Here is a 57,671-nt window from a genome sequence, read left to right as displayed (position 1 = left end):
CGGGCCGAACACGTTCTACTCGCACTACCATCGCAACACCGCGCGCCTCGCCGACGGTGACCTCGTACAGTTCGACTACGCGCCGGACTACGACTACTACGTGTCGGACGTGACGCGCGTCTTCCCGGCGAGCGGCCGCTTCACGCCGCGCCAGCGCGAGTTCTACGGCGCGTACCTCGCGCTCTACCGCGCGCTGCTCTCGTCGATAAGGCCGCACGTGACGGCGGCCGACGTCGCCGCCGCGGCGGTGCCGAAGATGGACAGCATCCTCGCCCGCTTCCCGTTCACGGACGCGCGCATCCGCGACGCCGCCCGGCGCTTCGTCGACGGCTTCCGCCGACCGATCCCGAGCCTCGGCCACACGATCGGCATGGAGGTGCACGACGTGGCGTATCCCACACGCACGCTCGAGCCGGGACAGATCTTCACCATCGAGCCGGCGATGCAGATCCCCGAGGAGCACCTCGGCCTGCGACTCGAGGACATGCTGCTCGTCACCGAGCGCGGCGTGGAGAACCTGTCGGCCGACGTGCCCGTGGAGATCGCCGACATCGAGCGGGTGATGGCCGAGCCGGGACTGAGCGATCGCGCCGCACCCGCGCGGCCGCGCCCGCGCGCGCCGCGACGCTGAGGCGTCGCCTACGGCGCGCGGAACAGGCGCGGCGCGAAGTCGTGCAGCGCGCGGCGCCACGTCTGCCACTCGTGCGCCGTGCCCGGCGACGCGACGAACACCGAGCGCACGCCGAGGCTGTCGAGCGCCGCGTGGAAGGCGACCGCGCCCTGGTGGAACTGCGTCTCCTCGGTGCCGGCGCCGAAGTAGAGCAGGCGCGCGCGGTCGTTGAACGTCGTCGCGTTCGCGAGCGCGCCGCCGTATGCCTGCGCGGGCGGCGTCCGCCCGACGCCGGCGCCGCTGAACGCGCCGATCCAGGCGAACGTGTCGAGGTGCGTGAGCCCGATCTGCAGCGCCTGCCCGCCGCCCATCGACAGCCCGGCGAGCGCGCGCGCGCGTCGCGCCGCGCGATCGTGCGGTACGCCGCGTCGATCGTCGGCACCAGGTCGCGCAGCACGACCTCCTCGAACGCCGAGCCGGCGCCGGCGATCACCGGCTGCGGCGCGCCGTCGCCGGGTCGCGCGGCGTAGCCCTGGTCCATGACGACGAGCATCGGCCGCGCGCGCCCCGCGGCGATGAGGTTGTCGAGGATGAACCCCGCGCGTCCCTGCGCGCTCCATCCGCGCTCGTCCTCGCCCGCGCCGTGCTGCAGATACAGCACCGGGTAGCGCGTCGCGCGATCGGCGTCGTAGCCGGGCGGCGTGTACACGTACGCGCGCCGCCATGCGCCGGTCACCCGCGAGCGGTACCAGCGCGCGCGCACCTCGCCGTGCGGCACGTCCTTCACATCGTAGAAGTCCTCGTCCGGCGATGGCACCTCGACGCCGCTCGTCGGCCGACCGTAGCCGAAGAACGTCTCGCTCGCGGGATCCATCGTCATCGTGCCGTCGACGAGGAACCAGTAGTAGTGGAACCCCGGCACCGCGGGGGGCGTCGTCACCGTCCACACGCTGTCGTCGACGCGCGTCATGGGGAGCGGCGCCGCGGCGAGCCCGGGGCCGCCAGGCACGAGCTGCACGGTCCTCGCGTTAGGCGCGCGCAGGCGGAACGTCACCGCGCGGTCGGCGCCGACGCGCGGGTAGCGTGCGCCGCGCACGTTCGTCGCCGCGGGGCGGCCGTCGTCGCCGGACTGCGCGGCGAGCGGCGCGGCGAGCCGCGCGGCGGAGAGGGCGAGGAGCCCGGCGCAGGCGGCGAGGGACAGGGATCGCATGCCCTACGTTCGGCCCCGGCGCGCGCGGCCGCAACGGCCGCAACGGGCGCTCTTGTGGCACGAGGCCCCGGGGTCAGATTGGGCTCGCAGCCCGAGTTACGCCTACATCTCCCAACCGCGCGGGGCACGCACATGGACAACAACGACGTCAGTCGGCGCTCGTTCCTCGGCACCGTCGGCACGGTGGCGAGCGGCGCGTTCGCCTTCACCATCGTGCCACGCCACGTGCTCGGCGGCCCGGGCTACGTCGCGCCGAGCGACCGTGTGAACGTGGCGATCGTCGGCGCCGGCGGGCAGGGGATGTCGAATGCCCGCGCGCTCGTCGCCGGCGGCCAGAACGTCGCGGTGCTCGTCGACGTCGACTACGGCTTCGTGGACCGGCAGGTCGCGAATTCCACGCGCCCCCGCCCCAACGCGCCTAACGCGCCGAACCCGCAGCAGGCGAACGTCGGCGCGCAGCTCGCCGACCAGTACGCGAAGGCCACGCGCTACGCCGACTTCCGCGTGATGCTCGAGAAGGAGAAGGGGATCGACGGCGTCGTCATCGCCACGCCGGACCACGGGCACGCGGTGCAGGCGATCGCCGCGATGCAGGCGGGCAAGGCGGTGTACGTGCAGAAGCCGCTCACCTGGTCGGTGGCCGAGGCGCGCGCGCTCGCCGCGACGGCGAAGCGCACCGGCGTCGTGACGCAGATGGGCAACCAGGGGCACTCGTTCGACGGCACGCGGCAGATGGTGGAGTGGATCCGCGCGGGGCTCATCGGGCCGGTGCGCGAGGTCCACATCTGGACGAACCGCCCCATCTGGCCGCAGGGGATCCCGCGCCCGACGACCGAGGCGCTGTACACGCCGCCGCGCGGGCCGGTGACCGCGGGCGGCGACGGCGGCGTGCGTGCGGCGGCGGGCGGCGGGCCTAACGGAACGCCTAACGGGCCGACCGCGCCGGGCGGCGCGCCGGCGATCGACTGGACCGCGCGCGACATGCAGCGCACGTTCGCCACGCTCATGGCGTCCGGGCTCACCGCGCCGCCGCCGGGGCTGAACTGGGATCTGTTCATCGGCCCGTCGCCGATGGTGCCGTACCATCCCATCTACCACCCGTTCAACTGGCGCGGCTGGACCGACTGGGGCATGGGCGCGCTCGGCGACATGGGAGCGCACCTCGTCGACCAGCCGTTCTGGGCGCTCGACCTCGACCTGCCGACGAGCATCGAGGCCACGTCGTCGCCGTTCGGGCTCGACGTCGACGCGAGCCCGGCGACGTACCCGCAGGCGATGACCGTGCACTACGAGTTCGCGGCGCGCGGCAAGATGCCGCCGGTGAAGATGAGCTGGTACGACGGCGGGCTGATGCCGCCGCGCCCCGAGCATCTGCCCGACGACGTCGTGCTCGATCGCAGCGGTGGCGGCTACTTCGTCGGCACGAAGGGGATCATCCTCTACGCGACGTACGGCAACAATCCGCGGCTCTACCCGGCGAGCCTCACGGAGCAGGCCGCGAAGATCCCCCATTCGGTGAAGCGCATCACCGTGTCGCACGAGATCAACTGGGCGAACGCGATCATGGGCAAGGCGGAGCCGAGCAGCGACCTCGCGTACGCGTCGCGGCTCACCGAGACCATGCTGCTCGGCATCGTCGCGCTGCGCACGGGGCAGGGGGTGAAGATCGCGTACGACGCGGCGAACATGCGCGTCACCAACCGCGACGACGCGAACCAGTACCTGCAGCGCGAGTACCGCGCGGGGTGGACGCTGTGAGCCTGCTCCTTCGACAGGCCCGAGAGGAGCCGTCGCCGTTCATCCTGTCGAAGCGAAGAGCACCGGGATCCTGTCGCATCCGTCGCCTGCAAGAACCACCTCGACTCGCACCCACTCCATGACGTTTCGCCCACGCTCCGCCCGTCTGCGCGTCGTCGTCCCTGCGATCGCCGCATTGCTCCTGTCGAGTGCGGCCGACGCGCAGCAGCCGGCCTATCCGTCCGCCTGGCGGCAGCACGAGCTGAATCGACCACACGCGAAGCCCGTGACGCCGGCGAGCACGCCGGGCGCGCCGCCGTCCGACGCGACGGTGCTGTTCGACGGCCGCGATCTCTCCGCGTTCGTCGGCGGCCGCGGCGACTCGACGGTTGCGCCGCGCTGGAAGGTGGAGAACGGCTACGTGGAGGTCGTGCCGCGCACGGGCTCCATCCGCACGAAGGAAGCGTTCGGCGACGTGCAGCTGCACGCCGAGTGGGCGGAGCCCGACCCGCCGCAGCTCACGGGGCAGAACCGCGGCAACAGCGGGATGATCCTCATGGGTCAGTACGAGGTCCAGGTGCTCGACTCGTACGGTCGCACCGACACGTATGCCGACGGCACGGTGGGCGCGATCTACGGGCAGTATCCGCCGCTGGCGAACGCGAGCCGTCCACCCGGGCAGTGGCAGACGTACGACATCTACTTCCGGCGTCCGCGATTCCGGGCCGACGGCACGCTGCAGGAGCCGGCGCGCGTGACCGTGGTGCAGAACGGTGTGCTGGTACAGAACAACGAGATCATCACCGGGCCCACGTCGCCGATCCCGCCGTCGGGCTACGTGCAGCACGCCGACGAGCTGCCGCTCACCATCCAGGACCACGGGCAGGCGATCCGCTTCCGCAACATCTGGGTGCGGCGCATCGAGCCGCGGCCGGAGCCGCCGGCGGGCTACGTGCCTAACGCCGTCGCGCTCTCGGCCGCGCTGCTGAACGGCACGGCGGGCGAGTTCTATCGCGAGCGCGCGGCGAACGCGCCCGCGCCGGCGAACGCCGCGAACCGGCCCGCGTCGCCCACCTACACCATTATCGTGAAGGGGAGCGAGATCTGGGTGTCGACCGGCGGCTTCGGCGGCAGCACGCCTGCCGTGCGCGCCATCCCCACCGCGCCCGACCGGTTGTGGCTCACCGTGCGCACCGGGGAGCTCGTGCTGACGCGCGACGCGCAAGGCCGGGTGACGTCGGTCCGCGAGGCAGACTCGAACGCGCCAGCCGCTGTGCGGCGCGAGTGACAACGCCTGGCTGGACTCCACGTACGAGTGTTCGTTGGACTGAAGAAGGACTGAAGGAGGACTGAAGAAAGGACCAACGCTTCTCGTTGGTGTTTCCTTCTTCAGTCCTCCTTCAGTCCTTCTTCAGTCCCATACGAACTCGTACGTGGAGCCCTGAGAGCGCACCCGACGAGCGAGCGTCACGGCTTCTTCGCGCTCGGATCGCCGGTCGGCGGCGGCGCCTGGTCCGTCGCCTTCGGCGGGCCGAGGATCTCGCGCAGGATCGGCTTCAGCGCGTCGGCCCAGATCTGGTAGCCCTTCACCGTGGGATGCAGGCCGTCCATGGTCATCCCGTCGAGCGGCTTGCCGTCGGCGTCGCCGAGCTTGTCGTTCACGTTCACGTAACGGATGGTCCGGCCGTCGGCCATGCGCGCGAGGTTCTCGTTGATGCGCACGATCGCGTGCGCCATCTCCGGTGATCCGGTGCGCGGAGTGATGCCCGTGAGCACCACCGTGGCGCCGGGCGCCTTCTGCCGGAAGCGGCCGACGAGCGCGCGCAGCCCGCGCGTGATGTCGGCGACCTTCTCGTCCTCGGTTCCCGGGCCCGGGAGGTTGTTCGTGCCGGCGAGCAGCACGATCACCTTCGGGTTCACGCCGTCGAGCTCTCCCTCGTCGATCCGCCACAGCATGTTCTCGATGCGGTCGGCCCCCCACCCGAAGTCGGCCGCGTTCCAGCCGAAGAAGTTCTGCTTCCAGTTCTCGAGGAACTGCGGGTAGTCGGTGGCGCCCCACCGCCGCGTGATCGAGTCACCCTCGTAGTAGACGTCGATCTTCCCCTGCGTGCGCTTGGCGAGCAGCTGCCGGTGCGCGATCATCGAGTTCGAGTCCGTGCGGGCGCGCGGGCGGTCGGCGGGCCACGGCTGAATCGCGGGACTCGGGACTCGGGACTGGGGACTCGGGGCGGACGAGTCCCGCGTCCCGAGTCCCGAGTCCCGAACCGGCGGCGCGGGCGTGTACGAGCGCCCGTAGAAGCGGTCCGCCCAGCTCAGGAAGTACTTCACGTTCGGGGCGTCCGTGTGGCCGCCATCGTGCTGGCGCCACGCGAGCTGGCCGTCGAGCAGGCCGACGTTCACCGGCGGCATCCGCTCCGTCGTGTAGTCGTCGGAGCGGCCGAGGTCCTTCGCGCCCAACAGTCGGAACACCGGCTGCGCGGCGATCGCCGCCATGAAGCTTCCCTGGTGGTCGAGCCACTTCGCGTCGCCCTTCTCGGGGACGCCGTAGCTGACGAACGTGAGGCGCGGCGCGCACAGCGCGAGCAGCTCGTGCGAGTCGACGGAGAGCTGGCTCGGGTCGCCGTGCCCGAACGCGGCCGAGTCGGCGCCGTACTTCAGGTAGTTGCCCGCCATCCAGTGGTACTCGCCGGAGCCCGTCAGGCTCTCGACCGCCTCGCCCCAGTTGCGGCGGTGCAGCGTCGCGCCCCCCTTGCCCGACGAGCCGATGAGCACCGCGGCGAAGCGCGGGTCGAACGCCATCGTCACGAGCGCCGCCTTGCCGTAGCGCGACACGCCCTCGACGCTGACCTGCTTCGCGTTCACCGCGCGGTCGGTCTCGAGGTAGTCGAGCGTGCGCGACGCGCCCCACGCCCACGCGCGCAGCGCGCCCCAGTCGTCCGGCTTGCGCGGCTGTCCCTTGTTCACGAGGCCGATGATGCCCCGCGTGAGCCCGGCGCCGTTGTCGGCCTGGATGGTGTTCGGGTTCACGAACGCGAAGCCCCAGCCGTCGACGACGAGTTGCTCGGTGGGCGGCGCGTCGGCGCTCGGGACTCGGGACTCGGGACTCGGGACTCGTCCCCCCCGAGTCCCGAGTCCCGAGTCCCGAGTCCCGAGCACCTGCGCCAGCGATCCGCCGCGGAACATGATCATCACGGGCACGGGCCCTTTCGCGTCCGCCGGCAGCACGAGCGTCACCGGGAAGTCGACGGTGATCGCCGGGTAGGCGGAGTTGTCGACGTGCGCGAGGAGCTGCCGGCCGACGACCCGTCGTCCGCCGACGGTCCCGGTGTCGGTCTCCGCGACCGACCACGTGACCTTCGGCACGTTCTTCGGGATGCGCCCGTACACCTCGCGCTCGAAGTCGTCGACGATCTCGGCGCGCCGCTTCGCCCAGAGCGCGGGCGTCGTGACCTTGCGCCCGTTCCTCAGCGTGAGGACGTCGGGGAGCTTCGGGAACGGGTTCGCGAGCGCCGTGTCGTAGTTCGCGTGGTTCGGCGCCTGCTCGTTGCCGCTCGGGCCGGGCCGGAGCCGTCGGATCCCGAGCTGGTCCATCATGTTCCGATGGTCCTGCTCGAGGGCCTGGCGGTCGATGGCGGGCGGCTGCGCGGCGGGGGTCGTCGCCGCGAGCGCGAGGACGAGCGAGAGGAGCGGCTTCACGGCGTCTCCATGAGACGGGGTTCGTACGGGAACGTTCCAAACCGATCGTGCGTTGAGCGCGCCGGGATCTCCCGACGCGCCGCGCTCAGCCCTCGTTGGGCGGCGCGGTCGTCCCCCGGACGACGAGCGTGGGCGTGACCAGCACGTGGCGGGCGGCCTCGCGGCGGCCGGCGAGGCGCTCGAGCAGCAGGGCGACGGCCTCGCGTCCCATGTCGGGGCGCGGCTGGTCCACGGTGGTGAGGTTGATGTGGCGCAGCGCGGCGAGCGACGTGTTGTCGTAGCCGACGATCGACACGTCCTGCGGGACGCGGATGCCGCGCTCGGCGAGCACGGCGAGGGCGCCGAGTGCCGCGAGGTCGTTCGCGACGAAGATCGCGGTGGGGCGGGGGCCACCGGCGGCGAGCAGCGCCTCCACGCCGTGGCGTCCGCCCTCCTCGGTGTAGCTGCCGGGCACGACGTGCACGAACTCGGCGAGCCCGCGCTCGGCCATGCTGCGCTCGTAGCCCTCGCGGCGCTCGGCGGCGCCGGCGCCGCGGCCGCCGTCGATGTGCGCGATGCGGCGGTGCCCGAGATTGGCGAGGTGCTCCATGACGAGACGGGCGCCGGTCGGGTCGTCGTTCGTCACCGAGTCGACGCGCGGGACGTCGGACCGGCGGGCGACGAGGACCATGGGGAGCTCGCGGCTGGCGGCGGCGATGCTCTGCACCCCGAACATGGGGCTCGCGAGGATCAGCCCGTCCACGCGCAGCTCGAGGAGCGTGTCGAGGGCGCGCTGCTCGGCGGCGGGGCTGAGATTGACGGTGCTGATGATCGTGCGGTAGCCCTCGGCGCCGGCGGCCTCCTGGACGCCGTCGATGACCTCGGCGAAGAACGGGTTGTGGAGGTCGGAGAGAATGACGCCGAACAGGTTCGTGCGCCGGCGAACGAGGCTCCGGGCGACGGCGTTCGGGCGATAGCCGAGCTCGGCGGCGGCGGCGAGGACGAGGGCGCGCTTCTCGTCGCTCACCGTGCGCTCGCCGCGCATGACGAGCGACACGAGCGACTTCGAGACGCCGGCGCGCGCGGCGACGTCGATGATGGTCGGGCGAGCGTTCGTGGTGGGCGTCATGAGATCCGGATGGATGGCCGACGGGTCGCCGGAGACGATAGCGCGCGGTCCACGGCGTGGACAGCCGCGTGCGTTACCTCGGCGACGTCGACCGCGGGCGTTCGTTGTGACGCGCCGCACCGGCCGGGGGTCGGCTGCATTGTGCGAGGCAGCGACGAATCCCGTTGACAGCGCGCGGAATGCCCCACATTTTGGCCGCCAAATGGAACGTTCCAGGAACGTTCCAATATTGTTTCGACTCGCTCGACCCGTCCAGACCGGCGTGACGTCCGTCGGATCGCCCGCCGAACGAGCCCGCTCCACCGCTGCCGCGTGCGCCGACCGTTCCGCACGCGGGCAGGCACGACTCGCGGAAATGTCCAACGGCCGTACGAATCCCCATCCCGTCTCGGAGGTCTTCTGATGCAACGCTGGGTGCTCACCGCGGTCGTCGCGCTCTGCTTCGCCGGCACGGCGCAAGCGCAAACGGCGGGACGCCTTACTGGAACGGTGTCGATCGAGGGGCGAGGGCTCCCGAACGCGACGGTGATCGTCGTCGGGACCAATCCCGTCCTCGGGACGACCACGGACGCCGCCGGGCGGTACTCCCTGAACGCCGTGCCGGCCGGCCCCCGCCAGGTGCAGGCCCGCCTCATCGGCTACGCCCCGCTCACGCTGCCGGTGACCATCACCGCCGGCCAGACGGCGACGCTGAACTTCGGGCTCACCTCGCAGGCCGTGCAGCTCCAGGGGATCGTCACCGTCGGCTACGGCACACAGAGCCGCCGCGAGGTCACCGGCGCGGTCTCGTCGCTGAAGGCCGAGGACCTCCACCAGGTCGTCAGCGCCAACCCGCTCGACGCCATCAAGGGGCGCATCCCCGGCGTCGACATCACGTCGAGCAGCTTCGAGCCCGGCGCGGCCGCCGCCATCCGGATCCGCGGCACCCGCTCGATCTCGGCGAGCAACAACCCGCTGTACGTCGTCGACGGGGTGCCGATCACCGGCGACCTGCGCGACATCGACCAGAACAGCATCGACCGGATCGAGGTCCTGAAGGACGCCTCCGCCGCCGCCGTCTACGGCAGCCGCGGCGCGAACGGCGTCATCATGATCACGACGAAGAAGGGCGGCACCAACGGCATCACGGAGTTCACGCTCAACTCCACCTACGGCGCGTCCAAGATCCGCCGCGAGGTGCCGATGATGGGTGCCCAGGAGTTCGCGAACTTCCGCCGCGAGGCGTACCGCAACGGCAGCGTTGCGGCCGCGGCGCAGGCGTGCGCGAACTACATGACCAACCCGGCGCCGTGCGACGTGTTCGCGCTCGACCCGACCATGCGCGCGAACCTCGCGGCCGGCGTGAACACGGACTGGCAGCAGGAGCTGCTGCGCACCGGGTCGCTCGGCAACACGCAGCTCGGCTTCGCCGGCGGCAACGCGGAGACGCGCTTCCGCGCCGGCTTCGGGTACCTGAACCAGACCGGCATCGCCATCACGCAGGACTACAACGCCCGCACGTTCTCGTTCAACGTCGACCACAACCACAAGCGGCTGAACCTGCAGCTCGGTGTGCAGGCCGCGAAGAACCACCGCGACGCCGGCCTCGGCGCGATCATGTGGGACGAGGCGCTCTTCAATCCGCCCCTCGGTCGCGTGCGGGACTCCACCGGCGCCTACGTGTTCCTGCCGACCGAGGACGGGCTCCTCGTGAATCCGGTGATGAACGCGCAGAGCTACATCCACCAGATCGACCGGACCAACCTGCTCGGCACGCTCACCGGCTCGTTCGAGCTGCTCAACGGGCTCCGCTTCCACACGAACTTCGGGCCGCAGTACACCAACCAGTCCGACGGCGCGCTGCAGGGCATCTACACGCGCGCGAAGCGCGGCCAGGGCGCCCCGGACGCCACGGACCGGCGCACGCAGAACACGAACTACACGCTGAGCAACTTCCTCGACTTCGACCGCACGTTCCGCGGTGACAAGCACCACGTGCAGGCCACGGCGCTGTACGAGATCGCGAGCTTCCGGACGGTCTTCGACAGCGCCGCGGCGCTCGCGCTGCCGTTCGACAACCAGCTCTGGTACAGCCTCGGCACGGGCTCGACGCCGACGCTGAACGGGTCGTACACGAAGACGGCGCTCCAGTCGTGGATGGGGCGCGTCAACTACACGCTGCTCGACCGCTACACGTTCTCGGCCACGGGCCGGTACGACGGCTCCAGCGTGCTCGCCGAGGGGCACAAGTTCGCGTTCTTCCCGGCCGCGTCGTTAGGCTGGCAGATCGGCGACGAGCCGTTCATGCAGAACGTGCCGGGCCTCTCCGACCTGAAGCTGCGCCTCAGCTACGGCCGGGTCGGTAACAGCGCCATCGGTGCCTACCAGACGCTCGGCCTGCTGGGCCGGACGTGGTACGCGAGCGGCGGCAACTATCTCGTCGGCTTCCAGCCGGGGGCCATCCCGAACCCGGACCTGCGCTGGGAGACGACCGACAAGTTCAACCTCGGCGTGGACTTCGGCTTCTTCCAGCAGCGTATCGCCGGCAGCGTCGACGCGTACCGCGAGAACACGCACGACCTGCTCCTCCCGCGCGCGCTTCCGTACTCGTCGGGCTACACGTCGGTGCTGCAGAACGTCGGCGCGACGAAGAACCTCGGGCTCGAGTTCGCGCTGACCACGCAGAACATCGAGCCGGGGCACGGCCTCGAGTGGTCGACCGACTTCAACATCTCGGTCAACAGGAACCGGATCGTCAGTCTTCAGAGCGGGCTCACGGCGGACGTCGGCAGCAACCGCTACGTCGGCCAGCCGATCAACGTCTACTTCGACTACAAGTACATCGGCCTCTGGCAGATCGCCGACTCGGCGCTCGCCCGCACGTCGTGCGGGTGCACGCCCGGGAGCATCCGCGTCGCGGACCTGAACGGCGACGGGAAGATCACGGCGGACGACCGAACCATCATCGGCCGGCACTACAACAACCCGCGCTGGCAGGGGAGCCTCAACAACCGCTTCAAGTTCGGCGCGCTCGACCTGTCGGTGCTCGCGGCCGCCCGCGTCGGCTACGACATCAACGACAGCTTCCAGGCCGCCTACAACGGTCTCGCCGGTCGCTTCAACAACATCTCGACGAACTACTGGACGCCGGAGAACCAGTCCGGCACCGATCCGCGGCCGAGCACCAACGGTCTCGGCTCGTACGCCGGCTCGCGCAACTACGTCGACGGCTCGTTCGTGCGCGTCCGCGACATCACGCTCGGCTACACGCTCGGCAAGACGCTCGCGCAGCGCATCAGCGCGAGCCGCGCGCGGCTGTACGTGCGTGCGCAGGACCCGTTCATCTTCACGAAGTACAAGGGGTGGGATCCCGAGGCGGGCTTCAGCGCCGGCAACGGCAACAGCCAGTCCTCGCAGCCCGACGTCGGTGGCCCGGCGTTCCGCTCGCTGCTCGCCGGCATCGACGTCACCTTCTGATCCCGCCTCCAGCGCAACGAGAGAGACCAATGATGAAGCGCACACACACGGTCCTGGCGCTGACTGCCCTCGTGGGGGCGGCCGGGTGCTCCGACCTGAAGGAAGTGCCGGTCACCGGCGTCGCGGCGGACTACTTCCAGTCGACCGCCGGCGCGAACGCGGCGGTCACGGGCACGTACGCCCAGCTGCGCGCCTTCTACGGCGGCGAGCAGGAGATCCGTATGACCATGGTCGGCACCGACTCGTGGGATAAGGGCGGCCAGCTGCTCGACCAGTCGTACTGGAACGACTACACGCCACAGCTCAACGGCTCGGCCGGCGGGTCGGCGAACGATCTGTTAGGCAAGTGGCAGGCGGGCTACTCGGCGATCAACGCGGCCAACACGGCGAGCGCGTCGATCGGCTCGGCCACGGGGATCGACGCGACGACGAAGAACACGCGTCTCGGCGAGGCGCGGTTCCTCCGCGCGCTGCTGTACTTCAACCTCGTGCGCACGTACGGCGCGCTGCAGCTCAACCTCGAGCCGACGCAGGGCGTGGTGACGACGGCGACGCGGACGTCGCCGGACTCGGTCTACGCGGTCGGGATCATCCCGGACCTGCAGTTCGCGATCGCGAACCTGCCGGTCAAGCAGACGGAGCTCTACCGCGCCACGAAGGGCGCCGCGCAGACGCTGCTCGCCGAGGTGTACCTGACGCGTGCCAAGCAGGGCGACTTCGACCTCGCCCGCGACCTGGCGACGGCGGTCATCAACTCGGGCGCGTACAAGCTGAACCCGAACTACCGCTCGCTGTTCTGCGCGAACACCGACGACCTCACGGGCCCGTGCTCCTACGCGCCGGCGCAGAAGACCGACCCGGAGATCATCTTCTCGGTGCAGTTCGTGGGCGACGGCGGCACCGACACGTTCGGCAACAACCTGCACCTGTACTGGGTGATGGCGTACGACCTGTCGGGCATCGCCGTGCCGACGCTCGCGCGCACGCCCGCGTACGGCCGGCCGTACCGCCGCGTGCGCCCGACGCTGCACCTGCTGAACCTGTGGAACCGCGCGACCGACAGCCGCTACGACGCGACGTTCCAGACGCTGTGGCGGCAGCCGAACGGCGACACGGCCATCTTCATGCCGGGCACGGCGACGGCGAACAAGGTCGGGCAGGGGAGGAAGTACGGGCAGAACGAGTACGGCGTCGACCTGTTCCCGACGATGAAGAAGTGGCTCGACCAGACGCGCGCCGACGCGAACACGTTCCCGGGGCACCGCGACCGCACGCTGTGGCGTCTCGCCGACGCGTACCTGCTGCGCGCCGAGGCGAACATCCGGGCCGGGCGGCCGAGCGAGGCGATCGCCGACATCAACGTGCTGCGCACGCGCGCCGCGAAGCCGGGCGCCGACAACACGATCAGCGCCTCGGAGATGACCAGCTTCAACGCGAGCCCGATCGACTTCCTGCTCGACGAGCGCGAGCGCGAGCTCGCCGGCGAGGAGGGGCGGTGGTACACGCTGGCGCGCCAGGGCACGGACGTGTTCCTGCGGCGCATCAAGTCCTTCAACGCGAGTGCCGCGCCGAACGTGAAGGCGACCCACATCGTCCGGCCGATCCCGCAGACGCAGATCGACCGCACGGAGGGCGGCGCCGCCGCGTTCCCGCAGAACCCCGGCTACTGAGCAGGAGCCTCCGGGAGCCTCCAGCCTCCTCTTGCGGGGTGGCTGGAGGCTCGCGCGTTTACTGAATGACGGGCGAAGCATGCCCGGTTTCATCCCGGATGCGCCACGAGGAGGACACATGCGGAGTCACTCCGGACTGCTGCCCCGGCTCGCGACGCTGGCCGTACTCGGCGCGGCCGCGTGGGGCGGGGGGTGCGCGGCGAACCAGAGGCGCCCCGAGCGGCGGCTGGACCGCACGGTGATCACGCGCGAGCAGATGCTCGACGGCAACTACACGAACGCGTTCGATGCCGTGTCGGCGCTGCACTCGATCTGGCTGCGCCCGCGCGGGGTCGACAGCTTCCTCGTGCCGAGCATCGTCTGGGTGTACGTGGACGGGATCCGCGTCGGCGGCGTCGACGCGCTGCAGTCCATCCAGCCGCGCCTCGTCAACACCATCCGCTTCTACGACGGGGCGTCGGCGACGAGCCGCTGGGGCGTCGACAACGGCGCCGGCGTGATCCACGTCTCGACGTGGAAGGAGGGCGCGCCGGGGATGCTGGTGCCCGACAGCACGCGCCGGCCGGCGCGGCCCGACTCGACGTGAGACGGGCGCGGCGCGCGGTGGCGCTCGCCGCTGCGCTGCTCATCCCGTCAGGCGCGTTAGGCGCGCAGCCGTCGCCGCGGTCGCGCGTCTCGCTCGACGACGACTGGCGGTTCACGCGGGGCGACCCGGCGGGGCTCACGGTCGACCTGCGCTACGACGTGCGCCCCGAGGTGCGCGACGACCGCGACGACCGGCCGGCGGATGCGCAGCCCCGCGCCGCCACGGTGCCTAACGCGACCGCGACGACGGTGCTGAAGCCGTGGATCCTGCCGACCGGCAACCGCTTCATCGCCGATCCCGCGCGCCGCCACGCGCCGCCGGCGACGCCGTGGACCGGCGACGTGCCGTATCTGCGCGCCGACTTCGACGACGGCGCGTGGCAGCGCGTGCGGCTGCCGCACGACTGGGCGATCGCGGGGCCGTTCCTCACGACGGGGAACACCGGCGGCATGGGGCGGCTGCCGACCGCGGGCGTCGGCTGGTATCGGCGCAAGCTGCGCGTGCCGGCGTCGGATGCGGGGAAGTCGGTCTTCCTCGACGTCGACGGCGCGATGTCGTACGCGACCGTGTGGCTGAACGGAGCGCTCGTCGGCGGGTGGCCGTACGGGTACACGTCGTGGCGCGTGGACCTCACGCCGTACGTGGTGCCGGGCGGCATCAACCAGCTCGCGATCCGCCTCGACAACCCGCCGCAGTCGTCGCGCTGGTATCCAGGCGCGGGCATCTACCGCCACGTGTGGCTGACGACGACGGACCGCGTGCACGTGGCGCAGTGGGGCACGGTCGTGCGGGCGCGCGACGTATCGGGCGAGGCGGCGACGCTCGACATCGACGTCGACATCGACGACGACGCGGCGAGCGATGCGACCGTGCGCACGACGACGCGCATCTACGCGCTGGACGCCGCGGGACGACGCGGCGCCGCGCCCGTCGCCTCGCTGCCGGCGGTCGACACGACCATCGCTGCCGGCACGCGCGTCGTGGTGCGGCGCAGCGTCGTGCTGCGGCACCCGCGCCGGTGGGGGCCTCCGCCCACGCAGCGGCCGAACCGCTACGTCGCCGTCACGACGCTGACGCGCGGCGGCCGGACCATCGACACGTACGAGACGCGGTTCGGCGTGCGCGACGTGCGATTCCATCCCGACTCGGGGCTGCTCGTGAACGGCGAGCACGTCCCGATCCGTGGCGTGAACGACCACCACGACCTCGGGGCGTTAGGCGCCGCGTTCGACGCGCGCGCGGCGGAGCGCCAGCTCCTCACGCTGCGCGCGATGGGCGCGAACGCGGTGCGCATGAGCCACAACCCGCCCGCGCCCGAGCTGCTCGCGCTCACCGACAGCCTCGGGTTCCTCGTGCTCGACGAGGCGTTCGACGTGTGGGAGCGCGCGAAGACGCCGCTCGACTTCCACCTCGTGTTCGACGACTGGCACGAGCCGGACCTGCGCGCGATGGTCCGGCGCGACCGCAACAGCCCGTCCGTGATCCTGTGGAGCATCGGCAACGAGGTCGGCGAGCAGTACACCGACACGGCGGGCGCGCGCATCGCGGCGCGGCTGCGCGACATCGTGCGCTCGGAGGATCCGACGCGGCCGGTGACGAGCGCCATGAACTACGCGAAGGCCGACATGCCGCTCCCCGCGGTGCTCGACGTCATCGGCCTGAACTACCAGGGGGAGGGGATCCGCCAGGAGCCGGAGTTCGAGGGGACCGACCGCATCCGCACGCCGCCGCAGTATCCCGCGTTCCACGCACGCTTCCCCGACAAGGCCGTGCTCAGCACCGAGACCGCGTCGGCGTTCAGCAGCCGCGGTGTGTACCTGTTTCCCGTGGAGAAGGGGATCACCTCGCCGGTGCGCGACGGCCGCGGTGGTGACGCGAAGATCCGCCAGGTGAGCGCGTACGAGCTGTACGCGGTCGACTTCGGCTCGTCGGCCGACAAGGTGTTCGCGTCGCTCGATCGACACCCGTACGTGGCGGGTGAGTTCGTGTGGACCGGCTTCGACTATCTCGGGGAGCCCACGCCCTACTACTCGTCCCGCTCGTCCTACTCGGGAATCATCGACCTCGCGGGGTTCCCGAAGGACCGGTTCTGGCTGTACCAGGCGCACTGGCGCCCCGACCTCCCGATGGCGCACCTGCTGCCGCACTGGACGTGGCCGGAGCGGGTGGGGCTCGTCACGCCGGTGCACGTCTTCACGTCGGGCGACGCGGCGGAGCTGTTCCTGAACGGGAAGTCGTTAGGCCGGAAGACGAAGGGGCCGTACGAGTACCGTCTGCGGTGGGACGACGTGGTGTACGAGCCCGGGACGCTCGAGGTGGTGGCGTACAAGAACGGCCGGCGGTGGGCCACCGACCGCGTGACGACCGCCGGCGCCGCGGCGCGCCTGACGGCGACGCCCGACCGCCCGACGATCCGCGGCGACGGGCGCGACCTCGCGTTCGTGACGGTGCGCGTGACCGATGCCGCCGGCGTCACCGCGCCGCGCGCGAGCGACGCGATCCGCTTCACGGTCGACGGCCCGGGCGAGATCGTGGCGACGGACAACGGCGACCCGACGAGCTTCGAGCCGTTCCCGTCGCACACGCGGCGCGCGTTCAACGGGCTCGCGCTCGTCATCGTGCGCGCGACGCCCGGACGTACGGGACGCATCACGGTCACCGCGACGGCGGACGGGCTCCGTGCCGGCGCGGCGACGATCAGCAGCGTTCACGCGCCGCGCTAGCGTCACCGCGCGTCGAACGCGAGGTACTTGCCGAAGAACGGGAGCACGTGGTTCTGCATCCGGTCGGCGACGGCGCTCACGTGGTCGCCGGGGTAGAGCTCGAACGTGTTCGCGATGCCGTATGCGTCGAGGATGCGGTGCAGCTCCGCGGTGTCGCGGCGCAGGCCGTCCTGATCGCCCACGTCGAGCGCGATCGCGGCGTAGCGGCGCAGGTTCGCGACGTACTGGTCGACCATCGCGAGCGGCGCGTTCGCGGCCCAGCGCGCGAGCACCTGCGGCTGCGGGACGCCGTCCTTCGTCGGCAGGTCGAGGTAGAACGGTGGCGCGTTCGGGTTCGGTGACCACGCGGCGGCCGACGCGAGCGTCGCGCGCGTGCCGAAGTCGAGCGACCGGGAGCCGGCCGTGTCGCCGCCCGCGACGACCGCCTCCAGCCGCGTCGCGGACTCGGCGGACGGGGCGCCGCGCGCCGACATGCAGCACGGGCTCATCGCGTAGAACGCCGAGAAGACGTCGGGGTGGCGCATCGCGATGCGCACCGTGCCGTAGCCGCCCATCGAGTGGCCGGCGACGCCGCGGCTCCGGCGGTCGGCGATGGTGCGGTAGTGCGTGTCGACGTACGCGACGAGGTCGTGGGCGATGAAGTCCTCCCAGTTCCCCGTGGTGACCGAGTTGGAGTACATCGACCCGTTGTGCAGCGTCTGCGCGTTCGCGAGGACGACGATCATCTCGCGCGTGCCGGTCGCGAACGCGCCCTCGATCGTCTGCGGCGTGTGGATCTCGGTCGTCCACCGCTCGTTGCTGATCGAGTAGCCGTGCAACGCGTAGAGGACCGGGTAGCGGCGGCGCCCGCTCTTCGCGTAGCTCGGCGGCAGGTACACGATGACGTCGCGGTCCGGCGAGTCGCCCTCGAGGTTGCCCTCGAGCGACGTGCCGTGGACCTTCACGCGCTCGGTGACGACGGGCGCCGCGTTAGGCACCGGCACCGGGACGTTGGGCGCGGGGCGGGCTGGCTGGGCGCCTAACGAGGTCGCGGCGGCGATCGCGCCGGCGGTGAAGAGCAGCGCGTGTCGGAGCATGGACGTTCTCCTTTAGCGGATGGGAAACCCGTACACGCCGACGCTGATCGCCGGGATCACCAATGGCTCCGTCGCGTCGGCGGTGGCCTGATCGACACGAACCTGGGGCTCGCGCCCCACGACGTTCGCGGCGGTCACGCTGCCGGGCGCCATCCGCCACACCGTGCCGGGCCCGGCCACCGCGATCGCGCGCAGGTCGAGACGCAGCATCTGCGGGCGGTCGGATGGGTTGACGACCGACACCGTCAGCGTCTTCCCGTCGGCCGTGAGCGCGGCGGCGACGTCGAGCGGGTACGTCGGGCTGCCGGCGTTGACGTTAGGCACCTCGCCCCCGACGCGTCCCGTCCGCTCGGGCTGTGGCGACGTGCCCGAGACGCCGAGTGGGACCGTGCCGAAGTGGGCGCGGTAGAGCCGGAACATCAGCCCGATCGGGTTGAGCACCGCGTCGGTGCGCGTCGCGCTGAGCGTCGAGCCGGCGAAGGTGAACCCGCCTAACGTGAACGTGTCGCTGTGCCGGAACAGCTCGTTCAGCGCCCACGCGTACGCCGGCACGGGCTTGAACGCGCCGGGCGGCGATCCCGAGTACGCCCACTCGTCGAGCGCGACGGTGATCGGCTTGCGCCGGATCGCCGGGATGTGCTCGCGGTACGTCTGGAAGTGCTCGTAGTCGACGCGCACCATGTTGGCCGGCTTGCGCGACCACTCGAGGAACGACAGGGACGGGTCGTCGGGCACCTGCTTCCCCTGCTCCAGGTCGAAGTGCGTGCCGCCGTAGACGTAGAAGTGCTGGCTGAGGACCTCGAAGTCGTCGATCGACCGCGACAGCAGCGCCGCGCTCCAGTCGGCCTTGCCTAACGGCTCGGCCACCGGCTGGCCGGTGAGCTTCCTCGCCATGCCGGACCCCGTCATCGCGTCCGGCATCGCGCCGGGTGCGACGCGCAGGATCGTGGGATCGACCCTGCGCATGGCGCGGGCGAACTGCCCCTGCTTCGCGATCCACTGATCGAGCGACATGTAGCCGAACTGCCAGTCGCCCCACATCTCGTTCCCGATTCCCCAGTACTTGATGCCGTACGGGGCCGGGTGCCCGTTCGCGGCCCGCCGTCGCCCCATCGGCGTCGTCGCCGCGCCGTTCGCGTACTCGACCTCCTGCGCGGCGGAGACGGCGTCGCCGAAGCCCGCGTTCACCGTGACGTACGGCGCGACGTCGAGCAGTTCGCACAGCGTCATGAACTCGTCGAGGCCGAAATCGTTCGGCTGCAGCGCGCCCCAGACGGGATCCCAGCGCGGCGGGCGTCGGTCGGGATCGCCGACCGCGTCGCGCCAATCGTACGGACCGGACACGAAGTTCCCGCCTGGGAAGCGGTAGACGCCGGAGTGCAGCGTCGCGAGCGCGGCGACGACCTCGCGCCGGAAGCCCCGCACGTTGTCCGCCGGCATCAGCGAGACGGCACCGACCCGAAACGCGCCGTGTCCGGTGCCGGCGATCTCGATGCGCGCCGAGTCGGTGCTCGTCGGGTGGCGGGCGAACTCGAAGCGCCGGGTCGTCCACCGTGACGTGAGCGGCGCGAGCCGGACCGTCCCACGGTCGGCGGCGCCGGGCCCCCAGACGAGGCTCACCGTGACGTGCGCGCCCGGATCGCCCGCGACGACGATGCGTCCCGTGAAGCCGACGCCGCTCTTGAGCGCGACGCCGTCCTGCGCGATGCCGCGAGGTTCGCTGCCTGCGAGCATGACGAGCGGCACGTGGTCCGACGCGTAGGCGTGCGCGCTGTCCATCCGCACGGCGTCGGCCGCGCCTAACGGTTGCCAACCGCGCGCCGCGCCGCGGCGCCCGGGCGCCGCGCCGGCGGGTGCCCGCTGCCCGATCGCGAAGTAGAACTTGCGGTCGTCCAGCAGCTCGGCGCGGAACCCCTGTTCGAGCAGGCCGCCGGCGTGCTCGATGAACATGCCGTAGATCAGCGGCGAGATCGGCGGGCCCTTCGCGCCGGCGTCGATCGTCGCGGTGATCGCCTGCGCCGACGCATCCCCGGCGAACACGGCCGCCGCGAGGATCGTCGCGATCGTCGTCCGGTGTGATCTCATCGTTCGTCCGGGATCCACTGCAGCGCCGTCCCCTCGGCGGGCTCCGGGGTCGGCCCGCGGCTGTCGCTCGTCACGCGGCCGTCGCGCTCGACGCGCAGGTAGCGGTGCGTCGCGAGCGACATGAGCGTCGCGTCGCCGTAGAGATCCTCGATCCACTGGAACGTCTCGCCGTCGCCGGGCTTGCCGGCGCGCAGCGCGACGGCGCTCGTGCTGTCGCTGGTCGGCGCGACCGACAGGTAGCGTGCGGCCGATCGGGTGCCGGCGCGCAGCGCGACGCGCCCGAGCCCGCGGTCGATGATCGTGAAGCGCGACTGCCCGTCGAGCGCGAGCGGCGTGTCGCGTCCCGCGGCCCGGAACGCTACGGTGCGGCCTAACGGAATGGGCCGCGTGAAGCCGTGCGGGTGCGGCTCGACGACGCGCATCGCGTCGAAGTCCGCGTAGCCGCCCGGCGCGCCGCGCGCGTTGTAGTGGAACAGCGCGTAGCGCACCCCCTGGAACGTCTTGAGCTGGAAGATCGTGCCGAGCGGCCGGCCGAACGCGGTGAACCGCGTGCCGTCGGCGCTGTGGCTGAACGTGCACCGCTCGACGAGAAAGTCGCAGTCGGCGCGCAGCCACACGCGGCGCGCGGGGGCGGGCGCCAGCTTCGCGCGCGCCGTGTCGCCCGAGAGCTGGTCGACCTGCTCGAGCCAGAAGCCGTCGTCGCCGCGGCGCACGCCGATCCACGCGTACGGCTTGTCGAGCATCGCGAGGCCGGCGACGTCGCCGGGCTGCATGCCGCTCGTCTCGAGGATCGTCGTCGGCCGCGACTGCGGCCCGACGGCGCGCTGGGTGAGGCTGTTGCGCGCCAGCCAGAAGTCGGGCGCGGGCAGCGAGTGCAGACGGAGGAATCCCGGTCGCTCGCGCAGCGACCACGCCGAATCGTTCGGCACGTGGTTCCACTGCCACACGTTCGCGAGCCGCGGTCCGGTGAACTCGTCGCTCCGCGTGTACGGCGCGTGCGGTTTGCTCCCCCCCGTCGTCCCGCGTGCAGCGACGGCCGGCTTGACCCACGTGCGCGGCGTCCGCTCGAGGTTCCCCGGGAGCCCGAAGTACGGCCAGCCGTCCTTCCACGTCACCGGCGAGAGCGCCGTCAGACGCCCGACGGAGTTCCCCTCGTACATCGACCAGCCCCACCATTCCCCGGCGGGCGTCTGCACGATGCCTCCCTGGTGCATCGACATGCTGCCGTGCTTCGGCGACGCGGGGGCTGGGTTGACGACGATGTCGGGCGAGTTGCCGTTGTTGCGCAGCCGAGCACCGGGTCGGAGACCGAAGTCCTCGTCGGCGCTGATCTCGGGGTTCACCTCCCACGGCCCCTGCGGGCGGTCGGCGCGCGCGGCGGGCATGCGCATGCGCCCCGCGTACCACGCGCTCGTGATGTAGTACTTGCCGCCGATCTTGTAGAAGTGCGACCCCTCGCCGATCAGCGCATCGCGTCCGAACGGCGCCACCTCGGTGCCGGGCACGATGTCGGTGAGCGTCGAGTCGAGCTGCGCGATGTGGAGGTCGCGGTAGCCCCACACCACCCACACCTTGCCGTCGTCGTCGAACAGCACCGAGAGGTCGTGCAGCCCGCGCTTCATCGCGGCGCGCGTCCACGGGCCGCGCGGATTCGTCGCCGTGAAGTGCTGCGTCGTCTGCCCGTTGACGTTGCTGAAGATGTGGAACGTGCCGTCGTGGTAGCGGAACGACGGCGCCCAGATGCCCTTGCCGTAGATCTCCTTGCCGTCCTCGACGCGGAACGCCGGACCGAGGTCGAGCGCGTCCAGCGCGTAGCTCAGGAGCTCCCAGTTCACGAGGTCCGTCGAGTGCAGCACGGGGAGCCCCGGCATCGCGTGCATCGTCGTCCCCGTGAGATAGAAGTCGTCGCCGACGCGGATCAGGTCGGGGTCGGAGAACTCGTCGTAGAACAGCGGGTTCGTGAACGTGCCGTTGCCGTTGTCCGACGTCCACGTCTGCGCGGCCGCGGCGCGCGCGCCGACGACCGACACCGTTAGGCACGCGGCCACGACGAGAGAGCGGGCGCGCCTCATGTCGGCTGCACCTTCCAGTAGAGGTTGTAGCGCTCGTGCGCCACGCGGTGATACGGCACCAGCCGGACGTCCCGCGGCCGGCCGACGCCCGCGGTCTCGAACGCGAGCGGCGCGTCGGACACCCGGCGCGTGGCGCGCACGACGTCGGCCGCGGTGCCGGCGAGCGCGGGGATCTCGACGGCGGCGTTCAGCATGTTGCCCGACTCGCGCTCGTTCTTGATGATCTGTGCCGAGGGCGTCACGCCCGCGGTGCCCAACGCGCCGGCGAGCACGATCGGCCCGTACGCGAACGCGACGAGATCCGGCGCGTTCGGCAGCGGCTCGGCACGCAGCGTCATCGGGAGGCGCACGTCGACGACGTCGCCCTCGCGCCACGTCCGTGCGACCGCGAGGTAGCCCGCCGCGTCGGGCGACGCGCGCACGCGGCGGCCGTTCACGGCGACCGTCATGCCCGCGCACCACGCCGGCCGGCGCAGCATGAGCGTCCACCGCGCCGGCCGCACCGCCGCGACGGCGAGCCGCGTCGCGTCGGTCTCGGGGAAGCGCGTGGTCTGCGTCACCGTGACGCCGCGCGCGCGCCACGCGACCGTCGACGGGACGAAGAGGTTCACGTACAGCGCGTCGTCGCCGCGAAAGTAGATCGAGTCGCCGTACTTCGCGTGGTTCTCCATGCCGGTGCCGGTGCAGCACCAGAACGACTCCTCCGGCGTGTGGTACAGCCGCACGTAGCCGGGTCGCGTCGCCTGGAAGTACGTCATCATCCCCGAGTCGGGGTCCTGCGACGCGAGAATGCCGTTGTAGAGCGCGCGCTCGTAGTAGTCCGTCACGGCGGACGACGGCGCCGCGGTGAACAGCGCGCGCGTCAGCCGCAGCATGTTGTGCGTGCAGCACGTCTCCATCGTCTTCGCGGAGCCGAGGCGCCGGGCGAACTCGGTGACGGGGAAGAAGTGCTCGCCGTCGCCGTTGCCGCCCGTGGCATACGAGCGGCGCTGCGTCACGGTCTCCCAGAAGTGCCGCGCCGCCGCGCCGTACGCCGCGTCGCCGGAGAGCTCGCGCACGCGCTGGTAGCCGACGAACTTCGGGATCTGCGTGTTCGAGTGGAGCCCGTCGAGCACGTCGCGCCCCTCGGCGAGCGGGTCGAGCACCTTGTGGTGCGCGAAGCGGCGCGCGAGCGCGAGGTACTTCGGCTCGTGCGCGAGGGCGCTCACGTCCGCGAGCACCTCGGTCATGCCGCCGTGCTCGGTGTCGAGCATGCGCTGCATCGCGTCGTCGCTCATGTCGCGCGTCGCGTTCCACGTCCACTCGGCGAGCGCGACGAGCGCGGGCAGCGCGTCGGGCGTGGCCGCGTGCACGTGCGCGTCGCGCAGGCCGGCGAAGATCTTGTGCATCGTGTACCACGGCACGCCGGCGAAGCGCCGCCCGGCGACGGCGTCCTCGAGCGGCTTCGCGCCGTCGGGAAAGGCGCACACGAGGCCGTCCCCACGCGCCTGCTGACACGCGCGCAGCTCGCTCACGATGTACGTCGCGCGCTCGGCGAACCGCCGGTCCCCCGTCGACGCGTACATCATCGCCACGGCGCCGAGGTAGTGGCCGAGCGTGTGGCCGTGGCACCGGATGCCGACCCACGGCTCCTCCGACTCCCAGCCGCCGTAGACCGGCGCCTTCGGCGGCAGTCCGGCGTTGACGCGGAAGTTGTGCAGCATCCGATCGGCGTCGAGCGCGAGCAGGTAGCGCGCGTCGCGCTCCTGCGCGTCGCGGAACGGCCCGTCGAGCAGCCGGACGTCGGTGAGGGCGAACGGAGTCACGCCGGCGCTCGCCGGCGCCGCCCAGGACGCGCGCGTCAGGATGCGCGGCAACATGCGCGCGCCTAACGCGCCGAGGCCGAGGAGCGCGATCGCGTCGCGCCGCGAGAGCGAATCCGGGGCGGGCATCAGGGAGCCGCGTACGCGTGGAGCGCGAAGAGCACGCCCACGAAGCCGCCGGCGGAGCGTGTGGAGAGGACCGTCGCGTCGGCGTTCGCGAGGAGCGTCGTCCAGCGGTTCGGCGTCGTCGCGTAGGCGAAGTCGTACCGGTCGCGGCGTGCCGTGATGCGCAGCTCGATGGGCGACGTCGTGCCGGTCGGCAGCGGGGCCGATGCGAGCACCGAATCGGCGACGCTCGGTCCCCGGCCGGCGCGCCGCACCACCTGCACGACCGGCTTTCCCCCGTCGCGGCCGACGGCGAGGAAGTACCACGCGTTCTCGGACTGGAACGCGACGAGCCCCGCGCGGTCGCCGTCTTGTGTCGGGGCCCAGCGCATCGACGTCGTCACCGTCGCGGTGAGATGCTGCTGGCGGCGGCCGAGGAACGACGGCTGGCCGCGCGACGACAGCGGCACCGGACGCGCCGCGAGCGACAGCGACCCGGGCGCCGACGTGAGGTCCCACCACGTCTCGCGCGGCGTGCGCAGCATCAGCCAGTACGGCGCGAGGGCGCGGCCGGAGAAGTCGTCGCGCACCGTGAAGTTGCCGCGCGTCGGGATCGTCGGGGCGGGCTGCGCGGGCAGCGTCGGACGCGGCGCGACGTACGGCACGCCTTCCTGCCCCGAGGTGAGCACGGGCCAGCCGTCGCGCCAGCTCACGCGCATGAGGAATGTCTCGCGCCCCGTGTTGTACGTGTCGTCCGCGTAGGGGCGCGTGCCGAGGAACACGGCCCACGTATCGCCGTCGGGCAGCGTCACGAAGTCGGCGTGCCCCGTCGACGTGATCGGGTCGGGACGGTTCCGATCGAGGTTGCGCTGCGTGAGGATCGGGTTGCCGCTCCACGGCGTGTACGGCCCGCGCACCGACGGCGCGCCGAAGACGACCTCCGAGTGAAAGTCCCCCGTGCCTCCCTCGGCGGCGATCAGGTAGTACCTGCCGTCCCGCTTCAACAGGTGCGGCCCCTCGATCCAGCTCGGCTTCGTGCGGATGTCGACGCCGCCGTTCACGATGAGGGTGCGCTCGCCGACGAGCTGCTTCGTCGCGAGGTCGAGCTCCTGGATCCAGATGGCGCGGTGGCCGCTGTACAGCGGCGGCCCGACCGGCGCGCCGTTGTTCACCACGTACGCTTTGCCGTCATCGTCGAAGAAGAGCGACGGATCGATGCCGTCGAAGCCGAGCCAGATCGGGTCCGACCACGGGCCCGCGGGATCGGTCGCCGTGACGAGGAAGTTGCCGCCGCAGTCGACGCACGTGTTTACGACGTAGAAGGTGCCGGCGTGGAACGCGATGGCGGGCGCGAACACGCCGCGCGACACGCCCAACGAGTCCAGGCGGAGCTGCGACGGCCGGTCGATCACGCTGCCGATCTGCGTCCAGCTCACCAGATCGCGGCTGTGGAAGACCGGGATGCCCGGGAAGTACGCGAACGTCGAGTTGACGAGGTAATAGTCGTCGCCGGCGCGCGTGATGCTGGGGTCGGGATGGAACCCCATGAGGATGGGGTTCGTGTACTCGCCGGGCCGCGGCCGGTTCGTGTCGTAGACCGCGTCGTGGCCGGCGTACTCGAACCAGTCGAAGCGGGCGACGTGGGGCGGCGCCCCGCGCGCCGCCCCGTCCTTCTGGACGGGCTGGGCGCCGGCGCCGTGTCCGGGCGCCGTGACGGCGAGCGACAGCGAGGCGGCGAGCGTGGCAATGCGGAGGGCAGGGCGCATCGGACCGGGACGCGTGGAACGTTCCAAGAAAGTTGGCTCTATCGTACTGGCGGCGCACCGCGCCGGCCAGCCCTGCGCCGCGCATGGCGGCCGGAGAACGGACCGTTGACACCGTGCGGACCGGCACCCATCTTGGCCGACGTTGGAACGTTCCAGGAACGTTCCATCGCTCGCCGATCGCTTCCGCTTCGTCCGCCGATCTCCTCGGCGTCGCCCGCCCGACCGCCCCGCGGCCGCTACCCGATCGCCGTGCGCTCGACGTGCGCTCGTCGTCGTCCCCACGGCCGCGGTCGACCGACAATACGTTCAATCGACGTACCAACCCGCGATCGATGCCCCCGTCCGCGGTCAGCGCCTCCCGACACGTCCCTCTCCGCGCGCGCCGCGCGCTGCTCGCGCTCGCCGTCGGCGCCGCGCCCGTCGCCGCGCAGCCCGTCCGCAAGGACGCGCCGGCGCTGCGGCTGCCGAAGCTGTTCACCGACGGGATGGTGGTACAGCGGGGCGTGCCCATCCGGGTCTGGGGATGGGCCGCGCCGAACGCGCCGGTCGCGGTGACGTTCCGCGGTACCACCGGCCGCGCGACGGCCGACGCGCGCGGCGCGTGGGCGGTCCAGCTGCCCCCGGCGGCCGCCGGAGGTCCGTACGCGATCACGGTGGCCGCCGCGCGCGACACGCTGCGCGTGCGCGACGTGCTCGTGGGCGACGTGTGGGTGGCGAGCGGTCAGTCGAACATGGAGTGGCCGGTGTCGGCGGTGACCGACGCCCCCGCCGTGATCGCCGCCGCGCACGACTCGGCGCTCCGCCAGTTCAAGGTGCCGATCTCGTGGGCCGAGCGGCCCGAGGACGATCTGGCCGGCGGGAGCTGGGCGCCCGCGGATCCGGCGCACGTCGGCGCGTTCAGCGGCGTCGCGTACTTCTTCGCGAAGGAGCTGCGTGAGCACGAGCGCGTGCCGATCGGCATCGTGAACACGACGTGGGGCGGCAGCGCGATCGAGACGTGGCTCAGCGCCGACGTGCAGGGCCTCGCGCCCGACGCGCCGGCGAAGACGCTCGCCGCCGAGCGCGCGCGGCTCGAGAAGCTGCGCGACTCGATCCAGGCGCGCATCGGCGTGGTGCCGGAGCGCGATCCCGGGCTGGTCGGCGGCAAGGCCGTGTGGGCCGATCCCGCGCTCGACGACGCGTCGTGGTCGACGATCGCGGTGCCGGGCTACTGGGAGGGGCAGGGGTTCGCGAGCGTGGACGGCGTGGCGTGGTACCGCACGACGTTCACGCTGTCGGCCGACGAGGCGCGCGCACCGGTGCGGCTCCTGTTAGGCGCGATCGACGACGACGACGTCACGTGGGTCAACGGCGTCGAGGTCGGGCGCACCGCGGGCTACAACGTGCCGCGCACGTACACCGTCCCCACGTCGGCGCTGCACGCGGGAGCGAACTCGCTCGTCGTGCGCGTGAGCGACTACAGCGGCGGCGGCGGGATCGCGGGCGGCGATTCGCCGCGGCTCGAGATCGGCGGCGCGTCGCGGTCGCTCGCCGGACAGTGGAAGTTCAAGGTCGCCGAGCTGGCGGTGCGCATGGACGCGCAGCGCACGAACAAGGTGGCGGCGATCACCTACGACAAGATGGTGCACCCGCTGCTGCCGTTCCCGATCAAGGGCGTGATCTGGTACCAGGGCGAGTCGAACGCGAACGACGACGCGCAGGCGCGCGCCTATCGCGGCCAGTTCGCGTCGCTCATCACGAGCTGGCGGAAGGCGTGGCAGGGTAGCGCGCCGACGTTCCCGTTCCTGTGGGTGCAGCTGCCGAACTACACGGCGCCCGACAGCGTGCCGTCGGCGAGCGGCGGCGGGTGGGCGCTACAGCGCGAGTCGATGGAGGCCGCGCTCGCGCTGCCGAACACGGGCCGCGCGGTCATCATCGACGTCGGCGGCGCGAACCTGCTGCACCCGACGAACAAGCAGGACCCGGGGCACCGGCTCGCGCTCGTCGCGCGGCGCGTGGCGTACCACGAGAACGTGCTCGCGTCGGGCCCGACGTATCGGTCGCACGAGGTGCGCGGCGACAGCGTGATCGTGACGTTCGACCACGTCGGCGGCGGGCTGACGTCGAAGGCGCCCGACGCCAGCGTGGGCGCGTTCGCGCTCGCCGGCGCGGACCACCGCTGGGCCTGGGCGAACGCGCGCATCGAGGGGAACCGCGTGGTCGTGTGGAGCGATCGCGTGCACCGTCCCGTCGCGGTGCGATACGCGTGGGCGAACAATCCGGTGGACGCGAACCTCTACAACCGCGACGGGCTCCCCGCGGCGCCATTCCGGACGGACGACTGGTGAGCAACTCGTCTCACGCGGAGCCGCGGGGAACGCGGAGAACACCAACGGAATGGGTCGTCTCCGCGTTCTCCGCGGCTCCGCGTGACCAGGACAGCACCGTCACGCACACATGACGACGAACGCACAGATCACGCTCCCCTACAAGGACGCCACGCTCTCGCCCGAGCAGCGCACCGCCGACCTCCTCGCGCGCATGACGCTGGAGGAGAAGGCGGCGCAGATGGTGGGCGTGTGGCAGCTCAAGACGGAGACGCTCGTCGACGACGCGGGGAACTTCGACGTCGCGAAAGCGCGCGCCGCGTTCGGGCACGGCAACGGCCTGGGACAGGTGGGGCGGCCGAGCGACGCCGGCGGCAGCGGCGCGGGCGGCGGCGGGCACGAGCCGACGAAGGGGCGCAACGCGCGCCAGCAGGCGACGCTGACGAACGACATCCAGCGCTTCTTCGTCGAGGAGAGCCGGTTGGGCATCCCGGTCGTGTTCCACGAGGAGTGCCTGCACGGGCAGGCGGCGATCGACGGCACGAGCTTCCCGCAGCCGATCGGGCTCGCGAGCACGTTCGATCCGGCGCTCGTGGAGTCGCTGTACGCGATGACGGCGGCGGAGGCACGGTCGCGCGGCACGCACCAGGCGCTCACGCCGGTGGTGGACGTGGCGCGCGATCCGCGGTGGGGACGCGTGGAGGAGACGTTCGGCGAGGATCCGTACCTCGTGACTCGGTTGGGTGTCGCGGCGGTGCGCGGGTTCCAGGGCGACGCGACGTTCCGCGACAAGTCCCGCGTGATGGCGACGCTGAAGCACTTCGTCGCGCACGGGCAGCCGGAGGGCGGGCAGAACTGCGCGCCGGCGAACGTGTCGATGCGCGAGCTGCGCGACGTGTTCCTGCCGCCGTTCAAGGCGGCGGTGCAGGAAGCCGGGTGCGTGAGCCTCATGGCGAGCTACAACGAGGTGGACGGCGTGCCGTCGCACGCGAACCGGTGGCTGCTGCGCGACGTGCTGCGCGACGAGTGGGGCTTCGAGGGCTTCATCGTCTCCGACTACTACGCGATCTGGGAGCTGCACGACCGCCCGGACACGCACGGCCATCACGTCGCGGCGGACAAGAAGGAGGCCTGCGCGCTCGCCGTGCGCGCGGGCGTGAACGTCGAGCTGCCGGAGCCGGACTGCTACCGGCACCTCGTGGAGCTCGTGCGCGAGGGGACGCTGGCCGAGTCGCAGCTCGACGATCTCGTGGTGCCGCTGCTCGAGTGGAAGTTCCGCGCGGGCCTGTTCGACGATCCGTACGTCGACCCCGACGTCGCGGAACGCACGGTGGCGTCCGACGCGAACCGCGAGCTGGCGCTGCAGGCCGCGCGCGAGACGATGGTGCTGCTGAAGAACGACGGCGACGTGCTTCCGCTCGACCTCGCGACGCTCGGCACGATCGCGGTGATCGGGCCGAACGCGAATCGCTCGCTGTTAGGTGGCTACAGCGGCATCCCGCGCCACGACGTGACGGTGCTCGACGGGATCCGCGCGCACGTCGGCGACCGCGCGCGCGTGGTGCACGCCGAAGGGTGCCGGATCACCATCGGCGGGAGCTGGGTGCAGGACGAGGTCGTGCCGAGCGATCCGGAGGAGGACCGCCGGCTCATCGCGGAGGCGGTGGACGTCGCGCGCGGCGCCGACGTGATCGTGCTCGCGATCGGCGGCAACGAGCAGACGAGCCGCGAGGCGTGGTCGCGCAAGCACATGGGCGACCGCACGAGCCTCGATCTCGTCGGCCGGCAGAACGAGCTCGTGGACGCGATGCTCGCGACGGGCAAGCCGGTCGTCGCGCTGCTGTTCAACGGCCGGCCGCTCGCGATCACGCGAGTCGCCGATCGCGTGCCGGCCATCGTGGAGTGCTGGTACCTGGGCCAGGAATGCGGCCGCGCGGTGGCCGACGTGCTGTTCGGCGAGCACACGCCGGCGGGGAAGCTGCCGATCTCGTTCCCGCGGTCGGCGGGGCATTTGCCCGTGTTCTACAACCACAAGCCGTCGGCGCGGCGCGGCTATCTGTGGGACGACGTGACGCCGCTGTACCCGTTCGGGTACGGCCTCTCGTACACGACGTTCCGCGTGTCGAACGTGCGGCTCGACGACGGGACGATCGGCGTCGACGGCGCGACGCGGGTGCGGTGCGACGTGACGAACACCGGCGCGCGCGCGGGGAGCGAGGTGGTGCAGCTCTACGTGCGCGACGTCGCGAGCTCGGTGACGCGGCCGGTGAAGGAGCTCAAGGGCTTCCGAAAGGTGCGGCTCGCGCCGGGCGAGACGACGACGGTGGAGCTGCAGATCGGGCGCGACGCGCTCGCGTTCCACGATGTGGACTACCGGTACGTGGTGGAGCCGGGGGAGTTCCGGATCATGGTCGGCACCTCGTCGCGCGACGAGGACCTGCAGACCGTGACGCTGACGGTGGGGAAGTGAGACAGGATACGGCGCCGTTCATTTTCGACAGGATGAACAGGACGGACAGGATGAGAACCAACAACACGTGCAGTGCCTTCGTTGTTGGTCCTCATCCTGTCCCTCCTGTTCATCCTGTCCACAACAACTAGCCACCGCATGGCTCAGCACTCCGAACGCCTATCCTTCATCGAGAAGGCGGGGTACAGCCTCGGCGACGCCGCGGCGAACTTCGTCTTCATGACGATGATCCTGTTCCAGCTCAACTTCTACACGGACACGCTGGGGATCAGCGCTGCCGTCGCGGGGTCGATGCTGCTCGTCGGCCGGCTGTGGGACGCGTTCTTCGACCCGATGATGGGCGTGCTCGCGGACCGCACGAACACCCGCTGGGGGAAGTTCCGTCCATGGGTGCTGTGGACGGCGCTGCCGTGGGGCGTCGTGATGGTGCTCGCGTACACGGTGCCGGGATTCGGCACGACGGGAAAGGTGCTGTGGGCGGCGGTGACGAACGTGCTGCTCATGACGCTGTACTCCGCGAACAACACGCCGTATTCCGCGATGGGCGGCGTGATGACGGGCGACAGCGACGAGCGCACGAAGCTGTCGTCGTACCGCTTCGTCGCGGCGATGCTCGCGCAGCTCATCGTGGGCGGGTTCACGCTGCCGCTCGTCGCGAAGCTGGGGCAGGGAAACAACGCGAAGGGCTGGCAGATGACGATGGGGCTGTGGGCGATCGTCTGCGTCGTCTGCTTCGTCATCACGTTCGCGGTGTCGCGCGAGCGCATCCAGCCGCCGAAGGAGCAGCGCGCCGATCCGAAGCGCGACTTCTCCGCGCTGCTGAAGAACGGGCCGTGGGTCGCGATGTTCGTGCTGACGATCTCGCACTTCGTGTTCGTGGCGATGCGCGGCGGCACGATGTTCTACTACTTCCAGTACTACGTCGACCCGACGCGGCTGCTCGCGTTTCTCCAGCGGGTCGGCCTGCCGCAGGCGACGGCGGCGAGCCCGGACGGCGGGCACTCGCTGCTCAACGTGCTGGGGCTGATCCTGAACGCGGACCGCTCGAACGTGGCGTCGGTCGGCTTCAGCCTGTTCAACATCATGAGCCAGGCGGTCACCGTCGTGGGCGTGGTGGCGTCGACGGCACTGGCGGCGCGCTACGGCAAGCGCGCGGTGGCGCTGGTGGGCTTCTCGCTCGCGGCGCTGTTCCTCGCGGCGTTCATCCTGCTGCCGGCCGACGCAGTCGGCGCGACGTTCGGGCTCGAGGTGCTGCGCGCGCTGTCGTACGCGCCGACGATCCCGCTCATCTGGGCGATGTTCGCCGACGTGGCCGACTACGCGGAGTGGCGCACGGGGCGGCGCACGACGGGCGTGGTGTTCGCGACGATCCTGTTCGGCCTGAAGACGGGGCTGAGCCTCGGCGGCGCGATCGCGGGCTGGCTGCTCTCGGGCTACGGCTACGTGGCGAACGCGGCGCAGAGCGCGCGGGCGCTGCAGGGGATCCGCATGACGGCGAGCGTGTACCCGGCGCTGTTCCTCGTCGTGGTCGTCGTCTGCCTGGTGTTCTACCGCATCACGCGGGCACTCAACATCCAGATCCAGGACGAGCTGAGCGCACGCCGCGCGGAGTTCACCGGGATCGCCGAAGCCGCCGCGAGCGCGCGGTGAAGTCGACATGAAGACGACGAGCTCTCTCGTGCGCGCCGCGTGGTGCGGTGCGCTCATGGCCGCCGCGTGCGGCCACCCGTCGGCGTCGCCGAGCCCCGCGGCGGCGTCGCTCAAGAACGCGTTCCGGAACGACTTCCGGATCGGCACCGCGATCGCGCCGCGCGTGTTCGACGAGACCGACAGCGTCGACGTGCGCCTCGTGAAGACGCACTTCAATGCGATCACGCCGGAGAACGTGCTGAAGTGGGAGGTCGTGCACCCGCGGCCGAACGAGTACGACTTCTCGCAGAGCGATCGCTACGTGGCGTTCGGCGAGCGCAACGGGATGTTCATCGTCGGGCACACGCTGGTGTGGCACAGCCAGACGCCGCGCTGGGTGTTCCAGGACTCGGCGGGGCAGCCGCTCACGCGCGACGCGCTGCTCGCGCGCATGAAGGACCACATCGAGCACGTGATGGGGCGCTACAAGGGGCGCATCAAGGGGTGGGACGTCGTGAACGAGGCGCTGAACGAGGACGGCACGATGCGGCAGTCGCCGTGGTACCGCATCATCGGCGACGACTTCGTGGTGAAGGCGTTCGAGTACGCGCACGCGGTGGACCCGGCGGCGGAGCTGTACTACAACGACTACAACCTCGCGACGCCGGCGAAGCGCGACGGCGCGATCGCGCTCGCGAAGCGCATCCGCGCGGCCGGGATCCCGGTGGCGGCGATCAACTCGCAGGACCACCACAAGCTCGACCCGAACGTGCCGTCGGTGGCGCTCGTGGACTCGATGTTCCAGGCGATCGGCGCCGCGGGCTTCCACGCGAACGTGACGGAGCTCGACGTCGACGTGCTGCCGCGTCCCATGGGAGGCAACACGGCCGACGTGTCGGCGCGCGCGCAGATGGCCGCCGCGTCGAACCCGTACACGGCCTCGCTCCCGGACTCGGTGCAGCAGCAGCTCGCGCGGCGGTACGCGGCGCTGTTCGCCGTGTACGAGAAGCACCGCGACATCATCGACCGCGTGACGTTCTGGGGGGTGACCGACGCCACGTCGTGGCTGAACGGCTTCCCGGTGCGCGGGCGGACGAACTGGCCGCTGCTGTTCGACCGGCAGGGGCGGCCGAAGCCGGCGTTCGACGCGGTGCTCGCGGCGGCGCGTCGGCAGGCGATGTGAGCGGCTTCCACCGACGAGCACCGTGACGCAGAAGCACACTCCCTGGACGACGATCGTACTTCTCGCGCTCGCGGCATGCGGTGGCGGGTCCGATGCGCCGACGACGCCGACCACGCCCGCGACACCGACGACCCCCACCACACCGACGACTCCGACGACGACGGCGAGCCCGCTGCGCGAGCTGGCGGCGGCGAAGGGACGGTCGTTCGGCGTGGCGCTCGACGCGAAGTTCTTCGCGAACGATGCGGCGTACAACGCGCTCGTCGCGCGCGAGTTCGACATGGTCGTCGCGGGCAACGTCATGAAGTGGGAGCCGCTCAACCGCAACGGGCGGTTCACGTACCGCTGGGCGAACCCGGACGCGCTCGTCGCGTTCGCGCAGACGAACGGCATGAAGGTGCGCGGCCACACGCTCGCCTGGCACCAGCAGAACCCGACGTGGCTCACCGGCGCGACGTGGAGCGCCGACACGCTCCGCCAGCTGCTGAAGGAGCACGTGGACAGCGTCGTCGGCCACTACAAGGGGAAGATCCACGCGTGGGACGTGGTGAACGAGGCGCTGAACGACGGCTCGGGGTCGCTGCGCACCACCGGCTCGCCGTGGGCGCCCGCGCTCGGCCGCGACTACATCGACGTCGCGTTCACGGAGGCGCGCCGAGTGGATCCGGGCGCGCTGCTGTTCTACAACGACTACAACCTGGAATTCCCCGGGGCGAAGCAGGACTCCGCGTTCGCGCTGATCCAGGGGATGAAGGCCCGCAACGTGCCGATCGACGGGATCGGCTTCCAGGCGCATCTGCAGGTGGGCGGCGGGGCGACGGCGCCGTCGCGGCAGGCGCTGGTGAACACGTTCAATCGCTTCGCCGCGCTCGGGCTGAAGATCGAGATCACGGAGCTCGACGTGCGCGTGCGGACGCCGGGCGCCACGGCCGCGGATCTCGCGGCGCAGGCGCAGGCGTACGGCGACGTCGTGGCCGCGTGCCTCGCCGTGAGCGCGTGCGACGCGATCCTGGTGTGGGGCGTGAACGACGGCGAGTCGTGGATCAACACCACGTTCCCGGGATGGGGGCAGGCGCTGTTGTTCGACGACGCGTTGGGCACGAAGGCGACGTACACCGCGGTGCGCACCGCCCTCGGCGGTTGAGCCGGCGCGCCGACGAACCAGGAGGAGCGATGCTCACGCGGTCGATCGTCATTCGTTGGCTGGCGCTGGCGTGTGTCGTCGCGGCTCCGGCCGCGCGCGCGGACGCGCAGGCCGACTCGTCGTACGTGACGGCGCGCGCGGGCGGCGATCGCTTCGCGCTCGCGGCCGACGGACGCACCGCGCCGCTGTACGCGAGCAGCGCGGACTTCGCCGGCGTGCTGCGCGCGGCGACCGACCTGCGCGCGGACCTGCAGCGGGTGACCGGCGCGGCGCCGCGGCTCGTGGTGGACTCGGCGCCTAACGCGAATCGCGCGGTGATCGTCGGCACGATCGGCCACAGCCCGCTCGTCGACCGGCTCGTGCGCGAGCGGAAGATCGACACGAGCGGCGTGGCGAACCGGTGGGAGACGTACCTCCTGCAGGTGGTGGACCGGCCGCTGCCCGGCGTGGACCGCGCGCTCGTGATAGCAGGGAGCGACAAGCGCGGCACGATCTACGGCATCTACGACCTGTCGGCGCAGATCGGTGTGTCGCCGTGGTACTGGTGGGCCGACGTGCCGGTGCGGCGCCACGAGGCGCTGTACGTGGCGGCCGGCCGACGCACGGCGGGCACGCCGGCGGTGAAGTACCGCGGCATCTTCATCAACGACGAGGCGCCCGCGTTCTCGGGGTGGACGCGCGAGAAGTTCGGCGGCGTGAACCACGTCGTGTACGAGAAGATGTTCGAGCTGATCCTGCGCCTGAAGGGCAACTACCTGTGGCCTGCGATGTGGGGGAACGCGTTCGCCGATGACGACTCGCTGAACGCGAAGCTCGCCGACGAGTACGGGATCGTGATGGGCACGTCGCACCACGAGCCGATGACGCGCGCGCAGCAGGAGTGGCGCCGCTACGGCAAGGGTGTGTGGGACTACGGCGTGAACGACTCCACGCTCCGCGACTTCTGGCGCAAGGGGATCGAGCGCATGGGGTCGCGCGAGAACGTCGTCACGATCGGCATGCGCGGCGACGGCGACCGGCCCATGACGACGAACGGCGAGAGCAACGTCGCGCTGCTGGAGCGCATCGTCGCCGACCAGCGGAAGATCATCGCCGACGTCACGAGGAAGGATCCCGCGCAGACGCCGCAGCTGTGGGCGCTGTACAAGGAAGTCCAGGAGTACTACGACAAGGGGATGCGCGTGCCGGACGACGTCACGCTCCTCTTCTCGGACGACAACTGGGGCAACCTGCGGCGGCTGCCGAACCCGAAGGACCGCGGCCGCGCCGGGGGCTTCGGCATCTACTACCACTTCGACTACGTCGGCGGCCCGCGCAACTACAAGTGGCTGAACACGAACCCCATCGCGCGGGTGTTCGAGCAGATGCGGCTCGCGTACGAGTACGGCGCGAACCGGATCTGGGTGGTGAACGTCGGCGATCTCAAGCCGATGGAGATGCCGATCCAGTTCTTCCTCGACTACGCGTGGAACCCGCGCGCCGTCACCGCCGACAGGCTGCCGGAGTGGACGCGCCGGTGGGCGGCGCAGCAATTCCCCGCCGAGCACGCGGCGGAGATCGCGGACGTCGTGACGACGTACCTGAAGTACGCCGGCCGCCGCAAGCCGGAGCTGCTCGACACGGCGACGTTCAGCCTCGTGAACTACGGTGAGGCCGAGCGCGTGGCCGCCGACTGGGACTCGCTGCTCGCGCGTGCCGAGCGCGTGTCGCACGAGATCCCCGCGCCGTATGTGGACGCGTACTACGAGCTGGTGCTGCACCCGGTGCAGGCGATGCAGAACCTGAACGCGCTGTACTTCACGGTGGCGCGCAACCGGGTGTACGCGCAGGAGGGACGCGCCAGCACGAACGACCTCGCCGACTCGGCGCGGCGCCTGTTCGACCGCGACGCCGAGATCACGCGGCGGTACAACACCCAGCTCGCCGGCGGGAAGTGGTCGCACATGATGGACCAGACACACATCGGCTACACGTACTGGCAGGAGCCGCCGCGCAACGCGATGCCGCGCGTCGACGTCATCCAGGTGCCGGCGCCCGCCGACATGGGCGTCGCGATGGTGGAGCAGAACCGCCCCGCGCCGGCGCCGCGCGGTCCCGGTGGCGGACCGCCGCCCGGCTTCTTCCGCCCGCCGCCGCCGACGCTGCCGACGTTCGACGCGTTCCAGCGGCAGACGTACCACATCGACGTGTTCGACCGCGGCACGGCGCCGTTCGAGTTCACGGCGACGAGCGTTGCGCCGTGGCTGCGCGTGACGCCGGAGAAGGGCACGGTCACCAAGGACCAGCGGCTCGCCGTGACGGTGGACTGGTCGCGCGCGCCGGCGGGGACCACGCCGGGCACGATCGCGGTCGTCGGGCCTAACGGCGCGCGGGTCACGGTGCAGGCGACGGCGTTCAATCCCCCGGCGCCGAAGCGCGACGCCATCGTCGGCTTCATCGAGGGAGGCGGCGTCGTGTCGATGGAGGCCGAGCACTTCACGCGCGCGGTGAACGCGTCGCCCGTGACGTGGGAGCGCATCCCGGACCTCGGCCGCACGCTGTCGGGGATGACGCCGACGCCGGTGACGGCGGCGAGCGTAACGCCGGGCGGCGCGTCGCCGCGGCTCGAGTACCGCGTGTTCATGTTCGACAGCGGCACGGTGTCGGTGCACGCGTTCGTGTCGCCGACGCTGAACTTCACGGCCGGGCAGGGGATCCGTTATGGCGTCTCGTTCGACGACGAGGCGCCGCAGATCGTGAACATCCACGCCGACTCGTCGAGCTCCGGCCGCACCGACGGCAACGGCGCGTGGGAGCAGGGCGTGTCGAACAGCATCAAGATCCACGTCACGCAGCACCAGCTCGCGCGGCCGGGCGACCACGTCCTGAAGCTCTGGATGGTGGATCCGGGGCTCGTGCTGCAGAAGCTCGTCATCGCGACGACGGACCTGCCGCGCACGTACCTCGGCCCACCGGAGAGCTACCATCGTGGCGGCGGCACGGTGACCACGAGCCGCGCGGCGGACGACAAGTGACGATCAGGACCTATCCGCGCGGATTCGTGCTGATCATGGCGTGGCTGGTGCCGGCGGCGCTCGCGGCACAGCAGCCGCTTCGTGTCGACAGCCTCGGTGTGCTGCGCGGGCGTGGGGCGGACGTGCTCGTGTTCAACGACTACTACGGGCAGTTCGGCGACGAGAAGATCAGCGGCGTCGAGCTGATTCACCACGGCGTGCGCACGGCGACGAACGGTGACGTGCGCCTCTCGCCGACGCCGGAGCAGTGGGACCCGACGCCGCGGCTCGTCGGGCGCGACGTGGACCGGGCGAGCGGCCGCGTCACGGCGCGGCTGTCGTATCCCGCGTACGACTTCTCGTACCGCGTGGAGGCGTCGCCGAGCGGCGACGGGGTGCTCGTGCGCGTGCTGCTCGACGCGCCGCTTCCCGAGCGGCTCGTGGGGCGCGCGGGGCTCAACATCGAGTTCCTTCCGTCCGCGTACTTCGGCAAGACGTACCTCGCCGACGGCGCACCCGGGCTGTTCCCGCGGCGCGAGAGCGGCGCGGTCGAGCGCGCGCCCGCGCCGTTAGGCAACGCCGTCGGCGGGCCGACCAGCGTACCCGGGCTCGAGGCGTCGGCGATGGCGTCCGGGCACACGCTGGTGCTCGCGCCGGAGGACGCCGAGCGGCGCGTGACGATCACTGCGCGCGGTGGCGCGACGGTCGCGCTGTACGACGGCCGCAACAAGGCGCAGAACGGCTGGTTCGTGGTGCGCACGCTGCTCCCCGCGGGTCGCACGGGCGCGGTGGTGGAATGGCTCCTCATCCCGAACCGCATCCCCGGCTGGACGCGCCCGCCCGTGATCGCGCACTCGCAGGTCGGCTATCTCCCCGACGCGCCGAAGGTCGCCGTCATCGAGACCGATCCGAACGACGCGGCGCGGCCGGTCGCGCGGCTGCTGCGCGTGGAGGCCGATGGGCGCCTGACGCCACGAGTGGCGCGCGCGCCCGTGCGGTGGGGGCGCTACCTCCGCTACGACTACGCGCGATTCGACTTCTCGTCGGAGAAGGAGCCCGGCGTGTACGTGATCGAGTACGGCGCGGCGCGGTCGGAGCCGTTCCGCATCGCGCGCGACGTGTACGCCGACGTGTGGCAGCCGTCGCTCGACACGTACCTCGCGGTCCAGATGGACCACGTGCTCGTGAACGACCGCTATCGCGTGTGGCACGGGGCGCCGCATCTCGACGACGCTCGGCAGGCGCCGACGTCGTACGTGCACTTCGATCTCTACGCGCAGGGGCCGACGACCGACACGAAGTACGCGCCCGGTGAGCACATCCCGGGGCTGAACGTCGGCGGGTGGCACGACGCGGGCGACTTCGACCTCCGCACGCAGAGCCAGTACGCGACGGTGCTCGCGCTCGTACAGGCGCGCGAGACGTTCGGCGTCGACTGGGATCAGACGACGGTCGACGAGCGCCGCCGCTGGGTGGACCTGCGTCACCCCGACGGCGTCCCCGACGTCGTGCAGCAGATCGAGCACGGCACGCTCGCGCTGCTCGCGCAGTACCGCGCGGTGGGACACGCCATCCCGGGCATCGTCGAGCCGACGCTGGGCCAGTACACGCACCTCGGCGACGCGGTCACCATGACGGACAACCTCGTCTGGGATCCGCGGCTCGACAGCCTCGCCGTGGACAGCGCGCGGTGGCGCTCCGGGACGAGCGACGACCGCATGGCGTTCACGAGCAAGAACACGCCGCTCGACTACGGCGCGATCGCGGCGCTCGCGGCGGCGAGCCGCGTGCTGCGCGCGCGCGACGCGGCGCTCGCCGACGAGTGCCTGCGCACCGCGACGCGCGTGTGGGACGAGGAGCACGCGCGCGAGACGCCGATCGTCTTCCGCGCCGGCAACACCACCGGCGGCCCGCTCGAGGCCGAGGAGCTGAAGGCTGCGGTGGAGCTGCTGATCACGACGCGCGACGCGAAGTACGCGCGCCGGCTCGACGCGATGTGGCCGACGATCGAGTCGCGATTCGACGGGTACGCCGAGCTCGCGGTGCGGGCGATGCCGCTCATGGACGCGTCGTGGCGCGAGCGCGTGGAGCGTGCGGTGCGCGCGTACCGTACCCGGCTCGACGCGGCGAGCGCGCAGAACCCGTTCGGCGTGCCGATCACGACGGGCGGATGGGCGGGGAGCGGCGCGGTGCTCGGCTTCGCGATGCGCAACGCCGTGCTCCACGAGGCCTTTCCGGAGATCATCGGCGCGGAGCACGTGCTGCGCGCCGTCGACTTCCTGCTCGGCGCGCATCCGGCATCGAGCACGTCGCTCGTGTCCGGCGTCGGCGCGCACAGCAAGACGGTGGCGTACGGCAACAATCGCGCGGACTACTCGTTCATCCCGGGCGGCGTGGTGCCGGGCGTGCTGATCGTGAAGCCCGACTTCCCCGAGCTGAAGGAGGACTGGCCGTTCCTCTGGTACGAGGGGGAGTACGTCATCCCCGAGGCCGCGATGTTCGTCTACGTCGCGAACGCGGCGCAGCGTCTGTACCGATCCACCCCATGAGCACGACCTCGCTCGACCTCACCCGCGGCGTGCGCTGCGAGCCGTTCGGCGTCACGTCGTCCGGCGAGACGGTGCACGCGTACACCCTGACGAACGCGAACGGCGTCGCGCTGCGCTTCCTCACGCTCGGCGGCATCATCGCGTCGCTGCACGTGCCCGACCGCGACGGCGCGCTCGACGACGTGGTGCTGGGCTACGACACGCTCGACGCGTACGAGGCCGACCCACGCTACCTCGGCACGCTCGTCGGGCGCTACGCGAACCGCATCGCGGGCGGGCGCTTCACGCTCGACGGCACCGAGCACGTCGTCGACGCGAACGACGGGCCGAACCACCTGCACGGTGGGCCCGGCGGCTTTCACACCGCGGTGTGGGCGACGGAGCCGTTCGCCGACGAGCGCGGCGTGGGCGCCGTGCTGCGCCACGTCAGCCCGGACGGCGACGAGGGCTACCCCGGCGCGCTCGCGGCGCACGTGCGGTACACGCTGACGCAGGACGACGCGCTCGTCGTGGAGTACCACGCGACGACGACGCGCGCCACCCCGGTGAACCTCACGCAGCACGCGTACTTCAACCTCGCGGGACACGGCGCGGGCGACGTGTGCGAGCACCTGCTCACGCTGAGCGCGTCGCGCTACACGCCGGTCGACGCGCTTCTCATCCCCACGGGCGAGCTGCGCGCGGTGCAGGACACGCCGTTCGACTTCCGAACGCCGACCGCGATCGGCGCGCGCATCGACGACGCCGATCCGCAGCTCGCGCACGCCGGGGGCTACGACCACAACTTCGTGATCGACGGCGACGCGCCCGGGCTCCGCTTCGCCGCGCGCGTGCACGAGCCGCGGAGCGGGCGCGCGCTCGACGTGTTCACCACCGAGCCGGGCGTGCACTTCTACTCGGGAAACGCGCTCGCCGAGGGCCCGCCGGGCAAGGGCGGCGTGCGCTACGGTGCGCGGTCCGGCCTCGCGCTGGAGACGCAGCACTTCCCCGACTCGCCGAACCAGCCGCACTTTCCGTCGACGATCCTGCGTCCCGGCGACACGTACACGTCGCGCACCGTCTTCCGCTTCTCTTCGACAGGATGAACAGGATGGACAGGATGAGCACCAACGACGAAGCAGTTGGTGTTGGCGCTCATCCTGTCCATCCTGTGCATCCTGTCGAGAACGCCGAGCACCGATGCGAATGAAGAGAGCATTGATCACGCTATGGTTGGTCCTGTCCGCCGCCGCGCCCGCGCGCGCGGAGGACGGTTACGACCTGTGGCTGCGCTACCGCCCGGTGACGGACGCGGCGCGGCTGGCCGAGTACCGCGCGGCCGTGACGCAGCTCGTGGTCGACGGCGACTCGCCGACGCTGCGCGCGGCGCGCGACGAGCTGCGGACCGGGCTGCGCGGACTGCTCGGCGCCGACGTGCCGCTGTCGGCGTCGGCCACGCGCGACGGCGCGGTGATCGTCGGCACGCCGGCGTCGTCGCGCACGATCGGCGCGTTAGGCCTCGGCGACGCGCTGCGGGCCGTTGGGCGCGAGGGCTACGTCGTGCGCGCGACGCGCGTGGGCGGCCGGCGCGCGATCGTCGTCGCCGCGAACAGCGACGTCGGCGCGCTCTACGGCGCGTTCCGGTTCCTGCGCCAGCTCCAGACGTACGGCACGCTCGCGAACCTCGCGGTGGCGAGCGCGCCGAAGATCCAGCTCCGGCTGCTGAACCACTGGGACAACCTCAATCGCAGCGTGGAGCGCGGCTACGCCGGGCATTCGTTGTGGGCGTGGGACACGCTCCCCGACGCGTCGAACCCGCGCTACCGCGACTACGCGCGCGCGAACGCGTCGATCGGCATCAACGGCGCGGTGCTCACGAACGTGAACGCGAACGCGCGCATCCTGACGCCCGAGTACCTCGCGAAGGTCGCCGCGCTCGCGAACGTGTTCCGCCCGTACGGCGTGCGCGTGTACCTCACGGCGCGGTTCAGCGCCCCGATCGAGATCGGCGGGCTGAAGACGGCGGACCCGCTCGACCCCGCGGTGCGCGCGTGGTGGAAGGCGAAGATCGACTCCATCTACGCGCTGATCCCCGACTTCGGCGGGTTCACCGTGAAGGCGAACTCGGAGGGGCAGCCCGGCCCGCAGGACTATCACCGCACGCACGCCGACGGCGCGAACATGTTCGCCGAGGCGCTCGCGCCGCACGGCGGCGTGGTGATGTGGCGCGCGTTCGTGTACAGCAACGAGGTGCCTGTCGACCGCGTGAAGCAGGCGTACACGGAGTTCAAGCCGCTCGACGGGCAGTTCCGCGACAACGCGTTCGTGCAGGTGAAGAACGGGCCGCTCGACTTCCAGCCGCGCGAGCCGTTCTCGCCGCTCTTCGGCGCGATGCCGAAGACGCCGCTCATGATGGAGTTCCAGGTCACGAAGGAGTACCTCGGCCAGGACACGCACCTCGTCTACCTCGGGCAGGAGTTCGAGGAGGTGCTGCGGTCCGACACGTGGGCGAAGGGGAAGGGCTCCACCGTCGCGAAGGTGATCGACGGCTCGCTGCACGGTTACGCGCGCACCGGCATCGCCGGCGTATCGAACATCGGCGACGATCGCAACTGGACCGGCTCGCAGTTCAACCAGGCGAACTGGTACGCGTACGGCCGCCTCGCGTGGGATCCCGAGATGTCGGCGAGCGACATCGCCGACGACTGGCTGCGCATGACGTTCACGAACGACCCGTCGTTCGTGCGCGCGGTGAAGGCGATGATGAAGACGTCGCGCGAGGCGGTCGTGAACTACATGACGCCGCTCGGCCTCGCGCACATCATGGCCACGGGGCACCACTACGGGCCGGGGCCGTGGGTCGGTGGGCCGAACACGCGCATGCGCGCCGACCAGACGCCGACCTACTTCCACCGCGCCGACTCGCTCGGCCTCGGCTTCGACCGCACCGCGACGGGGAGCAACGCGCTGGAGCAGTACGCGCCGCCGATCCGCGCGCGGTGGGGGAACCAGCGGACGGTGCCCGACTCCGTGCTGCTCTGGTTCCATCACGTCGGGTGGACCGAGCGGCTGCCGGCGACGCACGGCCGGCCGCTCTGGGACGAGCTCGTCGCGCGCTACAACGCCGGGGTCGACTCCGTGCGCGCCATGCAGCGCACCTGGGACGCCCAGCGCGGCAAGGTGGACGACGAGCGGTTCCGCGACGTACAGAGCTTCCTGGCGATCCAGGAGAAGGAAGCCCGCTGGTGGCGCGACGCGGCGCTGACATACTTCCAGTCGTTCTCGCATCTACCCATTCCGGCACGCTACGAGCAGCCCGCGCACCCGCTGCAGTACTATCTCCAGGTTCGCTGCCCGGCGAACCGCGACAAACCCCGCTGCGACAACGTTCCCTGAGCTTGCGATGAGCGACGCCTACACGCCCCGCCCCGAGCACCACTTCACGTTCGGCCTCTGGACCGTCGGCAACGTCGGCCGCGACCCGTTCGGTGAGCCGGTGCGCTCCGCCATCTCCGCGCCGTGCATCGTCGACAAGCTCGGCGAGCTGGGAGCGTACGGGGTGAACTTCCACGACGAGGATCTCGTTCCGCGCGACGCGTCGGCGTCGGAGCGCGCGCAGATCATCAAGGACTTCAGGGCCGCGCTCGAGCGCACGGGGCTCAAGGTCCCGATGGCGACGACGAACCTGTTCACCGACCCCGCGTTCAAGGACGGCGCGTTCACGTCGAACGACGCGCGCGTGCGCGCCTACGCGCTGCAGAAGACGATGCGCTCCATGGACCTCGGCAAGGAGTTCGGCGCCGAGACGTACGTGTTCTGGGGCGGGCGCGAGGGCACGGAGACGAACGCGGCGAAGGATCCGCGCGACGCCATGAAGTGGTTCCGCGACGCGTTGAACTTCCTCTGCGAGTACAACATCGCGCAGGGGTACGACTACAAGTTCGCGCTCGAGCCGAAGCCGAACGAGCCGCGCGGCGACATCTACCTGCCGACGATCGGCCACGCGCTCGCGTTCATCGAGACGCTCGACCATCCCGAGATGGTGGGGCTCAACCCCGAGGTCGCGCACGACACGATGGCGGGGCTCGACTTCACGCACGGCGTCGCGCAGGCGCTCGACGCGGGGAAGCTGTTCCACATCGACCTGAACGATCAGAAGCCGGGGCGCTACGACCAGGACTTCCGCTTCGGCTCCGTGAACGTGAAGGACAACTTCTTCCTCGTGAAGCTGCTCGAGGACGCGCAGTGGAACGGCATGCGCCACTTCGACGCGCACGCCTACCGCACCGAGGACGAGCAGGGCGTGTGGGACTTCGCCGCCGGCTGCATGCGCACCTATCTCATCCTGAAGGAGAAGGCCGCGCGCTGGAACGCCGACGCCGAGATCCAGCAGCTCGTGCGCGAGCTGAAGACCCGTGGCGACGGGGCCGGGAACGACGGCGTGAAGTTCTCGCCCGAGCGCGCGAAGGCGCTGAAGGAGCAGCAGCTCGATCTGCCCGCCATCCGCGCGCAGGGCTACGCGTACGAGCGGCTCGACCAGCTCACGATCGAAGTGCTGCTCGGAGCGCGCTGAGCGCTGCTTTCGACAGGAGGAACAGGATGGACAGGATGAACACCAACAACAAAGCAGTCGTTGTTGGTGTTCATCCTGTCCATCCTGTTTATCCTGCCGAAAGGACAGCGCACCTGCACTGACTCTCGACCGATGATTCCCGCATGAGTGCACTCTTCCTCGGCCTCGACGTCGGCACGAGCGGCGTCAAGGCGATCCTCGTCGCGCCCGGCGGCGACGTCGTCGCGTCGGCCACGACGCCGCTCAGGATGAGCACCCCACGGCCCGGCTGGGCGGAGCAGGATCCGGAGGCGTGGTGGCAGGCGAGCGTCGCTGCGCTGCGCGACGTGCTGGCGCAGCGGCCCGACGATTCCGTCGCGGCGGTCGGCATCTCCGGTCAGATGCACTCGAGCGTGTTTCTCGACCGCGCGGGGCAGGTCATCCGCCCCGCGCTGCTCTGGTGCGACGGCCGCACGACCGCCGAGTGCGACGAGATCACGCGGCGTGCGGGCGGCGAGGACAGGCTGCGCGATTGGGTGATGAACGCGGCGCTCGAGGGCTTCACGCTCCCGAAGGTGCTGTGGCTGCGGCGCCACGAGCCCGACGCCTACGCGCGCGTCGCCACCGTGCTGCTGGCGAAGGACTTCATCCGCTACCGCCTCACCGGCGTGCTCGCCACCGAGCCGTCGGACGCGTCGGGCACGCTGATGTTCGATCCCGCGCGGCTGCGGTGGAGCGACGAGCTGCTCGCCGCCGTCGACGTGCCGCGCGCGCTGCTCCCCGACGTCGGCGGCTCGTCCGACGTGCTCGGGCGTGTGACGGGCGAGGCGGCCGCGGCGTGCGGGCTCGCGGAGGGAACATCGGTCGTCGGCGGCGGCGCGGACAACGCGTGCGGAGCGGCGGGCGTCGGCGTCGTGGCGCCGGGCGAGGCGGTCGCGAGCTGGGGGACGTCCGGCACCGTGCTCGCGCCCACCGCTCGGCCGGTGGTGGATCCCGGGCTGCGCGCGCACACGTTCTGCCACGTGGTGCCTAACGTGTGGTACGTGATGGGCGTCGTGCTGTCGGCGGGCGGCGCGTTCTCGTGGTACCGCGAGCAGTTCGCGCGCGAGCTGGCGTCGCCCGGCGCGAGCGCGCGGCTCGACGCCGAGGCGGCGAGCGTGCCGCGCGGCGCCGAGGGCGTCACGTTCCTGCCGTACCTGCAGGGCGAGCGCACGCCGCATCGCGACGCGTCGGCGCGCGGCGCGCTGTTGGGCCTCTCGCTCGCGCACACGCGGGCGCACACCACGCGCGCCGTGCTCGAGGGCGTCTCGTTCGCGCTCCGCGACTCGGTCTCGATCCTCCAGTCGCTCGGCCTCGCGCCGGCGAGCCTGCTGCTCACCGGCGGCGGCGCGAAGAGCCCGTTCGTGCGCACGCTGCAGGCCGAGGTCTACGGGCTGCCGGTGCAGACGGTGAACCGCGAGGAAGGCCCGGCGTATGGCGCGGCGCTGCTCGGCGCGGTGGGCGTCGGCGCGTTCGCCGATCTCGCGGCGGCGGGGAAGGCGACGCTCACCCGCAGCGCGCTCGAGCACCCCGACCCGGCGGCGCATCGCGCGTACGACGACGTGTACGCGCGGTTCCGGGCGTCGTACGCCGCCGCGCAGCCCGCGGCGCCCTCTGCGCAGCGCTGACGCTCAGCCGGCGTGCCGCGGCAGCGTGAGCGTGAACGTCGAGCCCACGCCGGGGGCGCTGCTCACGCGCAGCTCGCCGGCCATCGCGCGCGCGAGCTGACGGCTGATCGCGAGCCCGAGTCCCACGCCCTGCTCGCGCGGGTCGAGCGCGCGCTCGGCCTGCGCGAACGGCTGGAAGATGCGCTCGAGCTGGTCGCCGGGGATCCCGATGCCGTTGTCGGTGACGTCGATGGAGACGACCGCCGACGCCGCGCGCACGGCGATCGCGATCGTGCCGCCGGCGGGGGTGAACTTCAGCGCGTTCGCGAGCAGGTTGACGAGGATCTGCCGCGTCTTGTCGATGTCGCACGCGATGAGGATCCCGTTAGGCACGTCGGGCGCGCGCAGCTCCAGCCGCTTCTCCTCGAGCTGCGGCCCGATCATCTCCAGCACCGAAGCGACGAGCGCGCGCGCCTCCACCGTGTGCCGGCGCAGGTCGATGCGTCCCGCGCCGAGCTTCGCGAAGCTCAGCACGTCGCTCACCAGCCGGTCGAGGTGCTCCTTCGCGCGCTGGATCCGCGCGAGGTCGGTGCGCTGCTCGTCGGTGATCGGCCCGCGCACGCCCATCTCCATGAGCTGCGCATAGCCGCCGATCGCGTTCAGCGGCGTGCGCAGGTCGTGGCTCATCGCGGCGAGGAAGTCGCTCTTCGCGCGGTTGGCGTCGAGCGCTTCCTGCGTCAGCCGCTGCAGCTCCGCCTGCGCGCGCTTCGACTCCTCGATGTCGGTGTTCGTGCCGAACCAGGCGAGCACCTCGCCGTCGTCGCCGCGCTGCGCGATCGCGCGGCCGAGGTGCCAGCGGTAGGCGCCGTGCTCCGCGCTGCGGAGGCGGAACTCCACCTCGTACGGCTCGCCCGTGCGCAGCGACTGCTGCCACCGCTCCGTCGCGGCCGCGACGTCGTCGGGATGCACGACGTCGAGCCATCCGGGGCCCAGCAGCGCGTGGGCCGGACGACCGAGCGAGCGCGCGGTGCGGTCGCTAACGAAGTCGAGCGCGCCGTCGGGCGTCGCGGTCCACACCTGCACCGGGATTGCGTTCGCGAGGAAGCGGTAGCGCGCCTCGCTCGCCTCGATCGCGCGCCGCGCCATCACGGCCTCGGTGACGTTCGACCCGTGCGCGACGATGCCCACGCGTTCGCCGTTGCCCTCGACGAGCGGCTGGTACACGAAGTCGAGGTAGAGCTGCGTCGGCGGCGCGTCGGGCGTCTGTCGCAGCAGTACCGGCGTCTCGCGCCCGACGAACGGCTCGCCGGTCGCGAGCACGCGGTCGAGCAGCTCCACGAAGCCCTGGCCGATGACCTCGGGGATCGCGTCGACGACGCGGCGCCCGATGATGTCGCGATGCCCCACGAGCTGCAGGTACGCGTCGTTCGCGAACTCGAACACGTGCTCCGGGCCGCGCAGCACAGCGAGGAACGCGGGCGCCTGCGCGAACACCCCGCGCAGCCGCTCCTCGGCGCGCACGGCGGCGGCGCGCGCCGCTTCCACCTCGCGCTGCGCGAGTATGCGCTGCGTCGACTCGACGGCGACGTTGAAGAACGCGATCACCTCGCCCGCGTCGTCGCGCACGGGGCTGAGCGAGAACGTGAACCACGCCGATGCCGCATCGGTCTCGCCGCTCCGCTCCATCCGGAACGGCGCGTCCTCGGCGTACGTCGCCGGGCCGCCGGCCAGGATGCGGTCGAACATGCCGCTGATCTCCGGCCAGATCTCGTGCCACACCTCGAAGCCGGGCGTGCCGAGCGCGCGCGGGTGCTTCGCGCCGAGGAGCGGGATGTAGCCGTCGTTGTAGATCAGCACCCGGTCGGCGCCGCACCACAGATTGATCGGCATCGGCGACTCGAGCGCCGTGCGCACCGCCACGCGAAGCGCGGCATCCCAAGTGCTCGGCGGGCCGAGCGAGGTCCGCGTCCAGTCGAACGCGCGGCACCGGCGCGCCATCTCGCCGTCGCCGGGAAAGACGCGGTCGAGCGGCACGGTATGGCGAGAGACGGTGGTCATCGATACGAAATATAGAATGCCATATGGCGCCCCGTATGCAGGGAGGAGCACGCATGGAGTACCGTGATCTCGGTCGCACCGGATGGAGGATCTCCGCCGTCAGCTTCGGCGCGTGGGCCATCGGCGGCGACGTGTGGGGGCGGACCGACGACGCGGAGTCGCTGCGCGCGCTGCACCGCGCCGTGGACCTCGGCGTGAACTTCGTCGACACGGCCGACGTGTACGGCGACGGACACTCGGAGCGGCTCGTCGGACGGCTCCGACGCGAGCGGCGCGAGGAGATCATCGTCGCCACGAAGGCCGGCCGGCGGCTGAACCCGCACGTCGCCGCGGGCTACGACCGCGCGAACCTCACCGCGTTCGTCGAGCGCTCGCTCGCCAACCTCGGCTGCGACGCGATCGACCTGCTGCAGCTCCACTGCCCTCCGGGCGAGGTGTACGAGATGCCCGAGGTGTTCGGCATCCTCGACGACCTCGTGACGGCGGGGAAGCTCCGCTTCTATGGCGTGAGCGTGGAGCGCGTGCAGGAGGCGGTCCGCGCTGCCGAGTACCCGAACGTGCAGTCGGTGCAGATCATCTTCAACATGTTCCGGCTGCGTCCGGCCGAGGAGTTCTTCCCCGTGGCGCGCGCGCGGCAGGTCGGCATCCTCGCGCGCGTGCCGCTCGCGAGCGGGCTGCTCTCGGGGAAGTACCGCGCCGACACCGAGTTCGCGCCGACGGACCACCGCACGTTCAACCGCCGCGGCGAGGCGTTCGACGTCGGCGAGACGTTCAGCGGCGTGGACTACGCGCGCGGGCTCGAGGCGGTGGAGGCGCTGCGGCCGCTCGTGCCTAACGGCGCGACGATGGCGCAGCTCGCGCTCCGCTGGATCCTGATGCACCCCGAGGTGACGGCGACGATTCCCGGCGCGCGCGACGCGGCGCAGGTGGAGGGGAACGTGCACGCACTCGACCTCGCCCCGCTCTCCGCGCAGACGATGGCGCGGGTGGGTGAGGTGTACGACCAGTACCTCCGAGAGGCCGTGCACCCGCGATGGTGAGGTGCGGTCGGAACCTCGCCGCGCTCGGCGCGGTATGCAGCGCATCCCCTCACCCTCCCGCCATGCGTCTCGCACTTCTCCTGCTCGCGGTACCTGCCACGCTCGCGGCGCAGAGCAAGGCCGACGGTACGCTGTGCGGCCACCTCGGCAACCCGCGCTTTCCCACGGCGCGCACCAGCGCGCAGCAGCTCGCGCAGTCGGAGGCCGGCCGCGGCGCGTTCTTCGCCGGGTGCCTCGCGTTCGTCGACGGCCAGTACGGCGATGCGGCGAACGCGTTCCAGCGCGCGGTGGCGGCCGACGCGTCGAACCCGGTCGCGCACTTCTATCTCGGCCGCGCGTACGGCGCGCAGGCGCAGCGCGCGAACATCTTCAGCAAGGCGTCGCTCGCGAAGAAGACCAAGCACGAGTTCGACCGCGCCGTGCAGCTCGACCCGGAGTACCTCGACGCGCGCGAGGGGCTCGTCGAGTACTACACGCAGGCGCCGGGGATCCTGGGCGGCAGCAAGGAGAAGGCGCGCGCGCAGATCGAGGAGATCCGGCGGCGGGACACGTGGTGGGGCGGCTTCGTCGCCGCGCGGATCGCGGGCCGCGACCGGGACTGGAGCACCGTCATCCACGAGTACGATCGGCTCGCCGCGGAGTACCCCGACAGCCTGAACGCGTGGGCGAGCCTCGCGTTCGGCTACGCGCAGCAGAAGCGGTGGGACGACGCGTGGCAGACGATCGAGCGCATGCAGCACGCGGTGCCCGGCTCGATGCTGTCCCACTTCGTGGTGGGGCGCCTGGCCGCGGAGTCGGGGCAGCAGCTCGAGCGTGGCGAGCAGTCACTGAAGCGGTATCTCGCCTACACGCCGCAGCCCGGAGAACCGCCGCTCGCCAGCGCCCACTGGCGCCTCGGCACGATCTACGAGGAGCGTGGACGCAGCGACGCCGCACGCGCCGAGTACCAGACCGCGGTGTCGCTCGACCCGAAGCTGACCGGCGCGAGGGATGCGTTGGCGAAGCTGAAGTGACCGACGTCGATCCCCGCCGCTTCGATCTCACCGTCGAGCAGGCCATCGCGCAGCAGCAGGCGCTCCGCTCGCGCGTGGTGCTCGCGCCGCCGCCCGGCTTCGCGCCGCGCCTCGTCGCGGGGCTCGACGTGTCGATGGAGCGCTTCGGCGACGTCGGCTACGCGGGGATCGTGGTGCTCGAGCAGCCCGGGCTGCGCACCGTGGACGAGGCCTCGGCCGTCGCGCCGCTGCGGTTCCCGTACGTCCCCGGGCTGCTGTCGTTCCGCGAGCTGCCGCTCATCGTGGACGTGTGGGATCGGCTGCGCACGCGGCCCGACGTGCTGATCTTCGACGGGCAGGGGATCGCGCACCCGCGCCGCTTCGGCATCGCGTGCCACGGCGGCGTCCTGTTCGGCGTGCCGTCGATCGGCTGCGCGAAGTCGATCCTCGTCGGCCGCCACGGCACGCTCGGCGCCGAGCGCGGGTCGCGCGCGCCGCTCGAGCACCGCGGCGAGATCGTCGGCATGGCCGTGCGCTTGCGCGACCGCGTGAACCCCGTGTACGTCTCGCCCGGGCACCTCGTCGACCTCGAGACCGCGGTGGACGTCGTGCTCGCGGCGAGCGCGGGGTACCGCGAGCCGGAGACGACGCGCCGGGCGCACCGGCTCGTGAACGAGGAACGGAGGAAGGCGAAATCGTGAGTCTCGCGCGGTCGGTGATGCTGCTGTCGAGCGTCTTCGCGTTAGGCACCGTCGCGGCGTGCGGCGGCGACGCGGGCACGCCGTTCGAGGTCCCGCAGGCGCCCACGCCGACGACGCCGACGGGCGGCGCCGGGCATCCGGGGTTCGACATCGGTGTGTACCCCGGCGACGCCGCGGTGCGCGCGTGGGCCACCGGCGCGCCGTACGAGTGGATGGGCTACTACCTCCCGGCGCCGTGCCATCGCGACTCCACGTTCGTCGGCAAGCGCGCGACGATCACGTCAGCGGGACTCGGCGTCGCGGTGCTCTACGTCGGCCAGCAGACGTGGGACGGCGTACCGATTCTCGCCGGCTCGCGCGAGGCGTCGCTCCGCGCGTCCGCGTTGCGCGCCATGGCGAGCGCCGTCGCCGTCACCTGCTCCCGCACGCTGCTCGACGCGTCGCAGGGCGACGCGGAGGCACGCGACGCGATCGCGCGCACCGCGGCCGAGGGCTTCCCGAGCGGCACGGCGATCTTTCTCGACCTCGAGCCGATGACGATCACCGCTGCGATGCGCAGTTACTACAAGGCATGGGTCGCGCGCGTCGTCGCCGATGGGCGCTTCCGGCCCGGGATCTACGCGCACGTCAGCAACGGGGCGGACATCCACGCCGACGTGGGCGACGTGCCGTTCTGGGTGGCAAGCACGCGCAACTTCTCGCTCGCCAGCGCGCCGACCGGCGTCGGCTATCCGTTCGCCACCGCGTGGCAGGGCGCGCTCGACGTGACGCGCACGTGGAACGGCGTGACGCTGACGGTGGACGAGAGCGTGGCGAGCACGAAGTCGCCGTCGGGGAGCTGAGACGGCGGGCCGATCGACGGCGCGATCGGCGGCGCGTACCTAGGTCCCAGGGGGGCTCCCCCCCCTTCGCCCAAGGTGCTATGCGCCGAACACGCGCCGGTGCCGATCCCACGCGGGCCGGATCCGAACATCGCGGCGCCGTGTCACGACTCCGCGGCCAGGAAGGCTCGTCGTGTTTGGAACGCGGATTCCGCGGATTCCGCAGATTCGCAGATCCGCGGAATCCGCGGGATCCGCGTTCCAAACCTCTGGGAGGCTCGTCCCCGCGAGGCGCCGCGCGCCCGCGCGCCGAACGCGCGTCTCGCCTCCGCTCGCCGCCGCGCGATCCCGCAGTCGATCGTCCCGCCGTAGATCGTCCCGCCGTAGTTCGTCCCGCAGTGAATCGTCCCGCAGTGAATCGTCCCGCAGTGAATCGTCCCGCAGTGAATCGTCCCGCAGCGAATCGTCGTTAGGCAAGCACCCCCGGCACCAGCTCCCCCGCCTTCCCGCGCAGCACCACGTCCGCCGCGCCGGAAAGCCCCGTCTCCTCCGCGTTCACCTCCACCACCGCCGCGCCGCCGCGCGCCGCGAGCGTCGCCACGCTCGCCGCCGGCTGCACCACCGCGCTCGTCCCCACCACGAGGCACGCGTCGCAGGATGCGGCCGCATCGAACGCGGCGTGCACCATGACGGGGTCGAGCGCCTCGCCGAACCACACCACGTCGGGGCGGAGCAGGGCCCCGCACGACGGGCAGCGCGGCAGCGTCTCGCGCGACGTCGCATCGATCGGTCCGTCGTGCGGCGCGCGCGTGTCGCACCGCGAGCAGCGCACGCCGAACAGCGTGCCGTGCAGCGCGATGATCGCGCGCGCACCGGCGTCGTGGCCCGCGTCGCGCGCGGCGCGCTGGTGCAGCCCGTCCACGTTCTGCGTGACCACGGTCACGCCGGGCCGCGCCGCCGCGAAGCGCGCGATGGACGCGTGCGCTGCGTTGGGCGCGCACCGCGCCACGAGCTCGCGGCGCCGCGCGTACCACTCCCACACGAGACGCGGGTCGCGCGCGAATGCCTCGGGCGTCGCGAGGTCCTCCGCGCGGTGGTCGCGCCACAACCCGCCCGCGCCGCGGAACGTCGGCACACCCGACTCCGCGCTCACGCCGGCCCCGGTGAACACCACCACGCGCTCGGCCCGCCCCAGCAGCTCGCGCGCTCGGTCCACGTCGTGTGCGTCCATGCCGGAAGCTAGCCGACCGCTCGCTCGGTATGTTTGAACCACGGAGGACGCAGAGGGTCGCAGAGGACTGCCCTCTTCGAATCGAGCCACGGAGGACACGGCGGGCACGGAGGAGACCATGTGAAAGGTTCTCCTCCGCGTCCTCTGCGTCCTCCGTCGCTCGGAAACGCTGAGCAACGAGAATCCGTGTCCAACCTTCCGCATCCGCGCCGCGTCGCCGCGCTCGCGAGCCTCGCCCTCGCCGCGCGCCTCGGCGCGCAGCAGCAGGCGCCGCTCCCCGAGCGCGCCGTCCGCCGCGACATCCCGCTCACGAACACCATCCGCCGCGCGCTCGCCGCCGGCACGCGCGACTCCACCGGGCGTCCCGGCCGCAACTACTGGCAGCTGCGCACCGACTACACCATCCGCGCGTCGCTCGACCCCGCGACGCAGCGCATCACCGGGCGCGAGACCGTCGTCGTCCACAACGCGAGCCCCGACTCGCTGAGCCAGATCGTCCTCCGGCTCGACCCCAACATCTTCCTCGGCAACACGCCGCAGCTCGCGCCGTGGGTGCCCGCCGAGGTGACCGACGGCATGGTGATCACGCGCCTCGCCGTCGACGGGCGCGAGGCCGACCTCACGCAGGCGCCGCCCCCCACCGCGCAGGGGGCCGGCGGCCTCGCCGCGGCGGCGAGCGCGTCGGCCCCCGCGCTCCGCATCGCCGGGCTGCGCACGACCGTGGCGCGCGTCACGCTCGCGTCCAAGGTCGCGCCTAACGCGACGGCGACGCTCGACATCCAGTGGAACCACAAGCTCCCCGGCGGCCCCGGCGCCGGACACCGCATGACGCAGCGGTGGGCCGACTCGCTGTTCCAGCCGACGCAGTGGTACCCGCGCGTCGCCGTCTACGACGACCTGCGCGGGTGGGACACGGAGCTGTACCTCGGGCCGAGTGAGTTCTACAACAACTTCGGGCGTTTCGACGTCAGCATCGACGTCCCCGCGGGATGGATCGTGAGCGGCACCGGCGTGCTGCAGAACCCCGAGCAGGTGCTCACGCCCCGCGCGCGGGAGCGGCTGTCCCACGTTCTCGAGTCCGACTCCGTGGTCACGATCGTCGGTCCCGACGACGTCGCCCCGGGGCGCGCGACGTTAGGCACCGAGGGCGGCCGCCTCACCTGGCACTTCGTCGCCGACACGGTGAACGACTTCGCGTGGGCCACCGCGCGCCAGTACGTGTGGGCCGCCACGCGCGCCACGATCCCGGGGAAGGGGCGCGTGCCGATCAACATGTACTATCTGCCCGGACACGCGAACCTGTACGAGAACGCCGGCCCCGTGGCGCGTCACGCGCTCGAGTTCTACTCCGGCCTCTGGTTCCCGTACCAGTTCCCGCAGCTCACGCTGCAGGACGGGCCGAGCGCGGGGATGGAGTACCCGATGGTGATCAACTCCAACCAGGGCGCCGCCGATCACGAGACCGGCCATCAGTGGTGGCCGATGGTCGTGAGCAACAACGAGACATGGTACGGCTGGATGGACGAGGGGTTCAACCAGTACATGAACGTCCTCTCCGACTCCAGCGCCGTCGTGTCGGGCATCATCCGCCCGCGTCCCGGCGGCCGCGCGCCGCGCACGACGGCGCTGTTCGACTCGCTCGGCCAGTCGTACGGCCGCGTGAGCGGCAGCGAGGCCGAGCCGCCGATGATGTGGGACGCGAACTACGCCGGCCCGTCGTTCTACGGCTTCACGACCTACCAGAAGACGCCGCTCATGCTCTCGGCGTTGGGCGGCATCGTCGGCGACAGCGCGGTGCAGCGCGCGCACCGCGAGTGGGCGCGGACGTGGATGTTCAAGCACCCGTCGCCGTGGGACTACATGTTCTTCATGAACCGCGCGCTAGGCCGCGACCTCGGATGGTTCTGGTACTACTGGCTGTTCACCACCGAGAGCGTCGACGCCTCGATCCAGAGCGTGACGCGGAGCGGCGCGCGCACGCTCGTCACCGTGCGCCAGGACGGCCAGATGCCGTCGCCGGTCGTGCTCGAGGTGAAGCTCGCGCCCGGCGGCGCGGCGATCCGCCCGACGCCTAACGTGCGCGCGCTCGACGCCAACACCGCGCTCGTCACGTACCCGGCCGACGTCTGGTTCCGCGGCGCCCGCACGTTCACCGCGACGCTCGACTTCGGCGGCCGCGCCGTGGAGAGCGTGAAGCTCGATCCAGATGCACGGTTCCCCGACCGCGATCCGTCCGACAACGTCTGGCCGCGCGGCGCGTCGCACTGATCGAGCGGCGAACGACATCGAACCGCAGAGGACGCAGAGGGCCGCAGAGGAAACCAACACCAATTGGTTCTCCTCTGCGGCCTCTGCGTCCTCTGCGGTTCAATCGGGCTTCTTCGTCGTCACCTTCACGACGCCCTTGCTCGCGCTGTCGCCGTAGAGCTTCACCGCCGCGGGACCCTTGAAGACCTCGACCGACTCGATCTTGTCGGGTGCCGGCAGCGGCGGACGCCCGTCGGGGCCCGCGGGCACGACCACGCCGTCGACGATGAAGATGGGCGACTCGCCGTTCGGCCCCGTCATCCGGACCGCGTTCGGCGTCGGCGTCGCGGTGTCGGGCGGCGACGTCAGCGCGACACCCGATCGCTTCAGCGCGGCGCGCGGCGTGACCGGCGCCGTCGCCGCGCCGGCGGGCTTCTTCACGATCCAGATCACGGCGACGCTGTCCTTCGTCACGCTCCCCGGGCCGAGCTTCATCACGTCCACCGTCGCGATCGACGACGGGTCCATCGTGGCGACGAACTCCGGCTGCGCGGGCGACTGCACGATCGCGTCCTTCGCCTCGAGCACGGTCTGCGAGTCGAGCGTCACGCGCAGCTTCGGGCTGCGCAGCGCTCCGTCCTTGCCCGTGCCCGCGTCGAACGCCGCCTTCACGACCTTTCCGGTCTCGTCGGACACGAACCACAGCCGGCCCGGCGACTCGGCGCCGCTCGCCACCGTCGGCATGAACTGCTTGATCGCGAGCCGCACGCGGTCGATCGTCGGCTCGCCCTCGCGCCGCTCCACCTGCGGGGCCGCGTTCGTGATCGCGGACAGCGGCACGCGCGACTCGGGGCGGGGCGCCAGCGGGCGCGGCGCCTCGCATGCGGCCGCCACGAGACCGGTGCCTAACGCACCGAGGACGAGCGCGCGCGCGAGCGGGTGGCGGGGACGGCGGGTGGTCATCGTGCGGATCCTCCGTTCGAGTGCGGATGATTGGATGCTGAGCGCCGCGGCGAGCGGCAGCCGCGCGGCCGTGCCCCGGCGCGCGACGTCGAGCAGGAGTGCCCCGTAGCGGGCGACGTCCGGATGCCGGCGCAGCACGCGCCGGTCGCAGTCGAGCTCCACGGCGAGCCGCAGCCGGCGGAGCTGCCACCACAGCGCCGGGTTCCACGGCGCGAGCGCGACGGCGAGCGCCGCGCCGGCCAGCAGCTGTGGATCGCGCGCCCGCAGGTGCGAGCGCTCGTGGGCGAGCATGAGCGCCAGGTCGTCCGGCGCGAGCGCGAGCGCCCACGTCGGCAGCACGATCCGCCCGCCCTCGCTCCCCACCGCCGCCGGCCCGGTGCCCGGCGTCAGCACCACGTCCTCGCCGGCGACCGTGGCCGAGCGCCACGCGCGGAGCGCCGTGCGGAGGCGGCGGTGCGACAGTCCGAGCCAGCCGATCGACAGCAGCGACGCGCCGAGCCACACGGCGAGCAGCGGATGGTCGAGCGCCCGCCAGCGGGCCGCGTCGTCGGGGGCGATCTCGCGAACGCGCGCCCGGGCGAGCAGCGCCGAGAGCGTCGCCGGCGACGCGGCGGCGGCGGTCGTCGGCACGGGGGCAGGGGACGCCGACACGTGGCGCCGCGCGACCCAGGCCCCGGCCGGCGCCGCGAGCGACCCCGCGAGCGCCACCACCCACACGACGCGCGCCGCCCGTCGCGCCGTGCGCAGCGCGCGCTCGACGCACGCCGCCGCGAGGCCGAGCAGCGTCGCGAGCAGCACGGCATAGCCCATCCACAGCGCGGTCATGCGTCGTCCTCCTCGCCCAGGCCGCGCAGCCGGTCGTCGAGCAGGGCGCGCATCCGGGCCAGCTCGTCGGGAGCCAGCCCGCGCTCGTCCACGAGCTGCGTGAGGAGCAGCTCCGGCGACCCGGCGAACAGCTTGCCGAGCACCCGATGCAGGGCGCTGCGGCCCGCCGCCTCCCGCGCCACCAGCGCGTGGTAACGGTAGGCGCGGCCCGCCTCCTGGTGGCCGGCGTACCCCTTGTCCTCGAGCGTCCGCAGCACGGTCAGCACGGTCGTGTACGCGAGGTCGTCGTCCAGCGCGCCGCGCACCTCCGCGACCGTGGACGGCCCCCGCTCCCACAGCACCGCCATGACGTCGAGCTCCCGGTCGGTGAACGAGACCGCCATGTGCCCTCGCAACTAGATTTCTAGTAGAACCCGACGCCAAGATGCGCGGGGAGCCCGTGGATGTCAACTAGAAATCTAGTTGCCGCCGAATTGGCACGACGCGGCGGCTCAAGCGGGGCTCCGGCGCGGTCGATACCTGAGGGGGAATGATCCGTCGACCGACCTCGCGCCACGCTACGGGAGCCCCGGCTCCCGCGCGTGGCGTATCCCGACTCGCGCACCCCGCGCACCCCGCGCACCCCGCGCCATGAGCCGCC

The 57,671-nt window shown here is 71.6% G+C and carries 36 protein-coding genes and 1 pseudogene (2 of these 37 only partly in view); 24 read left to right on the top strand and 13 right to left on the bottom strand.

Annotated elements, in window-relative coordinates; all coding sequences use genetic code 11:
• A protein-coding gene (locus J421_RS22805; protein ID WP_025413493.1) for a M24 family metallopeptidase crosses the window boundary here: on the top strand, positions 1 to 631 show its final stretch. It extends 812 nt beyond the left edge of the window; the window shows 631 of its 1,443 coding nt (coding positions 813–1,443); its start codon lies off the left edge, out of view; its stop codon occupies positions 629 to 631.
• An 8-nt stretch (positions 632 to 639) separates the two neighbouring features.
• Here J421_RS22805 and J421_RS34705 read toward each other — a convergent pair whose 3' ends face one another.
• Together J421_RS34705 and J421_RS34700 are read right to left on the bottom strand one after the other, a co-directional pair.
• Positions 640 to 981, bottom strand: a complete 342-nt coding sequence (locus J421_RS34705; protein ID WP_025413492.1) for an alpha/beta hydrolase — start codon at positions 979 to 981, stop codon at positions 640 to 642.
• 101 nt (positions 982 to 1,082) lie between these two features.
• A pseudogene (locus J421_RS34700) lies at positions 1,083 to 1,484 on the bottom strand (alpha/beta hydrolase); the annotation flags it as partial.
• Positions 1,485 to 1,952: 468 nt separating this feature from the next.
• On the opposite strand from J421_RS34700, the gene J421_RS22795 reads away from it, so the two are divergent.
• Together J421_RS22795 and J421_RS22790 are read left to right on the top strand one after the other, a co-directional pair.
• A complete protein-coding gene (locus J421_RS22795) occupies positions 1,953 to 3,578 on the top strand; it encodes a Gfo/Idh/MocA family protein (protein ID WP_025413491.1) in 1,626 nt (541 codons plus the stop codon).
• Between the two features lie 118 nt (positions 3,579 to 3,696).
• Positions 3,697 to 4,845: a 3-keto-disaccharide hydrolase gene (locus J421_RS22790; RefSeq protein WP_025413490.1), complete on the top strand. Its 1,149-nt coding sequence runs from the start codon at positions 3,697 to 3,699 to the stop codon at positions 4,843 to 4,845.
• Between the two features lie 179 nt (positions 4,846 to 5,024).
• On the opposite strand, the gene J421_RS34800 is transcribed toward J421_RS22790, so the two are convergent.
• Both J421_RS34800 and J421_RS22780 read right to left on the bottom strand, forming a co-directional pair.
• Positions 5,025 to 7,253, bottom strand: coding sequence for a glucuronyl esterase domain-containing protein (locus tag J421_RS34800; protein WP_025413489.1), 2,229 nt, complete (start codon positions 7,251 to 7,253; stop codon positions 5,025 to 5,027).
• An 85-nt stretch (positions 7,254 to 7,338) separates the two neighbouring features.
• On the bottom strand, positions 7,339 to 8,361 hold the full coding sequence (locus J421_RS22780; protein WP_104022970.1) for a LacI family DNA-binding transcriptional regulator: 1,023 nt from the start codon (positions 8,359 to 8,361) through the stop codon (positions 7,339 to 7,341).
• Positions 8,362 to 8,763: 402 nt separating this feature from the next.
• Between J421_RS22780 and J421_RS22775 the strand changes: the two genes are divergently transcribed.
• The 4 genes from J421_RS22775 to galB all read left to right on the top strand — a co-directional run bounded on the left by J421_RS22775 (position 8,764) and on the right by galB (position 16,796).
• Positions 8,764 to 11,817: a SusC/RagA family TonB-linked outer membrane protein gene (locus tag J421_RS22775; RefSeq protein ID WP_025413488.1), complete on the top strand. Its 3,054-nt coding sequence runs from the start codon at positions 8,764 to 8,766 to the stop codon at positions 11,815 to 11,817.
• 32 nt (positions 11,818 to 11,849) lie between these two features.
• Positions 11,850 to 13,487 (top strand): RagB/SusD family nutrient uptake outer membrane protein, encoded by a 1,638-nt coding sequence (locus J421_RS22770; RefSeq protein WP_158508877.1) that lies wholly within the window; start codon positions 11,850 to 11,852, stop codon positions 13,485 to 13,487.
• A gap of 118 nt (positions 13,488 to 13,605) precedes the next feature.
• Positions 13,606 to 14,073 (top strand): Plug domain-containing protein, encoded by a 468-nt coding sequence (locus tag J421_RS22765; RefSeq protein WP_104022969.1) that lies wholly within the window; start codon positions 13,606 to 13,608, stop codon positions 14,071 to 14,073.
• Positions 14,070 to 16,796 carry a beta-galactosidase GalB gene (gene galB, locus J421_RS22760; RefSeq protein ID WP_104022968.1) on the top strand — a complete coding sequence of 909 codons (2,727 nt, stop codon included), beginning with the start codon at positions 14,070 to 14,072 and terminating at the stop codon, positions 16,794 to 16,796. Before J421_RS22765 ends, galB begins: the two co-directional genes overlap by 4 nt.
• Before the next feature lie 2 nt (positions 16,797 to 16,798).
• Here galB and J421_RS22755 read toward each other — a convergent pair whose 3' ends face one another.
• Genes J421_RS22755 through J421_RS22735 form a run of 5 tightly spaced genes read right to left on the bottom strand, consistent with a single transcriptional unit; the run spans position 16,799 to position 25,702 of the window.
• Positions 16,799 to 17,872 (bottom strand): alpha/beta hydrolase, encoded by a 1,074-nt coding sequence (locus J421_RS22755; protein ID WP_025413486.1) that lies wholly within the window; start codon positions 17,870 to 17,872, stop codon positions 16,799 to 16,801.
• A 12-nt stretch (positions 17,873 to 17,884) separates the two neighbouring features.
• Positions 17,885 to 19,957, bottom strand: coding sequence for a hypothetical protein (locus J421_RS22750; RefSeq protein ID WP_025413485.1), 2,073 nt, complete (start codon positions 19,955 to 19,957; stop codon positions 17,885 to 17,887).
• Positions 19,954 to 22,029, bottom strand: coding sequence for a family 43 glycosylhydrolase (locus J421_RS22745; RefSeq protein WP_104022967.1), 2,076 nt, complete (start codon positions 22,027 to 22,029; stop codon positions 19,954 to 19,956). The genes J421_RS22750 and J421_RS22745 overlap by 4 nt, the downstream gene beginning before the upstream one ends.
• Positions 22,026 to 23,960 carry a glycoside hydrolase family 127 protein gene (locus tag J421_RS22740; protein ID WP_025413483.1) on the bottom strand — a complete coding sequence of 645 codons (1,935 nt, stop codon included), beginning with the start codon at positions 23,958 to 23,960 and terminating at the stop codon, positions 22,026 to 22,028. Before J421_RS22740 ends, J421_RS22745 begins: the two co-directional genes overlap by 4 nt.
• Positions 23,960 to 25,702: a glycoside hydrolase family 43 protein gene (locus tag J421_RS22735; RefSeq protein ID WP_025413482.1), complete on the bottom strand. Its 1,743-nt coding sequence runs from the start codon at positions 25,700 to 25,702 to the stop codon at positions 23,960 to 23,962. The genes J421_RS22740 and J421_RS22735 overlap by 1 nt, the downstream gene beginning before the upstream one ends.
• 332 nt (positions 25,703 to 26,034) lie before the next feature.
• Here J421_RS22735 and J421_RS22730 point away from each other — a divergent pair, with 332 nt between their 5' ends.
• From J421_RS22730 to xylB, 11 genes are all read left to right on the top strand, one after another.
• Positions 26,035 to 28,029, top strand: a complete 1,995-nt coding sequence (locus tag J421_RS22730) for a sialate O-acetylesterase (protein WP_025413481.1) — start codon at positions 26,035 to 26,037, stop codon at positions 28,027 to 28,029.
• A 109-nt stretch (positions 28,030 to 28,138) separates the two neighbouring features.
• Entirely contained in the window at positions 28,139 to 30,478 is a 2,340-nt protein-coding gene (locus J421_RS22725; RefSeq protein ID WP_025413480.1) for a glycoside hydrolase family 3 N-terminal domain-containing protein, read from the top strand.
• A 138-nt stretch (positions 30,479 to 30,616) separates the two neighbouring features.
• On the top strand, positions 30,617 to 32,128 hold the full coding sequence (locus J421_RS22720) for an MFS transporter (RefSeq protein ID WP_025413479.1): 1,512 nt from the start codon (positions 30,617 to 30,619) through the stop codon (positions 32,126 to 32,128).
• Positions 32,129 to 32,135: 7 nt separating this feature from the next.
• On the top strand, positions 32,136 to 33,290 hold the full coding sequence (locus J421_RS22715) for an endo-1,4-beta-xylanase (protein WP_025413478.1): 1,155 nt from the start codon (positions 32,136 to 32,138) through the stop codon (positions 33,288 to 33,290).
• Positions 33,291 to 33,312: 22 nt separating this feature from the next.
• Positions 33,313 to 34,434, top strand: coding sequence for an endo-1,4-beta-xylanase (locus J421_RS22710; protein WP_025413477.1), 1,122 nt, complete (start codon positions 33,313 to 33,315; stop codon positions 34,432 to 34,434).
• 29 nt (positions 34,435 to 34,463) lie between these two features.
• Positions 34,464 to 37,448 (top strand): glycosyl hydrolase 115 family protein, encoded by a 2,985-nt coding sequence (locus tag J421_RS22705; protein ID WP_025413476.1) that lies wholly within the window; start codon positions 34,464 to 34,466, stop codon positions 37,446 to 37,448.
• Complete coding sequence (locus tag J421_RS22700) at positions 37,445 to 39,976, top strand: glycoside hydrolase family 9 protein (protein WP_025413475.1); 2,532 nt, start codon at positions 37,445 to 37,447, stop codon at positions 39,974 to 39,976. Before J421_RS22705 ends, J421_RS22700 begins: the two co-directional genes overlap by 4 nt.
• A complete protein-coding gene (locus tag J421_RS22695; RefSeq protein WP_025413474.1) occupies positions 39,973 to 41,061 on the top strand; it encodes an aldose epimerase family protein in 1,089 nt (362 codons plus the stop codon). Before J421_RS22700 ends, J421_RS22695 begins: the two co-directional genes overlap by 4 nt.
• 100 nt (positions 41,062 to 41,161) lie before the next feature.
• The gene (locus tag J421_RS22690) at positions 41,162 to 43,351 is read left to right on the top strand and encodes an alpha-glucuronidase family glycosyl hydrolase (protein ID WP_104022966.1); all 2,190 of its coding nucleotides are present in this window, start codon (positions 41,162 to 41,164) and stop codon (positions 43,349 to 43,351) included.
• 7 nt (positions 43,352 to 43,358) lie between these two features.
• Positions 43,359 to 44,528, top strand: a complete 1,170-nt coding sequence (gene xylA / locus J421_RS22685) for a xylose isomerase (RefSeq protein ID WP_025413472.1) — start codon at positions 43,359 to 43,361, stop codon at positions 44,526 to 44,528.
• A 143-nt stretch (positions 44,529 to 44,671) separates the two neighbouring features.
• The gene (gene xylB / locus J421_RS22680; RefSeq protein ID WP_025413471.1) at positions 44,672 to 46,174 is read left to right on the top strand and encodes a xylulokinase; all 1,503 of its coding nucleotides are present in this window, start codon (positions 44,672 to 44,674) and stop codon (positions 46,172 to 46,174) included.
• 3 nt (positions 46,175 to 46,177) lie between these two features.
• Here the strand turns inward: xylB and J421_RS22675 are convergent, their stop codons facing one another.
• Positions 46,178 to 48,211, bottom strand: a complete 2,034-nt coding sequence (locus J421_RS22675) for a sensor histidine kinase (protein WP_104022965.1) — start codon at positions 48,209 to 48,211, stop codon at positions 46,178 to 46,180.
• A 53-nt stretch (positions 48,212 to 48,264) separates the two neighbouring features.
• On the opposite strand from J421_RS22675, the gene J421_RS22670 reads away from it, so the two are divergent.
• The 4 genes from J421_RS22670 to J421_RS22655 all read left to right on the top strand — a co-directional run bounded on the left by J421_RS22670 (position 48,265) and on the right by J421_RS22655 (position 51,786).
• Positions 48,265 to 49,251, top strand: coding sequence for an aldo/keto reductase (locus J421_RS22670; RefSeq protein ID WP_025413469.1), 987 nt, complete (start codon positions 48,265 to 48,267; stop codon positions 49,249 to 49,251).
• Between the two features lie 62 nt (positions 49,252 to 49,313).
• On the top strand, positions 49,314 to 50,264 hold the full coding sequence (locus J421_RS22665) for a tetratricopeptide repeat protein (protein WP_025413468.1): 951 nt from the start codon (positions 49,314 to 49,316) through the stop codon (positions 50,262 to 50,264).
• Positions 50,261 to 50,944 carry a deoxyribonuclease V gene (gene nfi / locus J421_RS22660; protein WP_025413467.1) on the top strand — a complete coding sequence of 228 codons (684 nt, stop codon included), beginning with the start codon at positions 50,261 to 50,263 and terminating at the stop codon, positions 50,942 to 50,944. The genes J421_RS22665 and nfi overlap by 4 nt, the downstream gene beginning before the upstream one ends.
• Entirely contained in the window at positions 50,941 to 51,786 is an 846-nt protein-coding gene (locus J421_RS22655; protein WP_025413466.1) for a glycoside hydrolase domain-containing protein, read from the top strand. The genes nfi and J421_RS22655 overlap by 4 nt, the downstream gene beginning before the upstream one ends.
• A 448-nt stretch (positions 51,787 to 52,234) precedes the next feature.
• On the opposite strand, the gene J421_RS22650 is transcribed toward J421_RS22655, so the two are convergent.
• A complete protein-coding gene (locus J421_RS22650; protein WP_025413465.1) occupies positions 52,235 to 52,996 on the bottom strand; it encodes an SIR2 family NAD-dependent protein deacylase in 762 nt (253 codons plus the stop codon).
• 186 nt (positions 52,997 to 53,182) lie between these two features.
• Between J421_RS22650 and J421_RS22645 the strand changes: the two genes are divergently transcribed.
• The gene (locus tag J421_RS22645) at positions 53,183 to 55,264 is read left to right on the top strand and encodes a M1 family metallopeptidase (protein ID WP_025413464.1); all 2,082 of its coding nucleotides are present in this window, start codon (positions 53,183 to 53,185) and stop codon (positions 55,262 to 55,264) included.
• Between the two features lie 99 nt (positions 55,265 to 55,363).
• Here J421_RS22645 and J421_RS22640 read toward each other — a convergent pair whose 3' ends face one another.
• Positions 55,364 to 57,031, bottom strand: a complete 1,668-nt coding sequence (locus J421_RS22640; RefSeq protein ID WP_025413463.1) for a M56 family metallopeptidase — start codon at positions 57,029 to 57,031, stop codon at positions 55,364 to 55,366.
• Positions 57,028 to 57,414, bottom strand: coding sequence for a BlaI/MecI/CopY family transcriptional regulator (locus tag J421_RS22635; protein WP_025413462.1), 387 nt, complete (start codon positions 57,412 to 57,414; stop codon positions 57,028 to 57,030). Before J421_RS22635 ends, J421_RS22640 begins: the two co-directional genes overlap by 4 nt.
• Before the next feature lie 247 nt (positions 57,415 to 57,661).
• Here J421_RS22635 and J421_RS22630 point away from each other — a divergent pair, with 247 nt between their 5' ends.
• Positions 57,662 to 57,671, top strand: the 5' end (the start) of a protein-coding gene (locus J421_RS22630) for a putative bifunctional diguanylate cyclase/phosphodiesterase (RefSeq protein WP_025413461.1). It continues 2,777 nt past the right edge of the window; the window shows 10 of its 2,787 coding nt (coding positions 1–10); the start codon lies at positions 57,662 to 57,664; its stop codon lies beyond the right edge, outside the window.

The organism is Gemmatirosa kalamazoonensis, assembly GCF_000522985.1.
In the GTDB taxonomy this organism is placed as follows: domain Bacteria; phylum Gemmatimonadota; class Gemmatimonadetes; order Gemmatimonadales; family Gemmatimonadaceae; genus Gemmatirosa; species Gemmatirosa kalamazoonensis.
This window is presented reverse-complemented; position numbering and strand designations above follow the sequence as displayed.

Coding starts and splice junctions, on each gene's coding strand:
- J421_RS22770 (WP_158508877.1), top strand. CDS start 11,850: ATGAAGCGCACACACACGGTCCTGGCGCTGACTGCCCTCGTGGGGGCG.
- J421_RS22695 (WP_025413474.1), top strand. CDS start 39,973: ATGAGCACGACCTCGCTCGACCTCACCCGCGGCGTGCGCTGCGAGCCG.
- J421_RS22720 (WP_025413479.1), top strand. CDS start 30,617: ATGGCTCAGCACTCCGAACGCCTATCCTTCATCGAGAAGGCGGGGTAC.
- J421_RS22665 (WP_025413468.1), top strand. CDS start 49,314: ATGCGTCTCGCACTTCTCCTGCTCGCGGTACCTGCCACGCTCGCGGCG.
- J421_RS22730 (WP_025413481.1), top strand. CDS start 26,035: ATGCCCCCGTCCGCGGTCAGCGCCTCCCGACACGTCCCTCTCCGCGCG.
- J421_RS22775 (WP_025413488.1), top strand. CDS start 8,764: ATGCAACGCTGGGTGCTCACCGCGGTCGTCGCGCTCTGCTTCGCCGGC.
- J421_RS22705 (WP_025413476.1), top strand. CDS start 34,464: ATGCTCACGCGGTCGATCGTCATTCGTTGGCTGGCGCTGGCGTGTGTC.
- J421_RS22640 (WP_025413463.1), bottom strand. CDS start 57,031: ATGACCGCGCTGTGGATGGGCTATGCCGTGCTGCTCGCGACGCTGCTC.
- J421_RS22670 (WP_025413469.1), top strand. CDS start 48,265: ATGGAGTACCGTGATCTCGGTCGCACCGGATGGAGGATCTCCGCCGTC.
- J421_RS22780 (WP_104022970.1), bottom strand. CDS start 8,361: ATGACGCCCACCACGAACGCTCGCCCGACCATCATCGACGTCGCCGCG.
- J421_RS22765 (WP_104022969.1), top strand. CDS start 13,606: ATGCGGAGTCACTCCGGACTGCTGCCCCGGCTCGCGACGCTGGCCGTA.
- J421_RS22735 (WP_025413482.1), bottom strand. CDS start 25,702: ATGCGCCCTGCCCTCCGCATTGCCACGCTCGCCGCCTCGCTGTCGCTC.
- J421_RS22650 (WP_025413465.1), bottom strand. CDS start 52,996: ATGGACGCACACGACGTGGACCGAGCGCGCGAGCTGCTGGGGCGGGCC.
- xylA (WP_025413472.1), top strand. CDS start 43,359: ATGAGCGACGCCTACACGCCCCGCCCCGAGCACCACTTCACGTTCGGC.
- J421_RS22740 (WP_025413483.1), bottom strand. CDS start 23,960: ATGCCCGCCCCGGATTCGCTCTCGCGGCGCGACGCGATCGCGCTCCTC.
- J421_RS22795 (WP_025413491.1), top strand. CDS start 1,953: ATGGACAACAACGACGTCAGTCGGCGCTCGTTCCTCGGCACCGTCGGC.
- J421_RS34705 (WP_025413492.1), bottom strand. CDS start 981: ATGGGCGGCGGGCAGGCGCTGCAGATCGGGCTCACGCACCTCGACACG.
- J421_RS22675 (WP_104022965.1), bottom strand. CDS start 48,211: ATGACCACCGTCTCTCGCCATACCGTGCCGCTCGACCGCGTCTTTCCC.
- J421_RS22715 (WP_025413478.1), top strand. CDS start 32,136: ATGAAGACGACGAGCTCTCTCGTGCGCGCCGCGTGGTGCGGTGCGCTC.
- J421_RS22745 (WP_104022967.1), bottom strand. CDS start 22,029: ATGAGGCGCGCCCGCTCTCTCGTCGTGGCCGCGTGCCTAACGGTGTCG.
- J421_RS22755 (WP_025413486.1), bottom strand. CDS start 17,872: ATGCTCCGACACGCGCTGCTCTTCACCGCCGGCGCGATCGCCGCCGCG.
- J421_RS22750 (WP_025413485.1), bottom strand. CDS start 19,957: ATGAGATCACACCGGACGACGATCGCGACGATCCTCGCGGCGGCCGTG.
- J421_RS22635 (WP_025413462.1), bottom strand. CDS start 57,414: ATGGCGGTCTCGTTCACCGACCGGGAGCTCGACGTCATGGCGGTGCTG.
- J421_RS22690 (WP_104022966.1), top strand. CDS start 41,162: ATGAAGAGAGCATTGATCACGCTATGGTTGGTCCTGTCCGCCGCCGCG.
- J421_RS22725 (WP_025413480.1), top strand. CDS start 28,139: ATGACGACGAACGCACAGATCACGCTCCCCTACAAGGACGCCACGCTC.
- xylB (WP_025413471.1), top strand. CDS start 44,672: ATGAGTGCACTCTTCCTCGGCCTCGACGTCGGCACGAGCGGCGTCAAG.
- J421_RS22790 (WP_025413490.1), top strand. CDS start 3,697: ATGACGTTTCGCCCACGCTCCGCCCGTCTGCGCGTCGTCGTCCCTGCG.